Raw genomic sequence first — 55000 nt, forward strand, 5'->3', positions numbered from 1 at the left:
GGCCGGCAGCGCGCACGGCCGCGACCAGCCGCGCGCCCGGGTCGCTCACGCCCGGCGTGCCGGCGTCGCTCACGTAGGCGATGCGCTCGCCCTGCGCGAGCCGCGCGGCCACGGCCTGCGCGGCCTCGGCCTCGTTGTGCTGGTGCACGGCCAGCAGCTGGGCATTCGGCCGGTCGATGCCGTAGGCGCGCAGCAGGCTCTGCGTGTGGCGCGTGTCCTCGCAGGCGACGGCGTCGACCAGCTGCAGCACGTGCAGCGCGCGCAGCGTGATGTCGGCCAGGTTGCCGATGGGTGTGGCCACCACATACAGCGTACCCTGCGGATAATGCTGCCCACCCGCGGCGTCGCGCGCGGCTGCGAGGGCGGCGCCGAAGGCAGCGGGTACTAGTGAAGCCAAGGGGTTTCTCCGTAGGAACAAAAAGAAGCCGGCAGGGAGCCAGCATGAAGACCATCACGACCAAGCATCGCGGCGATGCGGCGGAAGACGCCGCGCTCGACCATCTCCAATGCGCCGGCCTGGCGCTGGTAGCGCGCAATTATCGAACGCCCGGGCGCGGCGGCGGCGAGATCGACCTGATCATGCGCGATCCGCGCGACGCCACGCTGGTGTTCGTGGAAGTGCGCCAGCGCAGCACGGGCACGCACGGCGGCGCCGGCGGCAGCATCACGGGGCTCAAGCAGCGGCGCATCGTGTTCGCGGCGCGCCACTACCTGAACGGCCTGCGCACGCTGCCGCCGTGCCGTTTCGACGTGGTGCTGGTCGAGGAGCGCATCACCTGGCTGCAGGGCGCGTTCGACGCGGGCGGGAACTGAAGCCGCGCCGCGCGCTCCACTCCCACATCGAACGCAAACGTCTTGTTTCAACGCCCCCCGGTATCATCGCGCCCCATGCTCGAGCAACGGATTCAGCAACACTTCATCGACAGCGCCGACCTCAAGTACCAGGCCGGCCCCATCCTCAGCAAACCCATTTCGCAGGCCATGCAGGCGATCCTTGCGTGCGTGACCAGCGGCGGCAAGGTGCTGGCCTGCGGTGCGGGCGTCTCGGGCCTGCTGGCGGCGCAGTTCGCGGCGCACTTCGTCGGCCGCTTCGAGCGCGAGCGCCCCGAGCTGGGCGCCATCGCGCTGCCCGGCGACCCCAACGACCCGGCGGCCGACAGCGCCGCCGCCGTCGATGCCGACCGCTTCGCCCGCCAGGTGCGCGCGCTCGGCCAGGCCGGCGACGTGCTGCTGGCGCTCAGCGCCAGCGGGCAGTCGGCGGCCGTGCTGGCCGCGGTGCTGGCCGCGCACGAGCGCGACATGACGGTGGTCGCGCTGCTGGGCAACGCCAGTGCCGGCCAGCCGGCATCGCCCGGCGCGGGCAGCAGCGGCACCGGCGGCGCCATCGGCCGCGCGCTGCGCGAAACGGATGTCCAGATCGGCGTGTCGCACGAACGTGCGGCGCGTATCCACGAAGTCCACCTGCTCGCACTGCACTGCCTGTGCGACGGCGTGGATGCCCAGCTACTCGGAGAACAGGAAGCTTCCACATGACGACAACGACACCGTTCCAGCGCTTCGCCATTGCACTTGCCTCGGGAACCGTTCTGGTTGCCGGGCTTTCGGCCTGCGTGCCGCTCGTGGTCGGAGGGGCCGCGGCGGTGGGCGTGGGCATGGTGGCGACCGACCGCCGCAGCTCCGGCGCCCAGCTCGACGACCAGGGCATCGAGCTGCGCGCGGCCGCCCGCGTGCGCGAGATCGCCAACGACAACATGTACGTGAGCGTCACCAGCTACAACCGCCAGGTGCTGCTGACCGGCGCCGTGGGCAGCGATGCCGACCGCCGCCGCGTCGAGGACGTGGTGCAGCGCGTGGACAACGTGCGCTCGGTGGTCAACGAGCTCACCGTCGGCCAGTCCAGCACTTTCCAGGAACGCTCCAACGACCTGTTCATCAGCGGCAAGGTCAAGGCCTCGCTGCTCGACGCCAAGGACATCTTCGCCAATTCGTTCAAGGTGGTGACCGAGCGCGGCGTGGTCTACCTGATGGGCATCGCGACGCGCCGCGAGACCGACCGCGCGACCGAAATCGCACGCGGCATCTCGGGCGTGCAGAAGGTGGTGCGCGTGGTCGAGGTGGTGAGCGAGGCCGAGCTGGCCAGCCAGGCGCAGCGCGGCGGCACCGGATCGCCGCCGCCGGCACCGTCTTCGGCGCCCGGATCTTCTTCATCGTCGCGCGTGCCGCTGCCGCCGATGGAGCCGCTGCCGCCGGCCCAGCCCGGCGGCGCGACGACCACGCCGGTGCGCTGATCCGCTACGGCAAAAAAACAAAGCCCGCTTGCGCGGGCTTTTTCTTTTTTTACTTGAGCCGGATGATCAGGCTCGACGTGTCCCAGCGCCGGCCGCCGGCCTGCTGCACGTCGGCATAGAACTGGTCGACCAGCGCCGTCACGGGCAGGCGTGCGCCGTTGCGCTTGGCCTCGTCGAGCACCAGGCCCAGGTCCTTGCGCATCCAGTCGACGGCAAAGCCGTAGTCGAACTTGCCGTCGATCATGGTCTTGCCGCGGTTGTCCATCTGCCAGCTCTGGGCGGCGCCCTTGCCGATCACCTCGAGCACCAGCTTCATGTCGAGGCCGGCGCGCTGGCCGAAGGCAATGGCTTCGGAGAGGCCCTGCACCAGGCCCGCGATGGCGATCTGGTTCACCATTTTTGCCAGCTGGCCGGCGCCGCTCGCGCCCAGCAGCGTGACGGCGCGCGCGAAGGCGTCCATCACCGGCTTGACGCGCTCGAAGCTCGCCTTGTCGCCGCCGCACATCACGGTGAGCGCGCCATTCTGCGCGCCGGCCTGGCCGCCGGACACCGGTGCGTCGATGAACTGCAGCCCGGCCGAGGCCGCCGCATTCGACAGCTCGCGCGCCACGTCGGCCGAAGCGGTGGTGTGGTCGACGAGCACGCTGCCCTTCTTCATGCCGGCGAAGGCGCCGTTCGGGCCCAGCACCACGGCGCGCAGGTCGTCGTCGTTGCCCACGCAGCTGAAGACGATGTCGGCGCCCGCGGCCGCTTCGCGCGGGGTGGCGGCATGGCGGCCGGGCGCGCCGAATTCGGCGACCCAGGCCTCGGCCTTGGCCGGTGTGCGGTTGTAGACCGTGACCTTGTGGCCGGCCTTGGCCAGGTGCCCGGCCATCGGGCCGCCCATGACGCCAAGGCCCAGGAAGGCCACCGTCTGGGCGGGTGTGGATTCGTAGGTTCGGGGGTTGATGCTGCTCATGGGCGAGAGCTTAAAGCCATTGCGGCGCCCGCGTCACGTGCACATGGCGACGCATGAACCGCAAGCATCTCGTTCCAGTGCACCCGCGGAACCGGCTTTGCCGGGCCGCCGGGTGCGCCCCCCAGTGGGGGGAGGCGCCGAAGGCGCTTCGGGGGGCGTCTATACGATCGCGAAATGCTCGGTGCCGGCCGACAGGTCGGTGCTGCGCGCGCGCTGGCTGTTGAGCTTGATCTGCAGCCGCAGGTCGTTGGCCGAGTCGGCGTTGCGGATGGCGTCCTCGAAGGTGATCGAGTGGCTCTCGAACAGGTCGAACAGCGCCTGGTCGAAGGTCTGCATGCCGAGGTTGCGGCTCTTGCGCATGATCTCCTTGATCTCGCCCACCTCGCCCTTGAAGATCAGGTCGGAGATGAGCGGCGTGTTCAGCAGCACTTCCACCGCCGCCACGCGGCCCTGGCCGTCCTCGGTGGGCACCAGGCGCTGCGAGATCAGCGAGCGCAGGTTCAGCGACAGGTCCATCAGGAGCTGGGCGCGGCGCTCCTCGGGGAAGAAGTTGATGATCCGGTCCAGCGCCTGGTTGGCGCTGTTGGCGTGCAGCGTGGCCATGCACAGGTGGCCGGTCTCGGCAAAGGCCACGGCGTGCTCCATGGTCTCGCGGTCGCGGATTTCGCCCATCAGGATCACGTCGGGCGCCTGGCGCAGCGTGTTCTTGAGCGCGGCTTCCCAGCTGTCGGTGTCGATGCCCACTTCGCGCTGCGTGACCACGCAGTTCTTGTGCGGGTGCACGAATTCGACCGGGTCTTCCACCGTCACGATGTGGCCGTAGGAGTTCTCGTTGCGCCAGTCGATCATGGCTGCCAGCGTGGTCGACTTGCCCGAGCCCGTGGCGCCCACCAGGATGGTGAGGCCGCGCTTGGTCATCGACACGTCCTTGAGCACCTGCGGCATGCCCAGGCCGTCGATGGTCGGCAGCTTGGCGGGGATGGTCCGCAGCACCATGCCGACCTTGCCCTGCTGCACGAAGGCGTTCACGCGGAAGCGGCCGATGCCGGTGGGCGAGATCGCGAAGTTGCATTCCTTGGTGCGCTCGAACTCGGCCGTCTGGCGGTCGTTCATGACCGAGCGCGTGAGCGCCAGCGTGTGCTGCGCGCCCAGCGCCTGCTGCGACACCTTGGTGACCTTGCCGTCGACCTTGATCGCGGGCGGAAAGTCGGCGGTGATGAACAAGTCGCTGCCGTTGCGGCTCACCATGAGCTTGAGCAGGTCGTTGATGAACTGGCTGGCTTGATCGCGTTCCATGTGTCGGTACTCCGAAGGGCTGGGATCAGCCTGGGAAATTCTCGGGGATCTTGGCCTTGCCGCGCGCCTCGGCGGCCGAAATGGCATTGCGGCGAACGAGGTCGGTCAGGTTCTGGTCCAGCGTCTGCATGCCCGAGCCCTGGCCGGTCTGGATGGCCGAGTACATCTGCGCCACCTTGGCCTCGCGGATCAGGTTGCGGATGGCCGGCGTGCCCAGCATGATCTCGTGCGCCGCCACGCGGCCCTGGCCGTCCTTGGTCTTGCACAGCGTCTGCGAGATCACGGCCTGCAGCGACTCCGACAGCATGGCGCGGATCATTTCCTTTTCCTCGCCCGGGAACACGTCGATGATCCGGTCGATGGTCTTGGCGGCCGACGAGGTGTGCAGCGTGCCGAACACCAGGTGGCCCGTTTCGGCCGCGGTCATGGCCAGGCGGATGGTTTCCAGGTCGCGCAGCTCGCCCACCAGGATGGCGTCCGGGTCTTCGCGCAGCGCCGAGCGCAGCGCGTTGGAGAACGACAGCGTCATCGGCCCGACCTCGCGCTGGTTGATCAGGCACTTCTTGGATTCATGCACGAATTCGATGGGGTCCTCCACCGTGAGGATGTGGCCGTACTCGTTTTCGTTGAGGTAGTTGACCATCGCGGCCAGCGTGGTCGACTTGCCCGAACCGGTGGGCCCGGTCACCAGCACCAGCCCGCGCGGCTTGAGCGCCAGTTCCGCGAAAATCTTGGGCGCATTGAGCTGCTCCAGCGTCAGGATCTTCGAGGGAATGGTCCGGAACACCGCGGCCGCGCCGCGCGCCTGGTTGAACGCATTCACTCGGAAGCGCGCGAGGCCGTCGATCTCGAACGAGAAGTCGACCTCCAGGAACTCTTCATAGTGCTTGCGGTGCGTGTCGCTCATGATGTCGTACACCATGGCGTGCACCGACTTGTGGTCGAGCGCATCGACGTTGATGCGCCGCACGTCGCCGTGGACGCGGATCATCGGCGGCAGGCCGGCCGACAGATGCAGGTCGGAGGCTTTGTTCTTGACGCTGAATGCCAGCAGTTGGGTAATGTCCACGGGGCTCCTCGGCTCGAGTTCGGTGACGTTTTGATACGATTTTGGAAGATTATGACGATGATTGGCGACGACCTCCAGCAAGTAAAGGACCGGATCGCAAAGGCCTGCGCCGAGCATGGGCGCAACCCGGCCGAAGTCCGGCTGCTGGCGGTGTCCAAGACCTTCGGTCCGGAGGCCGTGCGCGAGGCGTATGCGGCGGGTCAGCGGGCCTTCGGCGAGAACTATGTGCAGGAGGGGCTGGACAAGATCGCCGCGCTGTCGGAGCTGCGCGCGGAACTCGAATGGCACTGCATCGGCCCTCTGCAGAGCAACAAGACGCGGCCCGTGGCCGAGCATTTCGACTGGGTGCACGGCATCGACCGGCTCAAGATCGCCGAGCGTCTTTCGGCGCAGCGGCCGGCGCATCTGCCGCCGCTCCAGGTGTGCCTGCAGGTCAACGTGGACGGCGGCGCCAACAAGTCCGGCGTGCCTCCGGAAGAGGCGCTGCCGCTCGCGCGCGCTGTGGCGGCGTTGCCACATCTGCGGCTGCGCGGGCTCATGGCCATTCCCGAACCGGTGCCGGATTTCGCGGCGCAGCGCGAACTGTGCCTGCGCGCCCGCGCCGTGTACGACGCGATCCGCGCCGCCGGCATCGAACTCGATACGCTCTCGCTGGGCATGAGCGCGGACCTCGAGGCGGCCGTCAGCGCCGGCAGCACGATGGTGCGCATCGGCACCGCGATCTTCGGCCGCCGCTAGATGCCCAGCGGCAGCCGCGCGCTGCTCTTGATTTCTTCCATCACCGCGTAGGTCCGCGTCTCCCGCACGCCCGGCAGTTGCCACAGCACCGTGCCGGCGAACTCGCGGTAGGCCGCCATGTCGGCCATGCGGGTCTTGAGCAGGTAGTCGAAGCCGCCCGCGACCATGTGGCATTCCATGATCTCGTCGCGCACCTGCACGGCCGCCTTGAACTGTTCGAACACGTTGGGCGTGGTGCGGTCGAGCAGGATCTCGACGAACACCGTGAGCCCGCGCCCGAGCTTGTGCGGATCGAGCCGCGCCTCGTAGCCCTGGATGAAACCGTCGCGCGTGAGCCGCTGCACCCGCGCCAGCACGGCGGTGGGTGATAGCGCCACCATCTCGGCCAGCTTGAGGTTGGTGATGCGGCCGTCTTCCTGAAGAATCTTCAGCAGCCGGAGATCGATGCGATCCAGGTCCAAGTCGAGCATTGGTGAATTATCCGGTCGAGTCCATATTTTTTGGCAAAAGATTCGGTCTATATCCAAAGACCATAGGGGATAGAACCAAGGAACTGCCATGCACCTGCCCATCCCTTACCGTCCCGAGGCCGATGTCGTCTCGCACCGGCTCGCCTCGCTCGAAGGCGCGCTCGACTGGAGCGCCGCCGCCGCCGCCGCCACGCCCTGGGTGGAGGCGGTGCGCCGCCATCCGCCGCCGTTCTGGGCCATGGAAAGCCTGCTGCGCGAGTACCCGATCTCCAGCGCCGAGGGCCTTGCGCTGATGCGCCTGGCCGAGGCGCTGCTGCGCGTGCCCGACGCCGCCACGGCCATCGCGCTCACGGCCGACCAGCTGGGCCGGGCCGATTTCGAGGGCACGGCCGATTCCACGCTGTCGCGGCTGTCGTCCGCCGCGATCGCGATGTCGAAGAAATTCCTGCCCGAAGGCGACCACCCGCCCGGCCTCATGGCCAAGCTCGGCGCGCGCACGGTGGTGGCCGCCACGCTGCGCGCGGTGCAGCTGCTGGGGCGCCAGTTCGTGCTGGGCCAGACCATCGCCGAAGCCATGGACGAAGCCCGCTCGGCGCATCGGAAGCAGGGCGCCCTGCGCTTCAGCTACGACATGCTCGGCGAGGGCGCGCGCACCGACGCCGATGCGCTGCGCTACCTCGACAGCTACACGCAGGCCATCGGCGCCATTGCGGCCGGTGCCGATGCGGCGCGCGGGCCCGAGCACAACGACGGCATCTCCATCAAGCTCAGCGCGCTGCATCCGCGCTATGAAGACGCACAGCGCGAGCGCGTGCTGCGCGAGCTGGTGCCGCGCGTGTGGCGGCTGTGCGAGCTCGCAGCCGATGCCAATCTCAACCTCACCATCGATGCGGAAGAGGTCGACCGGCTCGAGCTCTCGCTCGACGTGTTCGAGGCCCTGGCCGCGCGCGTGGCCGCCGAGCGGCCGCAATGGCGCGGCTTCGGCCTGGCGCTGCAGGCCTACCAGACGCGCGCGCTCGAGCTCATCGCGCATGTCACGGCGGTGGCGCGCCGCCACAAGCTGCGGCTGATGTGCCGGCTCGTGAAGGGCGCCTACTGGGACGCCGAGATCAAGCGGGCCCAGGAGCTCGGCCTGCCGCACTACCCGGTCTTCACGCACAAGCACCACAGCGACGTCAGCTACCTGGCCTGCGCGCGTGCGCTGCTGTCGGCGCCCGATGCGGTCTATCCGCAGTTCGCCACCCACAACGCGGGCACCATCGCGGCCATCCTGCAGATGGCCGAGGCCGCCCAGGCGCCTTTCGAGCTGCAGCGCCTGCATGGCATGGGCGAGGGCGTCTACCGCGAGGTGATGAAGAGCACCACAGCGCCGGTACGCGTATATGCGCCGGTGGGCCAGCACAAGGACCTGCTCGCCTACCTCGTGCGGCGCCTGCTCGAAAACGGCGCCAATTCGTCCTTCGTGAACCAGCTCGGCGACGAGCATGTGGACATCGCCGAGCTGCTGATGTCGCCGCTCTGGCTGGAGCCATCGAACCCCGCCTTGCCGCTGCCGCCCGCGCTCTTCGGCCCGGCGCCCGCGCGGCGCAACAGCGAAGGCGTGGACCTTGCCGTCGAGCCGATGCGCGCGCCGCTGCTGGCGGCGCTGGAGACCACCGCGGTGCCTGCTGTCGAACTGTTCGATGTTGCGAGCGCGCCCAAGGCCGTTGCCGCCAGTGCCGTCGCTTTCCGCTGCTGGCGCAAGACGCCGGTCGAGACGCGCGCCGCCATGCTGCGCCAGGCCGCCGACGCGCTGCAGCGCGAGCTGCCGCGCTTCTGCGCGCTGCTGGTCAAGGAGGCCTTCAAGACCTGGGGCGACGCGGTGGCCGAAGTGCGCGAAGCCGTCGACTTCCTGCGCTACTACGCCGACGAGGCCGAACGCATCATGCAGCCGGTGGCGCTGCCCGGCCCCACGGGCGAGAGCAACGAACTGCGGCTCACGGCGCGCGGCCCCTGGGTGTGCATCAGCCCGTGGAATTTTCCGCTTGCGATCTTCACGGGGCAGGTGGCGGCCGCGCTGGCCACCGGCAACACGGTGCTGGCCAAGCCGGCCGAACAGACGCCGGCCATCGCGCTCGAAGCCGTGAAGCTGCTGCACGCAGCCGGCGTGCCGGCCGATGCGCTGCAGCTGCTGCACGGCCCGGGTGAAACGGTGGGCGCCGCGCTGGTGGCGGCGCCGGGCGTGGCGGGCGTGGTGTTCACCGGCTCGACCCAGGTGGCGCGCATCATCCACCGCGCGCTCGCCGCCAAGGAGGGCCCGATCGTGCCGCTGATCGCAGAGACCGGCGGCATCAACGCGATGCTGGTCGATTCGAGCGCGCTGCCCGAGCAGGTGGTCGATGCCGTGGTGCAGAGCGCGTTCCGCTCGGCCGGCCAGCGCTGCTCGGCGCTGCGGCTCCTGGTGCTGCACGACGGCATCGCCGACGCGGTGATCGAGATGATCCGCGGCGCGGCCGGGGAACTGGCCGCCGGCGACCCGGCGCTACTTTCGACCGACGTGGGGCCGGTGATCGACGCCGAGGCGGCCGACAACATCCGGCGCCATCTGAAGCGCCTGGATTCGGAAGCGAAGCGCCTGCTCGCGCCGGCTTCTTCTTCTTCTTCTTCTTCAGCCGAAGGCAACATGATCGCGCCGCAGGCCTACGAGGTGCCCTCCATCGACAGCGTGACCAGCGAGATCTTCGGGCCGGTGCTGCAGATCGCGCGCTGGGGCACGGGCGAGCTGAGCGATCCCGCCGAGGTGATCGATCGCATCAACGCGCTCGGCTACGGCCTCACGCTCGGCATCCAGACGCGCATCGACTCTCGCGCGCAGGCGCTCGCGGCGCGTGCGCACGTGGGCAACATCTACGTGAACCGCAACATCATCGGCGCGGTGGTCGGCGTGCAGCCCTTCGGCGGCGAGGGTCTGAGCGGCACCGGGCCCAAGGCCGGCGGGCCGCACTACCTGTACCGCTTCTGTGCCGAGCAGACGGTCACGGTCAATACCACGGCGGCCGGCGGCAACGCGGCGCTGCTGAGCGCGGTGGCCTGAGGCCGCCGTTCGTCCTCAGCGCAGGGGATTGCCGTCCTCTTCGGCGCGTGCGGACGATGACCGGCTGTTGAACTCGTCGATCAGCGCGCCGTAGGCCGGGCTGGTGCGCAGCCGCGCATATTCGGCGGCGGCCTGCCGGTAGGCGGGGCTCGACGGATCGGCGCCCGCTTCGCCGTACTGCCGCGCGGCCAGGCCGGAGCGGATCCAGAGCTGCGTGTCCGCGGCCACGGCCGCGCGGCTGTTTGCCGACACGCGCGGCTCGGGCTGCGGCGAGCCTTCGGCATAGCCTTGCGCGGGCGCGCCCGCGAGCCACTGCCGGGCGTCGGCCGAGACGGCGGCGCGCGTGGTGGACGAGCTGAACGGCACGGGCCGCGGATCGCCCTCCGCATAGTTGCCGGCCAGGCTCGGCGCGGAGGCCAGGCCCAGCAGCGACGAGACGGCGGCGGCGGCCAGGAGGCGGGTGCAGGAGCGGGTCATGGAATGGGTCCTTTCGATCGGTGGTTGGTGGCCCCCCACTCTAGAAACCGCAGTTCGAGTGCCGATGACCCGGCGATGACCGTTTTGTCATGTTCGGCCAAACCTCTCTTGCATAACCGTCATCGCGGCGCGCATAAGACATGGCGCGGCGGGCGCGAGAGGTCTATCGTTGCGGCCATCCATTCCAACCAAGGGATCTCCCATGAGTGAAAAGCTCTCCTTCGTCAATCCGACCGCCAACAGCCCCTGGGGCACCTACCTCTCGCAGGTCGACCGCGTGGTGCCGTACCTCGGCCCGCTGGCCCGCTGGGTCGAGACGCTCAAGCGCCCCAAGCGCGCGCTGATCGTGGACGTGCCGATCGAAATGGACGACGGCACCATCGCCCACTTCGAGGGCTACCGCGTGCAGCACAACATGAGCCGCGGCCCGGGCAAGGGCGGCGTGCGCTTCCACCCCGACGTCACGCTCGAAGAAGTGATGGCGCTGTCGGCCTGGATGACCATCAAGACGGCCGCCGTCAACCTGCCGTACGGCGGCGCCAAGGGCGGCATCCGCGTCGATCCGAAGAAGCTCTCGCTGCAGGAGCTCGAGAAGGTCACGCGCCGCTACACCAGCGAGATCGGCATCATCATCGGCCCGCACACCGACATTCCCGCGCCCGACGTCAACACCAACGCGCAGATCATGGCGTGGATGATGGACACCTACTCGATGAACGTCGGCGGCACCGCCACCGGCGTGGTCACGGGCAAGCCGCTGCACCTGGGCGGCTCGCTGGGCCGCGTCAAGGCCACCGGCCGCGGCGTGTTCGTCACCGGCCGCGAAGCGGCGCGCCGCCTCGGCATGGACCTGCGCGGCGCGCGCATCGCGGTGCAGGGCTTCGGCAACGTGGGCTCGGTCGCGGCCGAGCTCTTTGCCGAAGCGGGCGCCAGGATCGTCGCGGTGCAGGACCACACCGGCACCATCGTCAACACCAACGGCCTCGACCTCGCGACGCTGATCCCGGTGGCCAACAAGGAAGGCGTCGTCGCCTTCAAGGGCGGCGACGTGGTGCCCAACGAAGCCTTCTGGGAGGTGGCCTGCGACATCCTGATTCCCGCCGCGCTCGAAGGCCAGATCACCGCCGAGCGCGCGCAGAAGACCAGTGCCAAGCTGGTGCTCGAAGGCGCCAATGGCCCCACGGTGCCCACGGCCGACGACATCCTGGCCGAGCGCGGCGTGCTGGTGGTGCCCGACGTGATCTGCAACGCCGGCGGCGTGACGGTCTCGTACTTCGAATGGGTGCAGGACTTCTCGTCCTTCTTCTGGGACGAGGACGAAATCAACGTGCGCCTCGACCGCATCATGATGAAGGCGCTCAACCAGATCTGGGACACGGCCGACAGGCACAAGATCACGCTGCGCACCGCGACGTATGCGGTGGCCTGCGAGCGCATCCTGATGGCCCGCCAGGAACGCGGTTTGTATCCCTGACCCTCCCCCGAAGCGGCTCACTTCGTGTAGCCGCCTTCCCCTCAAGGGGGCAACACCTGCGGTCCGGCAAAGCCGGTTCCGCGGTGTTCCTGGAACGGGCCTTTGATACCCTTGGCGGCATGACAGCTGCTCTTTCGCCAAGTGACCTTCCTGCTCTTCCCGCCGACGCCCTTGCCCGCCTGCAGGCGCTGATGGCCGACGGGCGGCGCAAGCTGCTGGGGCTGGTCGGTGCGCCCGGCGCGGGCAAGTCCACGCTCGCGCTGGCGCTGCTGCGGGCCGTGGGTGCCGGGCGCGCGCAGGTCGTGCCGATGGACGGCTTCCACCTGGCCAACGTCGAGCTGCAACGGCTCGGACGCGCGGGCCGCAAGGGCGCCCCGGACACCTTCGACAGCGCCGGCTATGTGGCGCTGCTGCGGCGGCTGCGCACGCAGGGGCCGGACGACCCGATCGTCTATGCGCCCGAATTCCGCCGCGAGATCGAGGAGCCCATCGCCGGCGCGATCGCGGTGCTGCCGCAGACCCAATTGGTCATCACCGAAGGCAACTACCTGCTGCACGACGCCGGCCCGTGGGCCGGCGCGGCGGCCATGCTCGACGAGGCCTGGTACGTCGACATCGACGACGCCGTGCGCGAAGAGCGCCTGCTGAAGCGCCACCAGCAATTCGGCCGCAGCGCCGAGGCCGCGCGCGACTGGGTGGACGCCACCGATGCGCCCAACGCACGCCTGATTGCCGCCACCCGCGGGCGCGCGCACCACCTGCTGCGCTGGTCCTGAAAATTCGCGGCGGCGGGGAACACCGGCGCCCGGGCATGCTCGAAGCTTCGCCGGCGCACACGCCGGTTAGGATTCGCCGCTCCATGACCATGCCCCGTCCTTCCTCCTTCGCCTTTTCTCCCGCCTTTTCCGTCCTCCGTACGCCTCTCCTGGTCCTCGGCCTCGCGTCCCTGCTGGTGCTTGCCGGCTGCGGCAGCAATGGCACGCGCCGCGTGTCGTACGAGACCGAGGAGTTCGACTCCACCACCACCCACACGCGCACCTACGCCGCCACCGAAGCCCAGACCTGCGAGGCCGCTCGCCGCGCGCTGCTGAGCCAGGGCTACATGATCAGCGCGGCCAACGCCGACCTGGTGACGGGGCGCAAGAGCTTCCAGCCGGCGTCCGAGGTGCATGTGGAGGTCGAGTTCCGCGTGGTGTGCGCGCGCGAGGGCGGCAAGGCCGGCAAGCGCAGCACCGTGGCCTTCGCGACCGCGCTGCAGGACCGCTACGGCATCAAGAAGGTCAACAGCTCGGCCAGCGTGGGCGTGGGCGCCTTCGGTTCGCTCTCGCTGCCCTTTGCCGGCAGCGACGACGCGATGGTCAAGGTGGCCAGCGAAACGCTCACCGACGAGCTGTTCTACGACCGCTTCTTCGCGCTGCTCGACCGCTTCCTCGAAGGCCAAGGCGGCGAAGAGCCCGATGTGCCGAGCGTGGCGCCTGAAATGCCACGACCCTCTGCGCCACCGGCGCCCGCGGCGCCAGCCCTCACCTTTCCCGTGAAGCCGGTGCCGAACCCGGGTTGAGCCGCCGCGCTGGCGGATCGCCAAATCGTAAGACGTGTCTTATGATCTGGCATGGCTTCCAAAATCGATTCCCCCGACGCGGCGCAGTGTGCCTCGCGCGAGGCCGCCTTGGCCCGCGCCATCGGCGAGCCTTCGCCGGGCGAGGCACGGCCGCGATGATGCCGATGGCGCCGGCCCTGCAGCGCATCGGCGGCTTCTGGCGCGAGGGCCGCTGGCGCGCGGGCGCGCAGCTCGCGGCCGCGGTGGCGCTGGCCTGGGGGGTGGCCGTGGCGATGCGGCTGCCCGAAAGCTTCTGGGCCGTGATGAGCGTGCTGATCGTCATGCGGCCGAGCGCCGGCGCCACGCTCGATGCCGGATGGGAGCGCGTGCGCGGCACGGCCGCTGGCGCGCTCTGCGGACTCGCGGGGGTCTACCTGCAGCACCTGGGCGCGCCGGTGCTCGCGACCACGCTGGCCACCGTCACGCTGCTGGCTTTTGCCGGCGCCGCATTGCCGGGCTTGCGCAGTGCGCCCGTGGCCGCGCTGATCATCCTCTCGGCCAGCGCCATTCCCGGCCACTCGCCGCTCCAGGTGGCGCTGCTGCGCATGGTGCAGATCGGCGTCGGCGTGGGCGTGGCGCTCGCGGTTTCCGTCATCGCGTCGGAATACCGCGCGGGTCCGCGCTTCGATGCGGGTTGTGCCGCATTGCTGCGCGGCATGGCCAGGCGCCTGGCCGCGCTGGGCAGCGGCGGCGCTGCCGGGCTGCCTGCCGAGTCCGAGGCCGAGCGCGCCAACGCTGCGGCGCGCGCGGCGCTCGCGCGGCTGGCGGTGCTCGCGGGCAGTGCCGACCTGGAAGCCCGCTGGTGGCGCCGCGGTGCTGCCGTGCCGGCGGCGCAGTCCTGCCGCAGCAAGGCGCGGCTCGCGGCGCGGATCTTCCAGGATGCCGCCATGCTCGAACGCATGCTGCGCCGCGCGCCGTCCGGCGATCCCGCATGGCAGGACACCGCCCGGGCCGCCGCCGCCGCACTCGCCGCCATGGCCGATACGCTCGAAGGCCAGGGCACGCCCGATCTTGCCAAGCTTGCGCAGGTCGCACGGCGGCATGAGGCGCCGGGCACCTCGCCTGCCTTGCTGCTGGCGGCGCCGGCGTGCCTGCTGCTCGAAGACCTGCAGCGCATGCAGCGCTGCGTGGCGGCCGCGGCCTGAAGCCGCTCAGCGCACCAGCGTCGACTTTCCGAACAGGCTCTCGATCAGTTCCACCGCCACTTCGGCAGTCTGGTTGCGCACGTCGAGCGCGGGGTTGAGCTCCACCACGTCGACCGAGCCGAGGCGGCGTGTGTCGGCGACCATTTCCATGCACAGCTGCATCTCCCGGTAGGTCGGGCCGCCGCGCACGCCGGTGCCCACGCCGGGCGCGATGCCGGGGTCGAGGCAGTCGAGGTCGAAGCTCACGTGCAGGTGGGTGTCCTCGTCCACGTCCTGCAGCGCCTCGGTCATGGTGGTGCGCATGCCGTGCTCGTCGATGTGGCGCATGTCGAACACGTGCAGGCCAAGCGTGCGGATGGCGTCCTTCTCGTCCTCGTCGACGCTGCGGATGCCGATGAAGCGGATGGCGTCGTGCTCCAGCGCCGCGCGTTCGCCGCTCCAGCCGGTGAGCGCCGCCGGCCCGTGGCCCAGCAGGCAGGACACGGGCATGCCGTGCAGGTTGCCGCTCGGGCTGGTGCTTTCGGTGTTGACGTCGGAGTGCGCGTCGAGCCACAGCACGCGCAGTTTCTTGGCCCGCTTGCGCGCATGCCAGGCCACGGCGCTGATCGAGCCGATCGCCAGGCAATGGTCGCCGCCCATCATGAGCGGCACGTGGCCGGTGCCCAGGGCGGTGTCGACGGCGGCATAGACGGAGCGGTTCCAGGCAATCACCTCGTCGAGGTGGCGCAGGCCGTTGGCCGGCGCGGTCCATGGGGTGGCGGGGCCCGCGAGGTTGCCGCGGTCGATCACGGCGAAGCCCTGCCGCGCGAGCGCCTCCGGCAGCCCGGCCACGCGCAGCGCATCGGGGCCCATGCCGGCGCCGCGCACGCTGGCGCCGACGTCGGTGGGCGCGCCGATCAGTTCGAGGGTGGTGCCATGGTCGTTGCTCATGTCGATGTCCGTCCGATGTGCTCCCACAGGTAGGCGTAGCCCAGGGCGTCCATGAAGGCCGCCTCCTTGTTGTCGGTGGCTGCGCTGTGGCCGCCTTCCATGTTCTCGTAGAAGCTGCTGTCGTAGCCCATGGCGGCCAGCTTCGCATGCATCTTGCGCGCATGCACCGGGCCCACGCGGTCGTCGCGCGTCGACGTGGTGAAGAGCGCCGGCGGATAGGGCTGGCCGGGCTTCGCGTTCTCGTAGGGCGAGAAGGCCTGGATCCAGGCCCATTCTTCCGGCTGGTCGGGGTCGCCGTATTCGGCGATCCACGAGGCGCCGGCCGACAGGTGGGTGTAGCGCTTCATGTCGAGCAGCGCCACCTCGCTCACGATGGCGCCATAGAGCCGGGGGTAGAGCGTGAGCATGTTGCCCATCAGCAGCCCGCCGTTGCTGCCGCCCATGGCGCCCAGGTGCCGCGGCGAGGTGATGTTGCGCGCGATGAGGTGCTCCGACACCGCGGCGAAGTCCTCGCAGGTGCGCAGGCGGTCGTGCTGCAGCGCGGCCTGGTGCCAGCGCGGCCCGTACTCGCCGCCGCCGCGGATGTTGGCGACCACGTAGACGCCGCCCCGTTCGAGCCATGCGCGGCCGATGGTGCCGCTGTAGCTCGGCTGCAGCGAGATCTCGAAGCCGCCGTAGGCGTACTGCAGCGTGGGGTTCCTGCCGTCGGCCTGCAGGTCCTTGGGCGCGATCTCGAAGTAGGGCACGCGCGTGCCGTCCTTCGAGGTGGCGAAATGCTGGCTCACGCGATAGCGCGAGGCGTCGAAGAAGGCGGGGCTGTCCTTCAGAGGCTCGGGCTCGCCCCGGCCGATGGTGCCGACGTAGAGCGTGGTCGGCTGCAGGAAGCCGCTCACGGTCAGGAAGTAGTCGTCGCTCTCGTCTTCGTCGACACCGCCGGCCGCGATGGTCGAGAGCTCGGGCGCGCCGCCCAGGCTCTCGCGCTTCCATTCCTTCGAGCCGGCCTGCGGCGTGAGCACCTCGAGCCGGTTCACCACGTCGTGCATCACGTTGAGGATCAGGTGGTGGCGGGTCCACGAATGGTCGTCGAGCGCGGTGGTGTCGTCGGGCTCGAACAGCACGGTGATCTCGCGCTGGCCAGCCATGTAGTCGTCGAAGCGCGCCGCCAGCAGCGAGCCCGGCCTGTAGGTGGCGCCGCCCACGGTCCAGGGGCTGCGCGGCTCGACCAGCATCCACTCGCGCGTGACCTCGGTGCTGGCATCGTCGGGCACGTCGATCTTCACCAGCCGGCCGTCGCTCGTGCGCAGCCAGGTCTCGCTGTCGTAGAAGTCCATCTGGCGCGAGACGAAGTCGCGTTCGAAGCCCGGCGTGTTGTCGCGCCAGGCGCTGACCGTCATGTCGTCCGCGCCGCCCTCGTAGACCGTCGCCGCGCTTTCCAGCGCCGTGCCGCGCTTCCATTCCTTCACGATGCGCGGGTAGCTCGAACTGGTCATCGAGCCGGGGCCGAAATCGGTGGCCACGTAGAGATGGTCGATGTCTTTCCACGCCACGTTGCTCTTGGCCTCGGGCAGCGTGAAGCCGCTGGCGACGAACTGCTTGAGTTCGAGGTCGAACTCGCGCACCACGTTCGCGTCGGCGCCGCCGCGCGAGAGCGAGACCAGGCAGCGCTTGTAGCCGGGCTGCAGGCACTGGGCGCCGTGCCAGACCCAGTTTTCCTTGTCGGCCTCGGCCAGCGCGTCGAGGTCGAGCACGGTTTCCCAGTCGGGCTGGGGCTTGCGGTATTCGGCCAGCGTGGTGCGCCGCCACAGGCCCTTGGGGTTCTTCTTGTCGCGCCAGAAGTTGTAGAAGAGCGGGCCGATCTTGCGCACCATCGGAATGCGGGCCTCGGAGTCGAGCACTTCGAGGATGCCCTGCTCCATGCGCTCGAAGGCGGGCGATTGCGCGTAGCGCTGCACGGTCTTCGCGTTGTGTTGGCGGGCCCATGCGAGCTGTTCGGCGCCGTCGATGTCTTCGAGCCACTGGTGCTCGTCGGTCTGCGTGGAAGCGGTGGATGTCATGGGCGCAGTGTACGAATCCGCCGTGAAGAAAGGCATGCCTGCCGGCAGGGTCGGCCAAAGCTATTGAATTCATAGCGCGCCGCGCACCGCTCTAGTGACAAACCCGCGTTCGGCTGTTTGGCCTCGATGCGCGGGGCTCCCACGGGTATCCTGCCGGACGGACGGCGCCTGGCGAACACAAGGAGACACGACACATGAAGCACCTGAGCGGTCTTGATGCCACCTTCCTGCACCTGGAAACCCCCGAGATGCCGATGCACGTCGGCTCGCTCAACGTGCTCGACCTGCCCAAGGGCTACAAGGGCGACTTCTACGAAGACGCCAAGCAGTTCATGGCCAGCCGCATCCACCTGGCCGACGTGTTCACGCGCAAGCTCGCGCTGATGCCCTTCGACATGACCAACCCGGTGTGGGTGGCCGACGACGACATCGACCTCGACTACCACGTGCGCCACATCACGCTGCCCAGGCCCGGCACCAACCGGCAGCTGCAGCAGTACGTGGCGCGCCTGCATTCCACCTTGCTCGACCGCAGCCGGCCGATGTGGGAGTTCTTCATCATCGACGGCCTGAAGAGCGGCCAGGTGGCGCTCTACACCAAGGTGCACCACGCGGGCATCGACGGGCAGGCCGGCGTGGCGCTCGGCAAGGCCATCTTCGACCTCGAGCCCACGGGCCGCGTGGTCAAGCCGCCGCGCGCGCGTCCGCGCAGCAGCGGCTACCAGCTGGGCATGGCCGAGCTCGCGACCGCGGCGCTGCGCAACACGGCGCAGCAGTACGTGAAGCTCTTCAAGATGGCGCCGGCCATTGCGCGGGCGCTCGGCGGCCTGGCCAGGCCGGACGAAAAGGCGGCCGAGAAGGACGCCGCCACCGCGCCGAAGAAGTTCAACCTGTTTGCGCCGCGCACCTCGCTGAACGTGTCGATCACCAACCAGCGCACCTTCGCGGGCCGCACCATCTCGCTGGCCGAGACCAAGCACATCGCCAAGCACTTCGGCGTGTCGCTCAACGACGTGGTGATGGCCACGGTGGCCGGCGCGCTGCGCCACTACCTGGCCGACAACAACGAGCTGCCGGCCAAGCCGCTGGTGGCCGGCGTGCCCGTGAGCCTGCGCGAAGCCGGCGACGACACGGCCAACAACCAGGCCAGCATGATCCTCGTGAGCCTGGCCACCGACATCACCGACCCGGTGCAGCGGCTGAAGGCCATCAACGCATCGTCGAACAGCTCGAAGTCGACCATGAACCGCTTCAAGGCGGTGATCCTCGACGACTTCCCGACCTTTGCCGCGCCCTGGCTGGTGTCGGGCATCGCCTCGATGGTGGGCCGCTCGGGCCTGGTGAACCTGCTGCCGCCGGCCGCCAACGTGGCCATTTCCAACGTGGCGGGCGCGCCGTTCCCGATGTACTTTGCGGGCGCGCTGGTCACCAGCTACTACCCGGTGTCGATCGCCAGCCACGGCACCGCCCTCAACGTCACGGTGCAGAGCTACAACGGGCGCATGGACTACGGCCTCATCGCCTGCCGCCGGGCCGTGCCCGACATCACCGAGATCGGCGACTACATGCTGGCCGAGCACCAGCTGCTGCTGGGCCTGACGCAGACGCACCCGGCGACGGGCGCGGCGCCCGCGAAGGCAGCGGCGGCTCCCGAGCCCGCCCCCGCCGTGAAGGCGGCGCCCAGGCCGGTTGCAAAAAAGGCCGCCGCGAAGAAGCCGCCGGCAGCAAAAGCCCCCGCCGCCAAGGCACCGGCCGCCAAGACCACCGCCAGGAAAGCGCCGGCCAAGGCCGCCGCTCCCAAGGCGGCACCGCGCAAGCCCGCGGCGCCCGCCAAGCGCGCCAGGGCGGCCGCTGCGGCATGATCGGCAGGCGCGAGGGCCGGAGAATTGGGGCAGTTGGACTAGTTTTCCGACCGTTCTAGCTTTCCAGGCCTAGGCACTCTGGAAGAAGATCACTTCATCGCGATTCCCGTGAATCCCGTTATTCGATCAACTTCCAGGACATCCACATGACCACGCAAGCTTCCTTCTCTTCCGCCGCCATCCACGTCATCGGCCAGTACAACGACGCCGGCAAGACCCTGGTGGGTGCCTACCGCGCCGGCGTTCATCGCCTGCTCGGCGGCGCTGCTTCGCGCTACAGCGAGTTCCTGGGCAGCCGCCAGATTCCGCTGGTGAGCGAACAGGTCAAGGCCAACCTGATCGGCGCGCAGGAAAAGATCAACGGTTTCCTGGCCAGGCGCCTGGACATCGACACCGGCCGCATCGTCTCGGTGATGGACCGCGTCGCGGCGGGCACCGCGAGCGGCATCGAAACCGTGGCCGGCCGCGTGGCGCGCGTCGAATCGCCGGTCGTCAGCTCGGTGGTCAAGACGCTGAATGCGCTGAACCAGCCGATCGCCAACGTGTCGGTGCAGATCGCCGACAAGGTGGCTGCCGGTGCCAAGCAGATCGAAGTGCGCGTGAGCGGCACCGAAGAAGCCAGACCCGTGCGCAGCGTGAAGGCCAAGGCCGCCGCCGCCAAGAAGCCGGTTCGCCGCACCGCCGCCCGCAAGGCGGCCTGACCCTGGAGTAACAACGCATGGCGACCCGCCCCGATCCGACGGACGATTCCAGGAAGAAGAGGGCGGCGGCGCCTGCGAAGCCTGCCAGGAAGGTGCCCGCAGCCGGGAAGAAGGCCGCGGCACCGAAGAAGAAAACGGCGGCCGCCGCACCGGACGCAGTGCCGGGCAAGCAGGCCGGTGGCGCCGAAGGCCTGCTGCGCGCCGGCCTCAAGGTGCTCGGCAACGTGCGCGACGATGTCGCCAAGCGCCAGGCCAACGTGATCGAAGGACTGCTGGGCATCGGCCAGGCCAGGTTCGATCCGGCGGGTGCCAAGGCCGCGGTTCCCCGCGGCTTCCCGAGCCTCGACAGCTTCGGCCTGCGCAAGTTCGAGGACGTGTTCGACCAGCGTGTGGCCACCGCGCTGCAGCGCCTGGGCATGCCCAGCGCGGAAGAAGTGCAGGCGCTGCGCGAAGAAGTGATCCGGCTGCGCGAGCGCCTCGCGCAACTCGAGCCCAAGAACGCCGGCCCGCGCGGCAGCGGCAAGCGCTGAGCGCCAGCAGCCCAGCGAAGCACGCAGCAGCACCAGCCGGTTGTGGCCAGTTCCAACACCACGCGCGACCGCATCCTGCAGGCCAGCCTCGCGCTGTTCAATGCGCAAGGCCTGGCGGCCGTGTCCACGCACAAGATCGCGGCCGAGCTCGGCATCAGCCCGGGCAACCTGCACTACCACTTCAAGGCCAAGCAGCTGATCGTCGAGTGGCTGTTCCGGCGCTTCGAGCAGCGGCTCGAAGTGCTCGATGGCTCCGCGGGTTCGATCAGCGCCATCGACGACCTCTGGCTCGCGCTGCACCTTCGCTTCGAGGCCATCGACCAGTACCGCTTCATCTATCGCGACATGGCCTTTCTGGCCGGCGAATACCCCGCGCTCGGCCAGCGCGCGCAGGCGCTCACCGCGCAGAACCTGCTCGCGGCCCAGGCGCTCTGCGAAGGGCTGGTGGCCTCGGGCGTGATCGAGACCAGCGCCGAGCAGGCGCGCATCCTCGCCTTGCAGATGGTCTTCACCACCACCTGCTGGCTCTCGTTCGAACGCCTGGTGCCGGGGCGCGACGCGCTCGCGCAGGCCGACCCGGGCTTGGCGGCCTTCTACACGCTGACCTTGATTTCGCCGTATGTTTCGAGCGAATCGAGGGCTTACCTCGATTACCTGCGGGGCAAATACCTCGGATAAAGATCGCTGTTGTCCGACGGGGCGGTGAAACTTCGGTTCGCCATGCTCGTCCTATGGAACAAAGAACAGAAAGGAAGCCGCCCTCATGACCACTGCCACCCGGGACCCCATCGCGCCGCCGTCGGGCCTGCTGCTGCTGGCCGAAGCGCGCGCACTCTGGGAAACGGGCGCCGGCATCGCGATGTGGCCGCTGCTGCAGCTCACGCCGCGCGGCGACGGGCATCCGGTGCTCGTGCTGCCCGGCCTCGCGGCGGGCGACGGCTCGACGCTGGTGCTGCGCCGCTACCTGTGCAGCCGCGGCTACGACGCGCACGGCTGGGGCCTGGGCCGCAACTTCGGGCCGCGCGAAGGCGTGGAGGACGGCATGCTCGCGCTGCTGAAGTCGCTCGCCGAAAAGAGCGGGCAGAAGGTCAGCCTGATCGGCTGGAGCCTGGGCGGCGTCTATGCGCGGCTGCTGGCGTCGGCGCAGCCGGAACTGGTGCGCAACGTCATCACCCTGGGCAGTCCGTTCTCCGGCAGCCCGCGCGCCACCAACGCATGGCGCGTGTACGAGGGCGTGAGCGGCCAGAGCTCGCACGACCCGCGCCGCATGAAGTTCGTGCAGCCCACGCCGCCGGTGCCCACGACCTCGATCTTCAGCCGCACCGATGGCGTGGTCGCCTGGCGCTGCAGCCTCGAGAAGCCGGGTCCGCAGGCAGAAAACATCGAGGTGGTCGCGAGCCACCTGGGGCTGGGCGCGCATCCGGCGGTGCTCTATGCGGTGGCCGACCGGCTTGCGCAGCCGCAGGGCGGGTGGAAGCCGTTCAACCGCGGGCTGCTCGGGCCGCTGGTCTATCCCGATCCGAGCCGCAAGGCCTGAGTTCTGGCGGGGTCAGGCCCCCGCCCAGACGTCGAGCACGTAGCGCTGGTCGGCAATCATCCGGTCCATCCACGCCGCGCCGTCATGGCCATGCTCGCGCGCCAGGTCAGCCAGCGTGCGCCGCACGTCGGGCTCCATGCGCGACCCGTCGCCGCACACATAGATCACCGCGCCGGCTTCGAGCAGCTTCCACACGGCCGCGCCTTGCTCGCGGATCAGGTCCTGCACATAGACCTTGCGTTCGCCCGCGCGCGAGAACGCCGTGTGCAGCTTCATCAGGCCGCGGTGCGACCAGGCCTCGAGCTCTTCGGCATAGATGAAATCCTGCTCGGGATGGCGACAGCCGAAGAACAGCATCGCATCGCCCAGCGCCTGGCCGCGCTCGGCCTGCGCCGCGCGCTCCTGCAAAAAGCCGCGGAACGGCGCGAGGCCGGTGCCGGGTCCAATCATGACGAGCGGGCGCTGCGCATCCTCGGGCAGGCGGAAGCCCTCGGCCGTGGTCTCGCGGATCACGCCATGCACCGTATCGCCCGCTTCGGCGCGCGCCAGGTAGTTGGAGCAAACGCCCTCGAAGGTGCCGTTGCCCGAGAGCGCCGGCGCGCTCACCACGCCCACGGTGACGCTGCAGCGCCCCGGCGTCATCGCCGGCGACGACGAGATCGAGTAGTAGCGCGGCGAGAGCGGCGACAGCATCTCGAGGAACACCGCGAACGGCAGCTGGCAGGCGCGGTGTGCCTCGAGCAGGTCGAGCAGCGACTTTCGCTTGTGCAGCACCTCGGCCTTGTAGGCCGCCTGCGAGACTTCGTCGCTGCCCGAGAGCGCGGCGAGCTTTGGTTGGGTGACCGGGCACTCGGTGTAGGCCGCGAGCGTGGCGATCTGCTTGCGCGTGGCCACGTCCTGCAGTTCGACATAGTCGCCGAGCAGGCGGTCGACCGCGATCACCTGGTCGACCGGCAGGGCCGTCTTGCGGCCCGGCTCGGCATGCAGCCGCACGTGCGCGGCGCGGTCGAAGCCGAAGTGCGCCATGGCGCGTTCCACCTGCGCCGGGCTGTTGCGCGGCACCACGCTCAGGTGGTCGCCGGCGCGGTAGTCCACGCCTTCGGGCAGCATCAGCTCGACGTGGCGGGTGGAGCGGCCCGCTTCGCCGGCGCTGCCGGGGTTCTTCTGCAGCTCGCGGTTCTCGATCACACGCAGCGCCACCGCGCCCAGTGCATCGACGAGCGCGTTCTTCTGCGGCGGCGGCAGTTCCTCGAGCGTGTAGAGCGGCTCGGCCTCGGCGGGCGTGTCGGCGCCGGACTGGATGCCGAAGGCCTTCACCAGTTCGGGCCAGAGCGCGTCGCTCCAGTCCTGGAAGGCGCCGTCCATGTCCTCGCGCGCATCGCCCTCGCCGCGCGGATGCACGCGCGTGGCGCCGAGCGCGCCGAGCCGCTCGTCGATGCGCCGCGGCACCGCCTGGTAGGTGGCGGCCCAGTCGGTGTTGCCGCAGCCGAAGACGCTGAAGCGCACGCCGTTGAGCGAATCGTCGGCCTTGTCGAGCCAACGGTGGAACTCGGCGGCGTTGTCGGGCGCCATGCCGTTGTACGAGGCGCAGACGATGGCGACGGCGCCGTTGGCGGGCAGCCGCTCGGCGTAGTCGTCGAGCGAAGCCATCTGCGTGGAGAAGCCGCGCAGCTCGCCGGCCTCGGCCAGCTGGCGCGCCAGGTCTTCGGCCGTGCCGAGGTTGGAGCCCTGCAGCACCAGCAGCGAGGTGCCGTGGCGCGCCGCCTGCGGCTTGCGCGTGGCGGGTCTCGCCGAGGCGGCCGGCGTGGCTGCTACTGCCGATGCTTCCCCGTTGCCGCGCGGCCGTGAGGCCGGGTCGCGCAGCAGCGCCTTGATCCTGAAGTTCTCGGGCTTGATCGTGAGCGCTTCCTTGATCCTGAGCTTGTAGCCCGTGTGGTCGACCAGGTTGAAGCGCTGCAGGATCATGCCCAGCGTGAGCACCGCTTCCTGCAATGCGAACTGGCGGCCGATGCAGGCGCGCTGCCCGTTGCCGAAGGGCTTGAAGGCATTCACCGGCCGCTCGCGCTCGGCCTCGCGGCTGAAGTGGTCGGGGTTGAACTGGTCGGCGTCCTCGCCCCAGATGCCCTTGTCGCGATGCAGCGCCAGCGCATGCATGATGACCATGTTGTTCTTCTTGATCGTGTACTGGCCGCCGATCTTGGTGTCTTCCTTGGCGCGCATCGAGATCGCGGGCGCGGTCGGGTACAGGCGCAGCGACTCCTTGAGCACCTGCATCACGTACTGCAGGCGGTTGACCTGGGCGTAGGTGGGCTTTTGCGTGGTGTCGCCGCCGAACACGCTGTCGACCTCGGCCTGCGCCTTGGCCAGCGCCTCGGGGTTCTTCAGCAGGAAGTAGATCGCGAACGAGAGCAGGCCGCTGGTGGTCTCGTGCCCCGCGATGAGAAATTCGATGCACTCGTCGCGGATCATCTTGTCGGTGAGCTTCTCGCCGCTCTTCTTGTCGACGCCCGCGATCATGTAACTCAGCAGGTCGGGCTTGGTGGCGATGTCGGCCCCGCTCGCGCGGCGCTCCTCGATGATGTCTTCCACCATCTTGTGCATGAAGCGGATGTCCTTGCGCTGCTGCGCGAGCTCCTTCTTCAGCATGAACTCTTCCAGCGGCAGGCCGCGGCGGTTCTGCACCGTTTCGAGCGTGCGCACCATCGCATCGACGAAGGGATGGAAGCCCTCGCGGTAGAAGGAATTGAAGCGGTAGCCGAAGCCGCACAGGCCGATGGTGTCGAGCGTGAGCGCCGTCATGTCGCGCACCACGTCCACCTCCTCGTCGAAGTTCAGGCGCTCCCACTTGGTGACCAGCTGGCCCGCGATGTCCAGCATCATCGGGTGGTAGGCCTGCATGGCGCGCTGGCTGAAGTTGGCCAGCAGGATGTTGTGCGGCTTCGACCAGGTTTCCTCGTGCGTATCGGAGGTGAAGAGCCCGTGCGATGCGGCGCGCAGCCGGCGCAGCGCGCCGCGCGTGCTCTTGTCGAAGCGCGCCTCTTCGCAGAGCTCGTCGACCAGCGCGGGCGATGACACCACGATCACCGGCATGCCCGGCATGTCGAGCCAGTAGATGCCGCCGAGGTCCTGCGCGATCTTCCACATGTCGAGCACGGGGGAGTCGGACCCGATCGACAGCAGGTTGCCGACGAACGGCTTCTTCGCGGGATGCGGGATCGGATGGAGCGAGTTTTTGCCTGCCATGGGGTGCTGTGCCTTTGGAGTGGACCCGCTTCGGAGATTCCGGCGTGTGACCCGGAGTATCCCGAGGGCACCGGTGGGGGGCAGGACGGGGTTTCCCTTAGGCTGGTTCAGCGCCTCGTCCGGGGAGCCGCCGTTCAGGGCGCGCTCCCGCCGACGGGGTACGCGGCGAAGCGAATGTCCCCCGCGCTTCGCGCTCCTCCTTTATTTCGCTGCGCAAGGCACCCCATCGGCGGGAGCGGGATCAGAGCACTGGTTGATCAGCGGTGCACCCAGAGCGTGCCCTGGTGCACAGAGCATCGGGTGCTCCCCGCAGCGAAATCAAGGAGGAGGCCGAAGGCCGGGGGACATTCGCGGAGGGGAGTACCCGGTGATCTGTGCACGCGCCCCGAAGGACTTCAGCCGCAACAGCAAGCAAAAGCCCTCAGGGCCGAACCATCTTGCATTCGGAGCCCTGTGCCAGCTCGTTGCCCGTGTAGACAGCGTCCGTCCGGAAGCCGTAGTTGGTGCCTTCCCAGCCGGTCTTCACCGCCTTGCCGTCCACCGGCATGATGGTGTTGACCACCTGTGGCAGCAGCAGCTGATGGTCCTCGGCGCGCATGCGGACAGGGCCCACCACGGAGTCGTAGCTCATGTCTTCCAGCGCATGGGCCACCTTCACGGTATCGGTGGATCCGGCCTTGTTGATCGCGGCAGCCAGCAGGCGCGGCGTGAGGTCGATGCGGGGCGCCAGGAAATCCTTGCCCGTCTTGGCTTTGTAGGCCTTGGCCAGCGCGTCGGCGCGCGGCGTGTCGGCCTGCCCCGGATGCCACTCGGCGACCCAGGTCAGCTGGCCGAGCTTGGCCTGCGACACCGCCAGCACCGTGCCCGGCACCGAGCCCGCGCTGTGGTTGAAGTAGCGCAGGTTGTAGCCGGCATCGCCCGCGGCCTTGAGCAGCAGCGTCATGTCCTGGCCCCAGTTGCCGGTGATGACCGAGTCGGCACCGCTTTGCTTGATGTTCGCGATGTAGGGCGAGAAGTCCTTCACCCGGCCGATCGGATGCAGCGTTTCGCCGACGAACTGCACGTCGGGCCGCGCCAGCCCCACCAGCTGCCTGCCGTAGCTCGCCCACTGCTTGCCGTGGGCATAGTCCTGGTTCAGCAGGTAGACCTTCTTCACGTCGGGCGTCTTCTTGATGTAGTTGGCCAGCGCCTTCATCTTCATCGCCGTGTTGGCCTCGGTCTGGAAGTGCCAGAAGCTGCAGCCCTTGCCCGTCATCTCGGGGTCGATCGAGGAATGGTTCAGCACGAGCAGCTCCTTGCCCGGGTTGCGCTGGTTCCAGCGCGCCACCGATTGAACGAGCGCGGTCACTACCGAGGAGCCCGATCCACCCGTGACGATGGCCTTGGCGCCTTGGTCGATGGCCGCCTGCAGCGCGCTCTGGCTTTCCTGCGCCGAGAGCTTGCTGTCGAACTGCAGCAGCTGCAGCTTCATGCCGCCGAGCACGCCGCCCTTGGCGTTGATCTCCTCGATGGCGTACTGCGTGTGCGTCAGCATCAGCTCGCCCACGTTCGCGAACGGCCCCGAGAGCGGGTCGATGTAGGCGATCTTGTAGGCGGGTTGCTGGGCCTGGGTGACGCCGGCAACAGCCAGCAGGCAGGCGAGGGCGATCGGCGCCAGTGGCGCGTGCTTGGACTTCATGGTTTGTCTCTCGAGGTTGTGTGGTCAGTGCTGGGTGCGCAGGCCGATCACCCGGCTCGCGAGCTTCGTGAGCTCGGCCGCCACCTCGTCGGGCGAGAGGCGCCCGTTCGGCCGGTACCAGCTGTAGAGGAAACCGGGCAGGCTGCAGGCCGCCAATGCGGTGATCTTGGTCTCGGCGAAGTCCAGGTCGCCGTCGCGGCGCGCTTCTTCGAGCAGCGGGCACAGCAGGTCGTAGAAGTGGTGCGCGAGCTTCTTCTGCGCCGCGATGTATTCGGGCCGGTACACCTGCGGCTCGCGGTACGGAAAGAAGGCGCAGGGATGGTGTGCAATGGTGGCGCGGATCAGCCGCTCGATGCCTTCGAGCACCTTCTCGCTCGCGCGGCGCGGATCGCCGGCCGCAAAGTCGAGTGCGGTGAAGCAGTCGACCGCGGGACGCCACGACAGCGTTTCGAAGATCTCCTGCTTGTCGCGGAAGTAGTAGTACACGAAGGGCTTGGTCACGCCCAGTGCACGCACGATCTGCGCCATGGTGGTGTTGGCATAGCCCTGCGCCGCAAAGAGCTGTGCCGCCGCCTGCAGGATGCGCTCGCGCTGCAGGTCGGTGCCCTGCGTGGCCGCGCGCTGGCGCCCGGTGCCCTGCGGAAGGTGCGGCTGTGCCGTGGTGGTGGCCGAGGTTGCGGCCTTGCCAGAGGGTTTGTGCCGTGTCGCGGAAGTTATACCCATGGGTAGGATTGTTGGTGCACCATGCACCCATTGGCAAGCGCCTGGCTCCTGCAGCCGGCTATCGATAACCCTGAGAAAGTGACGCCATGGAGACATTGCCCGACCGTCCGCAACAGCCCCTGCACGAGTACCTGCGTGCCCATGCGCGCGAGCGCGGAGAGCGCCCGGCCTGCATCTGGTACGGCCATGCCATGAGTTGGGCGCAGCTCGACCGCGCGAGCGATGCCTTCGCGGCGCGGCTGCAGGCCATCGGCGTGAAGAAGGGCGAACCGGTGGTGCTGTTCCTCAACAACTGCCCGCAGTACCTGGTCGCGCATTTCGGCATCCAGAAGATCGGTGCCATCGTCTGCCCCAGCGGCCCGCTCAACAAGGAGCACGAGCTGGCCTACCAGGTCAACGATCTCCACGCGCGCGTGATCGTCGCCGCCGCGCCGCTGCTGCCGGTGGTGCGCAAGGTGCAGTCGCAGAGCGCACTCGCGCACGTGTTCGTGGTGCACTACGCCGACCTGCTGCCCGAACAGCCCACGCTCGACCTGCCCGCCGAACTGCTCGCCGAGCGCAACGTCCCGCGCAGCGTGCCCGAGGGATGCGAGGACTTCCTGGCCGTGATGCAGGCCGACGCCGCGCCGCAGCCCGTGGCCATCGACCTCGACGACGTGGCGCTCATGACCTACACCTCCGGCACCACCGGGCTGCCCAAGGGCGCGATGCTGAGCTACGGCAATGCGCTCTTCAAGACACGCGCGGCCGCCGATTGCAACGGCGTGGCCGGCGACGACGTGCTGCTCTCCATCGCGCCGCTCTATCACATCGCCGGCATGCTGATGGGCGTGAACGTGCCGGTGCTCAGCGGCGCGGCGTCGGTGCTGCTGCATCGCTTCGATCCGCGCGCGGTGCTGCAGGCCATCGCGCACTACAGGGTGAGCTGGTGGTACAGCATCGCGCCGATGAACGTGGCCTGCATGCAGGTGCCCGACATCGCGAGCTTCGACCTTTCGAGCCTGCGGCGCAATCCGGTCACGAGCTTCGGCATCACTTTCACCGAGCCGCTGGCCGCGCAGTGGCGCACACATGCGCCCAACTGCACGTCGTTCGAAGCCGCGTACGGGCTCAGCGAAACCCACACCTGCGACACCTACACGCCGCACCATGCGCCGCGCTGGGGCACGCAGGGCGTCGCAGTGCCGGGCGTGACCATCCGCATCGTCGACACCGACACGCAGGCCGACGTGCCCACGGGCGAAGTCGGCGAGATCGTGCTGGCCAGCCCCGGCTCCTTCAAGGGCTATTGGAACAAGCCCGAGGCCACGGCGGCCACGCTGCGCAGCGGCTGGGTGCACACCGGCGACATGGGCAGGCTCGACGCGGACGGCTATCTCACCTTCATCGGCCGCTTCAAGGAGATGATCAAGGTCTCGGGCTACAGCGTGTTCCCCGAAGAGGTCGAGACCATCCTCATCAAGCATCCCGCGGTGGCCCAGGCCGCGGTCATCGCGCAGCCCGATGCCGAGAAGGGCGAGGTGGTCAAGGCCTTCATCGTGCGCAAGCCCGGCGCGGCGCTCGAGGCCGACGCGCTCATGGCCTGGGCGCGCGACAACATGGCCAGCTACAAGGCGCCGCGCGCCGTGAGCTTCATCGATGCCTTGCCGACCACCGGCGCCGGCAAGGTGCTGCGGCGCCTGCTGAAAGACAAAGCCTGAAAGGTTCTCCCTTGTTCTCCAAAGTCCTGATTGCCAACCGCGGCGAGATCGCGGTGCGCCTGGTGCGCGCGCTGCGCGACCTGGGCATTGCCAGCGTGGCGGTGCATGCGCGCGACGATGCGTCCGCATTGCATGTGCAGCTGGCCGACGCGGCCGTCGCGCTCGATGCGGCCGGGCCATCGGCCTACCTCGACGTTGCCGCACTGATCGGCGTGGCGAAGGCGCAAGGCTGCGACGCGGTGCATCCCGGCTACGGCTTCCTGAGCGAACGCGCGGACTTCGCGCAGGCCTGCGCGGATGCGGGGCTGGTCTTCATCGGGCCCGCGCCCGAGCAGCTGGCGCTGTTCGGCGACAAGGCGCGCGCGCGCGCACTCGCCACGCAGTGCGACGTTCCCGTGATGCCCGGCAGCGCCGGCGCCGTGACGCTCGCGCAGGCGCAGGCCTTCTTTGCCGAGCAGCAGGCGCAGGGTGCCGCGGGCGTGATGATCAAGGCCATTGGCGGCGGTGGCGGGCGCGGCATGCGCGCTGTCATGAATGCAGACGAGTTGCCCGAAGCGCATGCGCGCTGCATGTCCGAGGCCAAGGCCGCCTTCGGCGTCGAGGGCGTGTACGTCGAGCGGCTGATGCACCACGCGCGGCACATCGAAGTGCAGGTGCTCGGCGACGGCCAGGCCGTGGCCAGCCTCGGCGAGCGCGAATGCACCCTGCAGCGGCGCTTCCAGAAGCTGGTGGAGATCGCGCCCAGCCCCTCGCTGCCCGATGCGCTGCGGGCCGCCATCACGCAGGCCGCGCTGCGCATGGCCAGGGCCGCGGGCTATCGCAGCCTGGGCACCTTCGAATTCCTCGTCGATGCCGGATCGGCCACGCTTCCCTTCGTCTTCATCGAGGCGAACCCGCGGCTGCAGGTCGAGCACACCGTGACCGAGGCCGTGACCGGCCTGGATCTCGTGCAGCTGCAGATGGCGGTGGCAGCCGGGCAATCCCTGAAGGCACTTGGCGTGGAAGCCGACGGCACGGCGGCGCAGCGCGGATTCGCGCTGCAATGGCGCATCAATGCCGAGACGCTCGACGCCCATGGCAACGCGCGGCCCTCGGGCGGCACGCTCGCGCGCTTCGATCTGCCGAGCGGGCCCGGCGTGCGCGTCGACACGCACGGCTATGCAGGCCTCGCACCGTCGCCGCACTACGACACGCTGCTTGCCAAGCTGATCGTGCATTCGCCATCGCCGCGTTTTGCCGATGCGTTGCGCCGCTCGCTGCGCGCGCTGGACGAATGCCACATCGACGGCATCGCGACCAACCTTGCGTTGCTGCGCGCCATTGCGGCGCGGCCCGAGTTCGCAAGCCAGGCGGTGCACACGCGTTTTGTCGAAGCGCACCTGGGCGACCTGCTGGCCGCCGCGGCATCGCTGGAAAAACATGCAAAGAAGATCGCCCCGGCCGATGCGCAGGCGGCGGCAATCGAGAACGCCGATGCGGACGAGCTGGCGATCAAGGCGCCGATGCCCGCAAAGCTGGTGCAGTTCGAAGTGGCGGTGGGCGATGTGCTGCCTGCCGGCGCGCAGCTCGGTGTGCTCGAAGCCATGAAGATGGAGCACCTGCTGCACGCGCCGGTCGCGGGCCGCGTGGTTGCGCTGCTGGCCGAGCCGGGCGACTACCTCGTCGAAGGCCAGTCGCTGCTGCGGCTGGAAGCGGTCGATGCGCAGGCGGTGGAAGCCGAGGCGCGCACCGCGCAAGACCTCGATGCGATCCGCCCCGACCTGCAGAAGGTGGTCGACCGCCATGCCTTCACGCTCGATGCCAACCGCGGCGCGGCCGTGGCCAGGCGGCATGCGCAGGGCGGGCGCACCGTGCGCGAGAACATCGCCGACCTGTGCGACACCGCCTCCGACCCCGGCAGCTTCATCGAATACGGCGCACTCGCCATCGCCGCGCAAACGCGCCGCCGCACGCTCGAAGACCTGATCGCCAACACGCCGGCCGACGGCATGGTGACGGGCCTGGGCAGCATCAACGCGAAGCAGTTCGGCCCCGAGGCCTCGCGCTGCGCCGTGCTGGCCTACGACTACACGGTGCTGGCCGGCACGCAGGGCATGCGCAACCACCACAAGACCGACCGCATGCTGGCGATCGCGCACCAGCTGAAGCTGCCGGTGGTGCTGTTCGCCGAAGGCGGCGGCGGGCGGCCGGGCGATACCGACATGCCGATCGTCGCGGGCCTCAACAACCACACCTTCAGCCAGTTCGCGGCGCTCTCGGGCAAGGTGCCGGTGGTGGGCATCGTGCATGGCCGCTGCTTCGCGGGCAATGCCGCGCTGCTGGGCTGCGCCGACGTGATCATCGCCACCAGGGGCAGCAACATCGGCATGAGCGGCCCGGCCATGATCGAGGGCGGCGGACTCGGCAGCTTCGCGCCCGAGCAGATCGGGCCGAGCAGCGTGCAGTCGCGCAACGGCGTGATCGACATCCTCGTGGAAGACGAAGCGGCGGCAGTGGCTGCAGCGAAGCAATACCTCTCGTATTTCCAGGGGCCGGTGAGCGACTGGCAGTGCGCCGACTCGCGCGCGCTGCGCCATGTGGTGCCCGAGAACCGGCTGCGCGTGTACGACGTGCGCGCCGCAATGCGCGGCGTGGCCGACACCGGATCGCTGCTCGAACTGCGCGCCGGCTTCGGCGCGGGCATCGTCACCGCGCTGGCACGCATCGAGGGCAAGCCGGTGGGGCTGATGGCCAACAACCCGCATCACCTGGGCGGCGCCATCGACGTGGAGGCGGCCGACAAGTCCGCCCGCTTCATGCAGCTTTGCAATGCGCACGGGCTGCCGATCGTCTCGCTGTGCGACACGCCCGGCTTCATGGTCGGCCCCGAGATCGAGGCGCAGGCGCAGGTGCGCCATGTGTGCCGCATGTTCATGGTGGCCTCGCACCTGCGCGTGCCCTTTTTTGCCGTGGTGCTGCGCAAGGGCTATGGCCTGGGCGCGCAGGCCATGACGGCCGGCGGCTTCGATGCGCCGGTGTTCACGGTGGCCTGGCCGACCGGCGAGTTCGGCGCGATGGGGCTCGAGGGCGCGGTGCGCCTGGGCTACCGCAAGGAACTGGCTGCGGTGCTCGAAGGCACGGAGCGCGACGCATTGTTCAGGAAGCTCGTGGCGCAGCAGTACGCCAATGGCGAAGCGATCCACATGGCACAGACGCTCGAGATCGATGCGGTGATCGATCCCTCCGAAACCCGCACCTGGCTGGTGCGCGGACTCGCTTCCGCGGGGCGTTCCATGCAGGCGGCCTCGCCCTACGTGGACACTTGGTAACCATGCACTAAACCTCGTCACATGCAATGGCAAGGGGGCTCCGTAAACTGAGTCGCTTTGCGCATGAAACTGGGTTCGCATCGGCTTTCTGTTCTTCGCGAAGGTGCGCTGCGGCATTGGATGGCCGCGGTCGGTTGCCTGCTGTTCGCCGTTGCAGTGGCGGTGCAGGCCGTCCAGCCAGGTGCGGGTGGGCAGCCGCAGCCGAAGCAGCCGGTCGAGGCACACTGGGTGGCCGGCTGGGCGGCCGCGCCGGTGGACTTCCGCGAACTCAGTGCGAATCCGCTCCTCACGGCTGCGGCACCCCGGCCCGGCGGCGATGCGTTCCACGGACAGACGCTGCGGCAGCAGTTCGAGTCTGCGCTGCGCGGCGAGCGCGTTCGCATCCGCTTTTCGAACCGTTTCGGCAAGACGCCCCTGCGCATCGCCGAGGCCAGCGTGGGGCAGGGCACCGGTGGCGGCGCGGTCTCGCCGGCCACACTGCGCAAGCTGCGCTTCGGCGGGCGCGCAAGCACGGTCGTCGCGCCGGGTGCCGAAGTCTGGAGCGATGGTGCCGACCTGAAGGTCGAGGCCGGGCAGGCGGTGGCGGTGAGTGCCTTCTTCGATCGCGCCGTGCCCTTCGCGACCGTCCACCTGCGCTCGCCCGACGCGAGCTGGGTGGCTCGCGGCAATGCCGTTGCAACACCCAGGCTGCACGACGCCGCGCCCTTGCCGCTGAACCACATCGTGACGGGCTTCGACGTGATGACCACGCAGCCCGTGCGAACGGTGGTGGCCTTTGGCGACTCGATCACTGCGGGCGGCGGCGAGGCGGGCGACGGCTCATACCCCGAACTGCTCGCCACGCGCCTGCGCAACAGCCCTTCGGCGGCGCAGGCGGTCTCGGTGCTCAACATGGGCATCGGTGGCAACCGCTTGCTGGTCGATGGCATCGGCCCCAACGGCTTGTCGCGTTTTGCGCGCGATGCGCTCGGACAGAGCGGCGCGACGCACGTGATGATCCTGCTGGGCACCAACGACATCGGCCGCAGCGTGTTCGTCCTGCCGGGGCGGCCGACGCCGGAGCACGAGGTCGCGACGGCAGAGCGCATCACCGACGGCCTGCAGCAATTGGTCAAGCAAGCCCGCGCCAAGGGCGTGAAGGTGCTGATCGGCACCGTGCCGCCGTTCGGGAACACGCCCTACTGGACGGAGGCGACCGAGGCCATGCGCGGCGAGGTCAACCGCTGGGTCCGCAGCCGCCAGGACGTGGACGGCGTGATCGATTTCGACGCCGTGCTGCGCGACCCCGCCAATCCGACGATGTTGAACCCGCTCTATGACAACGGCGACCACCTGCATCCCAACAAGGCGGGCCATGCCGCCATGGCCGCGGCCGTCGACCTTCGCGAACTGCAGGAGTAGCTGCGGGAGTAAGTGCCAACAAAGGCACTGCTTTAGGCGACACACCTTTACACAATGTCCCGTCGAGTGCTTACAGGCGCTTCACACGGCCTCGTCAGCATGAAGGCTCCAACCACTCATGAGGGACACCCATGAAAAAACTCGCAATCACCCTTTCCATCGCGGCCGCTTCGCTGCTCTCGGTGGGAGGCGCACTGATGGTGCCGACAGCCGCCCAGGCGCAGCCCGGTGTGTTCGTCGAGGTGCCGCCACCGCCGCCTCGCTTCGAGCGTGCGCCGCCGCCGCGCCGTGGCTACGTGTGGGCTCCGGGGCACTATGAATGGCGTGGTGGACGCCACGTGTGGGTCCGGGGCATGTATGTGCGCGCCCGTCCGGGCTATGCCTACCGTCCGCCCGAATGGCGCGAACGCGATGGCCGCTGGGAATACCGCCGCGGCGAGTGGGACCGCGATCGCGACGGCGTGCCGAACCGCTACGACCGCCGTCCGGACAATCCGAACCGCAACTGACCCGCGGTATTCCTGAATGGGCTCCGCCTACCGGAACACGACCGTGCGGTGCCCGTTCAGCAGCACGCGGTGCTCGCTGTGCCATTTCACGGCGCGCGCGAGCACCTGGCTTTCGGTGTCGCGGCCGCGGGCCGTGAGGTCCTCGACCGTGTCGGTGTGGTCGGCGCGCGCCACGTCCTGCTCGATGATCGGGCCTTCGTCCAGATCGGCTGTCACGTAGTGGGCGGTCGCGCCGATGAGCTTCACGCCCCGGTCGTGCGCCTGGTAGTAGGGCTTGGCACCCTTGAAGCTCGGCAGGAACGAGTGATGGATGTTGATGGCCCGGCCGGCCAGGCTCTGGCACAGGCCGTTGCTGAGGATCTGCATGTAGCGCGCGAGCACCACGAGCTCGGCGCCTTCGGACTCGATGATCTCCAGCTGCCGGGCTTCGCCCTGCGCCTTGGTGGCGGCCGTCACGGGAATGTGATGGAAGGGCACGTTGTAGCTGGCGGCCAGCTGGTAGAAGTCGCGGTGGTTCGAGATGATGGCGCGTACGTCGATGGCCAGCAGCCCGCTCTTCCAGCGGAACAGCAGGTCGTTGAGGCAGTGGCCTTCCTTGCTGACCAGGATCACGGTCTTCATCGGCTCGGCTGCGGCATGGAGCTGCAGGCTCATGCCGAAGCCGGCGCCGAAGGTGGCGAGCTGTTCGCGCAGCGCTGCCTCGGGGTGGTCGCTGCAGGCGAAGCGCACGCGCATGAAGAACAGGCCCGTGTCGTGGTCGTTGTACTGGGCGGCTTCCTCGATGTTGCCGCCGCGTTCGAGCAGGAAGCCCGAGACGGCATGCACGATGCCCGTCCGGTCGGGGCAGGAGAGGGTCAGGATGTAAGCGGGCGTAGTGGTCGTCATGAGGGGCACGATTGTCGCAGGGGTGCCAGAATGCCGTTTTTTGGTGCGCGTTAAGCAGGAGCAACCGATGGCTTATCAGGACCTCAACATGGGCAACCAGTGGCTGCCCTTCACCCCCAACCGCCACTTCCAGAAAGACCCTCGCGTCTTCGTGGCCGCCGACGGCATGGAATTCACCACGCACGACGGCAAGAAGGTGATCGACGGCATCTCGTCGCTGTGGTGCGTGGGCGCGGGCCACAACCGAAAGCCGATCAACGAGGCAATCAAGAAGCAGCTCGACACGCTCGACTACGCCACCGCCTTCCAGGTCAGCAACGACAAGGCCTTCAAGGCGGCCGAGATGATCGCCTCGCTGGCGCCCGGTGACCTCAACAAGGTGCTGTTCTGCAATTCGGGTTCCGAGGCGGCCGACACCTCGATGAAGGTGGCGCTGGCCTACCACCGCGCGCGCGGCGAGGGCCACCGCAACGTGTTCATCGGCCGCGAGAAGGGCTACCACGGCGTGGGCTTTGGCGGCATGTCGGTGGGCGGCATCCCGGGCAACCGCAAGGTGTTCGGCTCGGCCTTCCTGCCGCGCGTGGACCACATGCGCTTCATCCACGATCCGGTGAACCATGCCTACATCCACAACGAGGAGCCGGTGTGGGCCGAAGACCCGCTGGTCGAGCTCGAAACGCGCATCCTGCCGCTGCACGACCCGAGCAACATCGCCGCGATCATCGTCGAGCCGGTGGCCGGTTCGGCCGGCTGGTACCTGCCGCCCAAGGGCTACCTGAAGCGTCTGCGCGAGATCTGCGACAAGCACGGCATCCTCCTGATCTTCGACGAGGTCATCACCGGCTTCGGCCGCATGGGCACCAACTTCGCGTCCGACTACTTCGGCGTGGTGCCCGACATGCTGAACTTCGCCAAGTGCGTGACCAACGGCGTGATCCCGCTGGGCGGCGTGATCTGCCGCGACAAGCTCTACGACGCGATGATGAAGACCGACGCGCCCGAGCACGTGGTCGAGTTCTTCCACGGCTACACCTACTCGGGCCATCCGGTGGCCTGCGCCGCCGCGATCGCCACGCTCGACCTGTTCAAGCAGGAGAACCTGTTCGCGCGCGCCGGCGAAATGGGCAAGGTGCTCGGCGATGCCTTCCACAGTACCTTCAAGGGCCTGCCGAACGTGGTCAGCATCCGCAGCCTCGGCCTGGCCGCCGCGGTGGAGCTCGCGCCCATCGTAGGCGCGCCGGGCAAGCGCGCCTACGACATCTTCCTGGACTGCTTCCACAAGGGCGCGCTGGTGCGGCCCGCGGGCGACGTGCTGGTGATCGCGCCGCCCTATATCGTGGAGAAGCAGCACATCGACACGCTGGTCAACACGCTGGCGGATTCGATCAGGAAGTTCGCTTGACGATTCCTGCGCAGTAGTCCTTCGGCGGCAATGGGGCCGTGCGCCAGACGGCGTCGTAGGCTTCCTTGTCCTGATCCTCGTCCGGCGATTCGCCGGCCTGCAGCCGCACGGACTTGACCGACACATCGGTCGGCAGGTGCTGCGGCACGCCCAGCACCTTGGTGGCGTGGCCCGCGCCGCTGACCAGCAGCACCGTCTTGCCCGGCTGGCGAGCCTTGACGATGGCCTGCGCCATGGCGCGGTCGCGCCCCACCTGGATGCGCGCCATCGGCACGATCTGGGGCTCGGGCAGCAGCTTGCAGTGGCCTTCCCGCACGGCGTCCTGCTGCGCGGCGTAGGCCTCGCCGTTGAGCTGCACGTCGAGCGAGACGTCGGCCATGGCGTTCTTCATGCGCGAACGCGGCAGGTTGGCGCCGATGACGGGCACGCCGGCGCGCACGGCGGCCATCACCACCGGGCCGTAGCTTTGCCAGGGCCAGGCTTTGTCGTTCCAGGCCAGTGCGTCGCGCACCTGCGCATCGGTGGCCGCGGCGTCGAGGCGGAGGGTGCTGTGGCCTTCCTCGGCCATTTCGAGCAGCAGCGCGGCCAGCTGGCCCCGGCCGGCCAGTGCCTCGACGGTTTCGCGCTCGATCGCGTGGTGCTCGGGAGCGTCGTGCTGCTCGCCCAGGATCAGCGCGTCCACCGGCAGCAGCGCTGCCGCGCGGCGCGCCACCGGTGCATCGGGGCCGTCGAGCAACGCGGTGCAACCCGCCAGGGCCATGGCAGCGAACAGGGGCAGCAGGAAGCGGGAAGCCCGTGCGGGAAAGGGTTGGCATCGCATCGCGCCATACTATGCGCTGGCGCTCGCCCGCAGCGCCATCCAATTCCGCTTCTTCCTGCCCGTGTCTCTCCGCTTTCTGGTTCGCGTGCTGGCCACGCTGTTGCTTGCGCTCGCCGCGGCCGAAATCTGCCTCGCCCTGCACACACCCCTGCCGTGGATGATCGGCCCGCTGCTGGCGGTCTCGCTGGCATCGATTGCCGGCGCGCCCACGGCCAGCCTCACGCCGCTGCGCAATGCCGGGCAATGGACCATCGGCACGGTGCTGGGCCTTTATTTCACGCCGCAGGTGGTGGCGCTGGTGGCCGGCGTCTGGTGGGCGATTGCGCTGGCCATTGCCTGGGCCCTGCTGCTCGGCTGGGGATTCGGGCGCTGGCTGCACGGCGTGCATGCCTGGCGGATGCCGCATGTGCCGGCCAGATCCATGAGAGCCACGACTTACTTCTCTGGCGCCATCGGCGGCGCCTCCGAAATGACGCTGCTGGCCGAATCGGCCGGCGCGCGCACCGACCTGGTGGCCGCGGCGCACAGCCTGCGGCTGGTGGTGGTGACCATCGCCATTCCGTTTGCGATGCAGTGGAGCGGGCTGCACGGGCTGGAAGTCAATCCGTCCACGGTGCGCGAAGTGAATGCGGGCGGGCTCCTGCTGCTCGCGCTGGCCACCGGTGTCGGCGGGCTTGCGATGCGGGCGCTGGGCCGCACCAACCCGTGGTTCATGGGGCCGCTGCTGGTGGCCATGGGTTTCACCATCGCGGGCCAGCCGCTGTCGGCCGTGCCCGGCTGGATGTCGAACACCGCGCAGCTCGTGATTGCGGTGAGCCTGGGCGTGCGCTTCAGCCGCGAATTCCTGCACACGGCGCCGCGCTGGCTCGGATCGGTGGCGCTGGGCACCGTCGGCATGCTGGTGCTGTGCGCGGGTGCCGCCTGGCTGCTGGCCCGGGCGACGGGGCTGCATCCCGCTACCATGATCCTGGGCACCTCGCCGGGCGGCATTGCCGAGATGTCGATCACCGCCAAGGTGCTGCAGCTGGGCGTGCCGGTGGTGACGGCGTTCCAGGTGTGCCGGCTGGTGGCGGTGCTGCTGCTCGTGGGGCCGATGTACCGATGGATTTACCAACGGAAATGAGTGGCGGGCGCTGAAAAGACGCAAAAAAAAGCGCCACTCGGGCGCTTTTTGATCGGCCGACGGTGGTTCAGTGCACCAGCACCGGCGTATGGGCCAGCTCGGCATAGCCCTCGAGCGTGTCCTCGACCTCTTCCTGCGTGGGCGTGTTGAGCTGCCAGGCGGCAATCTGCTGCTGGAACAGCTCGGCCCAGGAACCGTCGAGGTAGACCTCCTTGCCCGAGCGCTTGTCGACGATCTCGAAGCCGTGGCGTTCCAGCACCGGGACATTGGGCTGGTCCGGGGTGTCGCCTTCGTTCGGCTGCACGTGCACGACGACGAAGGACTCCGAGTCATAGAGCATGTTCATTGCGGGGCCTGTGAGGATGTCGATGGCATTCATGGGGGTTAGATAGCAATCAACGCGCCAGTTTCAAGAAGGGTTGTCGCATTGCGGTCACAACGGTGTTTCTTTACTTGTTTTGTACTATCAGCTGGACGGCCCCGCGGGAAGGGATTCACGCAACTGCATGTCGGCGAAGTCGCCGTTGGGCTGTGTCTGTTTCATCCGTACCGGTAGGTACCCCAGCGCGGGCGCGAGCCAGATTTCGATCTTGTCGTCGAATTCGCGCCGCGGGCTGCGCGTGAGCTTGCGCACCGCGTAGTCGCCAGCCGGCACGCTCATCTGCTCCTCGCCTTCGATGTTGAACACCCAGACGCCCGCGTCGCGCGGCCCTGCCGTCTGGATGGAAATGCGGCTGCCGGCCGGGTAGCGGCCCGGGTCGCCCGCCAGCATGCCGCCGAGCTGCATCACCACGCTGAGCCGGTCCTGCGCGCCGGGCAGCAGGGGAACGCTGGGCGCGTTGTTGCTGAACATGATCTGCCCCTGGTCGCGCAGGAAGTGCGAGGCGAGCTCGCCCTTGCGGCTTTCGGAAAAGCGCGCCGGCTCGATGCCGGTGGGGCCGATCCGGCCGGTGCTGTGCTGGCTGCGGATGGTGCGGAACAGGAATTTGAGCGAGAGCCGGGCGTCGTAGCTGCTGCCATCCTGCAGCCAGACCAGGTCGCCGAAAACCCCCTGCATCGGCGAGGCGCCCTGCTGGCCCGTGACCGCGAAGGCAAGCTTGACCGAACCCGGGATGCGCAGCGCCTCGGGCCCGACGACATTGCCCGCCGCGGCGCTGGCGGCGCCCGCAGCCTCGCCCGGCGCGCCGTTTCCGACGCCGGTGTTGGCCGTGCTGCCCGCCCCGCCCAGGGCGGCGCCTGCGGGGGCGCTCACCGCCGGCTCGGGAGCGGCTGCTCCTGAGTCGATAGCGGTCTGCGCTGTCAGGTCAGGCGTGGGCGCCGGGGCGGGTTCCGAAACCTGGGGTTGCGGCGCCGGCTCCGGGGCCGCAGCGGGCCTGGGCCTGGATGGCTCGCGCGGCCGCCGCGGCTTTGCAGGCGGCGGCGGCTTGGCCGCGGCAGCGGGCGGCGCGGCGGCGGGCGCAGCCGGCTGTTCCGCGGCCGGCGGTGCGATCACGATGGTCCGGGTGATGAACTTGTTCGCGAGCGGCGAGGGATCGGGCCCGATCGCAGTGGGCGCGAGGTCCAGCAGCAGCACGTGGGCCAGCGCCACCGCCAGCGTCAGCCCGGCCAGCGCGCGCCACGACGGGCGCGCGGGCGGGGCGGCGGAGGAAGGCAACGGGGAGGCGACGAGCGTCGGCATGAGGTGGTGGAGTGAGCGCCGGCGCCGAGGTTCACCGGGAGCACCTCGGTACACTGCCGCCCGTTCAACCAGTTTAGTGGGCGCGGCGCCGGCTCTCGTGTTCGCGCCGTGTCCTTCATCACGCATTTGCCATCATGAAACTCGCCACCCTGAAGGACGGCTCGCGCGACGGCCAGCTCGTCGTCGTCTCGCGCGACCTCACGCTCGCCCACTACGCCACCGGCATCGCCAGCCGGCTGCAGCAGGTGCTGGACGACTGGGGCTTCATGAGCCCGCAGCTGCAGGACCTGTACGACGCGGTCAACACCGGCCGCGCGCGCCATTCCTTCCCGTTCGACCCCGCCCAGTGCATGGCGCCGCTGCCGCGCGCCTACCAGTGGGCCGACGGCTCGGCCTACCTGAACCACGTCGAGCTGGTGCGCAAGGCGCGCAATGCCGAAGTGCCCGAGAGCTTCTATACCGACCCCCTCATGTACCAGGGCGGCAGCGACGACTTCCTCGGCCCCACCGATGACGTGGTCGTGCCCAGCGAAGCCATGGGCATCGACTTCGAGGCCGAGATCGCGGTGGTCACCGGCGACGTGAGGATGGGCGCCACGCCCGACCAGGCGCTCGACGGCATCCGCCTGGTGATGCTGGCCAATGACGTGAGCCTGCGCAACCTGATCCCGGCCGAGCTGGCCAAGGGCTTCGGCTTCTTCCAGAGCAAGCCGGCCACCGCCTTCAGCCCCGTGGCCGTGACGCTCGACGAGCTTGGCGAAGCCTGGCAGCACGGCCGCGTGCACCTCACGCTGCAAAGCAGCTGGAACGGCCGCAAGGTCGGCATGTGCGACGCCGGGCCCGAGATGACCTTCCACTTCGGCCAGCTCATCGCCCACATCGCCAAGACGCGCAACGTGCGCGCCGGCAGCATCGTCGGCAGCGGCACCGTGAGCAACAAGGGTGTGGAAAGGAACGGCCAGATGGACTGGCCCAAGGGCTATTCGTGCATTGCCGAAAAGCGCTGCATCGAAACCATCCAGGGCGGCGAGCCCGTCACTGACTTCATGAAGTTCGGCGACACCATCCGCATCGAGATGAAGGGCCTGGACGGCCGCTCGCTGTTCGGCGCGATCGACCAGGAGATCGTGTCGGCGGCGGGGCGGCCGAAGGTGGCGCCGGTGCCGCTGATCGATACGCAGGACGACGACAACGGCGCTGGAGACTGACTAGCGGGGCGCGGCGCGCAGCAGCTCCTTCTGGCTGCGTATCCCCAGCCGCCGGAACGCCCGGTACTGGTGGGTGCGCACCGTCGTCAGTTCGATGCCGACTTCACGTGCCGTTTCCTTGGCCGTGCGGCCGGCCATCAGGTGGCCGATGACTTCGCGCTCGCGCAGGCTCAAGGTCAGAAGGCGCGAGGCGAGGGTGGGCGCCACCGCCTCCCGGGCGGCCATGGCGCTGCGGCCGTGGGCCAGGGTGGCGTCGGCCAGCAGCGTGGCATGGCGCTCGATGGCTGCGAAGTCGGCGGCGCCGAATTCGGGCTGCGCAAGGCTCCGGTAGAAGCTCACGGCCACGCGCTGGCCGGCGGGCGTCAGGCGCAGCACCGACGCGCGCTCGCGGATGCCCACGTCGCCGTAGCAGGCCGCGCGATAGGCCGGGTCGGCCACTTCGTCGGCGCGCTGGTGGCCCAGCCAGAGCTGTGCGCGCCGGGGCAGCTTGCGCGCCGCCAGCCAGGTCATGTTGGGATCGAGCAGGTCGAAGCGCTGCGCCACGTAGCGCTCGGCCGTGCGTTCGGCCGTGGTGCCGTAGCTGCTGGCGGCCGACACCGCCTCGATGCGGCCGGTGGCGTCGACCGCGAACACGGTGCAGAAGGTCACGGGGATCACACGGTGCATGGCCGCGAGGCAGCTGGCCGCCAGGTGCGGCGTGCCGATGCCCGCGAGCACGTCGCCGGCGAGGGCGGCGGACAGCGTGGCGTCCGCGGCGGGCTGGATGCGCCAGCGTCTCATGGGGTAGATAGGGCAGGGTAATTACCTCGTACGAAGTTATGACAATGGCCGGCGCCGCGCATCGGGACAATCCCGCTGCATGATGACGAACCCCACCGTTGCGGCCGCCGCGCCGCCGCCTGGAACACGGGCCGCCGATGCCGCCAGCGGCCCCGTGCCGCCGCCGGCCAGCGCCACCGGACTGCCGCCCGCCGTTGGCGCCTTTCACTACACGCGCTACCCGGCGCGCACGCCCGCGCTCGCGCATGACGGTATGGAGCCCGGCCGCCATCCGGTGGTGATCGCGGGCGGCGGGCCGGTCGGCATGGCGCTTGCGCTGGGGCTCGCAAACCAGGGCGTGCGCTGCGTGATCCTCGAGGCCGACGACACGGTGTGCGTGGGCAGCCGGGCGGCCTGCATCTCGCGCCGCAGCCTGGAAATCATGGAGCGCCTGGGGGTGCGGCCGGCCTTCATGGCCAAGGGCCTGCCGTGGACCGGCGGGCGCAGCTTCTACAAGACGGCCGAGGTGTTCCGCTTCGAGATGCCGCACGACGAACGGCAGAAGCTGCCGCCGATGATCAACCTCGAGCAGTACTACATCGAGCAGTACCTGCTGGACGAAATCCATCGCCGCAACGAGGCGGCACCGGGGCTCGTCGACATCCGATGGGGCACCGAGCTCACCGGCCTCGCACAGGACGAAGAGGGCGTGACGTTGGACGTGCGCAACCCCGAAGGCGCCTACCGGCTGCACAGCCAATGGCTTGCCGCGTGCGACGGTGGCCAGAGCTTCGTGCGCAAGGCGCTGGGGCTCGCGCTCGAGGGCACGGGCTACGAAGGCCGCTACGTGATCATCGACATCGAGCTGCACAGCACGCACCCGACCGAGCGCCGCGCCTGGTTCGACCCGCCGTGGAACCCGGGCTCGACCGTGCTGATGCACCGCCAGCCCGACGACATCTGGCGCATCGACTACCAGTTGCGCGCAGGCCAGAGCACCGAGGAAGCGCTGCAGCCGGCGGCCGTGGCCGAATTCGTGCAGCGCCACCTGGACGCCATCGGCGAAGGCCACCTGCCGTGGAAGACGGTCTGGACTTCGGTCTACCGCGCAGGGGCGATGACGCTCGACAGCTACCGGCATGGCCGGGTGCTGTTCGCGGGCAACGCGGCGCATGCGATGCCGATCTTCGGCGTGCGCGGCCTCAATTCAGGCTTCGACGATGCGGACAACCTGGCCTGGAAGCTGGCGTTCGTGGCGCGCGGGCTTTCGGATGCGTCGCTGCTCGACTCGTATTCGCAGGAGCGCATCGGGGCCTTTCACGTCAACGCCGAGAACGCCATGCGCAGCACCGAGTTCATGTCGCCGCCGTCGCGCGGCTTCGACCTGCTGCGCGAGGCCGCGCTCTCGCTGTCGCAGGTGCATCGCGGCATTGCGCAGCTGATCAACCCGCGCCAGACGCAGGCCGTGCGCTATGCCGATTCGGCGCTGTCGAGCGAAGGCGATGCGCTGCCTGCGGGCCCGCTGCCCGGAGAGGTCATGCCCGAGCAGCAGCTCGAGCAAGGCCACCTGACCGACTGGATCGGGCCGGTCTTCACGCTGCTGGTGCTTCAGCCGGGCGCCGATGCCGTGCCGCTGCCGGACGATGAAGTGGCACAGGTGCTTGGCGGCCTCCTGCCGTTCGCGGTGCGCACCATTGCAGGCCCGGGCATCGAAGGTGCCGACGCGCAGGCCGGCCCCGCCGTGTTCGAGGCGCTGGGCGCGCGCGGCGGCGCCGTCTACCTGCTGCGCCCCGACGGCCATGTGGCCGCGCGCTGGCGGCGCATGCCCCGCGGCGCACTGCGGGCTGCATTGGCCCGCGCCGCGGCCGCCGCTTCCACGGAGATCTCCGCATGACCACAGCGCTTTCATCCGATGCGCGCGACCGGCTCTACGCAGAGTGCGCGCGCGCCATCACCGAAGCGGGCGCCGAGCGCGAATCGCTGTTCCTGGCCCGCCTCGCGCTGCTGCTGTTCGAGCAGGTCGGCGACGAGGCGCGCTGCCGCGCCGCGCTGGCCGACGCACTGCACGCGCTGCCCGTACCATCGCTGTCCGCAACCGAACCCCAACAAAAAGGAGACTGATCCATGGATCGCCGCACCCTTCTCGCCACGCTCGCCTCCGGCGCCGCCGTGGCCGCCGCGCCCTTTGCCCGCGCGCAGGACTACCCCGCGCAACTCATCAAGTGGGTGGTGCCCTATCCGGCCGGCGGCGGCACCGACGTGATCGCACGCGTGCTGGCCGAAGCCATGCGCCAGACGCTGGGCCAGCAGATCGTGGTCGACAACCGCCCCGGCGCCTCGACCAACATCGGCGCCGACCTCGTCGCCAAGAGCAAGCCCGACGGCTACACCATCCTCTCGGCGGACAACGCGGTGCTGGCCTTCAACGAGCACCTGTTCGGCAAGCTGCCGTTCAATCCGGAAAAGGACTTCACCTACATCGGCGCGATCGGCAAGTTCCCGCTCGCGCTGGTGGTGCATCCCGACTTTCCGGCCAAGAATTTCAAGGAGTTCCTGGCCTATGTGAAAGCCAATCCGGGCAAGGTCAACTACGCCTCGCCGGGCAATGGCTCGCCGCACCACCTGGCCATGGAAATGTTCAAGGCCCGCACCGGCACCTTCATCACCCACATTCCCTATCGGGGTGCGGCGCCCGCCATGGCCGACGTGATGGGCGGCCAGGTGCCGTGCATGTTCCTCGACCTGGCCTCGGGCCTGCCGATCATGCAGGGCAACAAGGTGCGCGTGCTGGCCATCGGCTCGGGCGCGCGCAGCAAGGCGCTGCCCAACGTGCCGACGCTGGCCGAAGTGGGCGTGCCCAACACCGAGGTGTTCGCGTTCCAGGGCATCCTCGGCCCGGCGGGGCTGCCGCCCGCGGTGGTCGCCAGGCTCAACAGCGAGCTGAACCGCGCGTTCGGCACGCCGGCCGTGCAGAAGCGATTCGACGATTTCGGCATGGAAGCCATGCCGGGCACGCCGGCGCAGTTCGCGGCGCTGTCGCGCGCCGAGTCCAGGCGCTGGGGCCCGATCATCAAGCAGGCCGGCATCAAGCTGGACTGAAGCGCTACTGCGTGTAGGCCTTGCGCGAGCCGTCTTCCAGGACGTGCTCGTCGTGCTGCAGTTCGCCGTTCTCGTCCCAACTGCGCTCGCGCGTCACGCGGCCCTTGGCATCGAAGCTCGATTCCGCCAGCAGGATGCCCTTTTCGCTGAAGCGCCGGTGCGTGCCCACCGGCACTTGGTGCCCGCGGCCCGCCACCAGGTAGTGGCCATGGGCGGCGCGCTGGCCGCTCTCGTAGAACTCGGTGATCTCGACCGTGCGCGCATTGCCGCTTCCGCGGTAGACCGACTTGCTGCGCGGCCGGCCATTGAGGTGGTAGCTGTCGTCGCCGATCGGTTCGCCCGCCGGGTTCCATCGCTGGTCACGGATCAGCGTTCCCTTTTCGGAAAACTCCTGCTCGCGTTGCCGCACCGCGCTGCGCTCGACCAGCAGCCACACGGTTTCGCGGCGCTTCACGCCTTCGGATGAAAACTGGCGCTCGGTGCGCTGGCTGCCGACGATCTCGTCCTGCACCGAAGGCTTGCCGTTGTCGTAGAAGTTCTGCGAGCGCACCCGCTTGCCCGACAGGTACGACAGCCGCGAGCGCAGGATGCCGCCCGCATCGAACAGATCGACCTGCGACGGCCCGCCGATGAATCCGCACAGCCGGGCGTCGTCGACGGCCGGCGCCAGCATGGGCGTTTCGCCGCAGCGCAGGGCCGACATCTGGCCGCGTTCGGTGAACTCGACGAAGGCGCGGTCGGTTCCAACGGCCGGGTAGAAAGTGACCCGGCGCAGCTGGCCGCCCGGGTAGAAGCTGCGCACGAGGCCCTGCTCCTGCCCGTCGTCGTAGACCGCCTCGCGCACGACCTGCCCGTTGGGCGCGAACTCGCGCGCGAGGCCGTGGATGTGGCCCTTGGCGTTGAGGGTGTGCTCCCTGGCCAGCTTGCCCTTTTCATAGAAGCGCGCCAGGCCCATGAAGACGCCGTTCTGGATCTGCTGCTCGCGCTGGAGCTCGCCGGTTTCGCGCTCCTTGCAGCGCATCAGCCCCGTCTTGCCCGAGGTGCTGCTGCCGTCGGAGGGATTGACCTTGCGGTCGTTGAGCTCGCAATCGAGGGCCGCGTGGGCGAGGCCCGCCGCAAAGAGCCAGAGTGCGGCGGCCGCGATCCGGAATGCGCTTGTACCGCTGCCCGCAGTGGCTGCGAGCCGGCTGGGAGCGGCTCGGGGCGGAGGGTTCATTTGTCGTAGAGCGCTGCCAGGGAGCGAAAGCCCTTGATCTCGATCGGATTGCCGAACGGGTCGCAGAAGAACATGGTCCACTGCTCGCCCGGCTGGCCCTCGAAACGCACCTGCGGTTCGAGCACGAAGTCGGTGCCTGCGTCTTTCAGCCGCTGCGCAAGTGCCTGCCAGTCGGGCAGGGCAAGCACGATGCCGAAATGCGGCATCGGCACCATCGCGTCGCCGACGCGGCCGGTGCGCGTGGTGGCGAAGGGTTCGCCCAGGTGCAGCGAGATCTGGTGGCCGAAGAAGTCGAAATCGACCCATGTGTCGGTGCTGCGGCCTTCGGCACAGCCGAGAACCTGACCATAGAAGCGGCGAGCCGCATCGAGATCGCGGACGTGGAAGGCAAGATGGAAGATGCTCTGCATGTTCCGGATTATGGGCAGCGGTGCTGTGAGAATGCCGGACTTTCTTTCATCGTGGAGCAAGCCTTGCGGATACTCCGGATCCTGGTTGCGCCGAGGCGCGACACCCTTTTGAAGATGCGCATGCAGGCGTCTGTACTCTTGCGCCTGCCGCGCCTCGCGCTGGCCGGCGCCTGCTGCGTTTTCGCACTGGCGGCGCAGGGCGCCTGCCCCCCGTCCGCCATTGCCAGCCTCGGAAAGCCCGGTGCCGCCGTCGGCCAGTGGAATGCGGCCGACCGCGGCCTGCTGTGGCGCGCCGAGCGCGACGGGCGCACATCCTGGCTCTATGGAACCATTCATCTCGGGCGCGCCGAGTGGGTGCGGCCCGGGCCCACGGTGCAGAAGGCGCTGGAGCAGAGCGATGCGCTCGCGCTGGAACTCGACGTGCGCGACCCGGTCGCGATGCAGCCCCTGACGCAGCAGGCCGACCCGGCCGTGGTCGCGCGGCTGCTCAGCGGCGAGCGCGCACAGCGGCTGGCGCGCCAGAACGAGGCGGCCTGCGTGCCGCCCGGCCAGACCGCGGGGCTGCAGCCCATCCTGCAGGTCATGTCGCTGGCGGGCCTGGTGGCGCGCGCGGATGGTCTGTACCCCGAATTCGGCGCCGACGAGGCCCTGGCGGTTTCCGCGCGCAACAACAGCAAGCCGGTGTTCGCCCTCGAAAACGCCGCCGCGCAATTGAAGGCGCTGACCGGCGGCTCCGAGGCCGAAGAGGCCGAGCAGATCGACGCGGCCCTGACCGAACTGGAATCGGGCCAGCTGCGCGCGCAGATGAAGGAGCTGGCTGACATCTGGGCGCGCGGCGACGCGGACAAGCTCGGCCGCTACCCCGAGTGGTGCAACTGCCTCAACACGCCGGCCGAGCAGCGGCTCATGAAGCGCCTGCTGGACGAGCGCAATCCCGGCCTGGCCGACGGCATCGAGCGCATGCACGCGGGCGGCCAGCGCGTGTTCGCTGCGGTGGGCGCGCTGCACATGGTCGGCCCGCAGGGGCTGCCGGCGCTGCTGGCGGCGCGCGGATTCCAGGTGGCGGCGGTTCCGCTGGTGGCGCAGCCGCCCGTCGCGGTGCCGACGGCGCCCGCGCCAAAGGCGAGCGCCCGCGGCGCGCAAGGGGCCAGGAGCAATCGCGGCGCCAAGGCTTCCGGCGCCAAGGCCTCGGGAACCCGGAGCACGGGCAATGCCAGGTCCGCCCAGCGCGCACCGGCACCAAAGAGCAAACAACGCCGATAATCGCCAGCGCCATGCACCTGCTGCGAAACCATCCCCGCTTCCTCGGCCTCGTCGGCCGCTGGGTGCTGCTGTGGTTCGCGCTCTCGATCGGCGCGGCGGTGGCCTCGCCGATCGTGCATCCGCAGGCCGTCGAACTGGTGTGCTCGAGCGCCGGCTCGATCAAGGCGGTGGTCCACACCGAAGACGGCGTGCAGGAGATGGGCGCATCGCACATGGACTGCCCGCTGTGCGTGCTGACCGGCGCACCGCCGCCGTCGCCGGCCGCCGCCGCTTTCGACCTTCCCCTGCCGCTGGGCCGCGTGGTCCAGTCCATTCCCGCCGCGCGCCTGGCCGCGGCCACCGCCGCGCCGCTGCCGGCGCGCGGACCTCCCGCCCTCTCCTGAAGCTGTCAAAACCGTCGCCGACTGCGCCCGATTCGAGGGGTGCATGCGGCCTGTCCGGCTTGAAGTTCGTGGAGCAGGTTTCCTGTGAAAAAGCATTCCCGCGCCGTGGCGATCGCCATGGCATTTCCCCTTGGCGCGCCCGCGTGGGCGCAGGACGCGCCTGATCCATCCGGCGGCAGCGCTGCGCGCACCCTGAGCACCGTCACGGTCAGCGACGGCCGCCCGACCTCGCTGCCGACCCAGATTCCGACCACCATCGAGGGCGTGACGCACGAGCAGATCGCCGAAACCGTCAACGCCACCGACGGCGAAGACGCGCTCAAGTACCTGCCCAGCCTGGTGGTGCGCAAGCGCTACATCGGCGATTTCAACCATGCGGTGCTTGCCACGCGCGCTTCGGGCACAGGCAACAGCGCGCGCTCGATGGTGTACGCCGACGGCATCATGCTGTCGAACCCGCTGGGCAATGGCGCCACCTACGCGCCGCGCTGGGGCATGGTGTCGCCCGAAGAGATCGAGCGGGTCGACGTGCTGTACGGGCCGTTCTCGGCAGCCTATCCGGGCAACTCGGCCGGCGCCGTGGTCGACTACGTGACGCGCATGCCCACGAAACTCGAAGCGCACGCCAAGCTCAGCGGCTTCGCCTCGAACTTCGACCTGTACGGCAGCCATTCCTCACCCGCCGGCCAGCAACTCGAGCTCTCGCTGGGCAGCCGCAGCGGCGACTGGTCGTGGTGGCTCAGCGCCTCGCGCACCCACAGCAAAGGGCAGGCGCTGGTGTTCGGCAACCGCCTCGCCAGCGCCGGCGCCCTGGGCAACGCCGGCACGCCGGTCACGGGCGCGGTGCCGGGGCTGAACCCGTCGAATCAGCCCTGGTGGCTGGTGGGCGGCTCGACGATCTACGACACCACGCAGGAGCAGGCCAAGCTCAAGCTGGCCTACGACTTCTCTCCCACGGCGCGCGCCACCTACACGCTCGGCGCCTGGAACAACACCACGCACGGCGGCGTCGCCACCTACCTGCGCGATGCCTTCGGCCGGCCGGTGTATTCGGGGCGCGTGAACATCGCCGGGCGAAGCTACAACCTCGATGCGCCGAGCGCCGCGCTGGCGCCGACCGAGACCGCGCTCACCCATTACATGCATGGCCTTTCGGTGAAGAGCCACACCGGGGGCGTGTTCGACTGGGAAGTGGCCGCGAGCCTGTTCGACTATGCGCGCGACACCTCGCGCACGCCCACCACGTCCCTGCCCGGTGCCTTCAATGGCGGACCGGGGCGCATCACGGACATGGGCGGCTCCGGCTGGCACACCTTCAAGGCTGCCGGCACATGGCGGCCCACCGGCTCGGCCGAGGGCGTGGGCGCGCACGTGGTCGACTTCGGCTTCCAGCAGGACACGGCCCGCCTGCGCACCGGCGTCGGCAACACTTTCGACTGGATCGCCGGGCCGGCCGTGTCGCCGTTCTCCGCCTTCAACGGCAACACGCGATTGCAGTCGCTCTACGTGCAGGATACCTGGCGCTTCGCCAAGGACTGGAAGACCACGCTCGGCCTGCGCCACGAACGCTGGGAAGCCTATGGAGGCCAGCTCGGCAACGCCACGAAGCTGCTCGACTTTGCACCGCGCAGGAACAGCTACGACTCGCCCAAGGCCGCGCTTGCCTGGCAGGCCACGCCGGACTGGCTGCTCAAGGCATCGACCGGCCGGGCAGTGCGCATGCCGACCGTGAGCGAGCTCTACCAGGGCTCGATCGACGGCAGCCGCATCGTCAACACCGATCCCAACCTGCGCCCGGAGCGCTCGTGGACCACGGAGCTCAGCGCCGAGCGCGATCTGAAAGGCTGGGGGCTCGACGGCGTGCTGCGCACCACGCTCTTTTTCGAGAACACCAAGGATGCGCTCTACAGCCAGGCCCTCACCAATCTCGTGAGCACGGTGCAGAACGTCGATGCCATCCGCACCCGCGGGCTGGAGGTGGCGCTCAACGCGGTCGACGTGGGCGTGAAGGGGCTGGACCTGAGCGGCAGCCTCACGCTGACGCGCTCGAAGATCGCGGCCAACAGCGGTTTTCCCGCCAGCGTCGGCCGCGAACAGCCGCGCGTGCCGAAGCTGCGGGCCACGCTGCTCGCCACCTACCGGCCCGATGCGAGATGGAGCTACACCGTCGGCGCACGCTACAGCGGCAAGCAGTACGGCACGCTCGACAACACCGACGGCAACGGCGCGGCCTACATGGGCTTCTCGAAATTCTTCGTGGTCGATGCGCGCATCCGCTACCGGATCGACCGGCAATGGAGCGCCGCCTTCGGCATCGACAACCTCAACAACAACAAGTACTGGGCCTTCCACCCCTATCCGCAACGCACCTATGTGGCCGAACTCAAGTTCGACCTCTGATTCTCTTCACCGATTTTTTCAAGGAGTTCCCGCAATGAACCACCCACGCCTCATCCTGAAGACCGCTGCCGCATGCGCACTGCTGGCAGGCACGGCCGCCGCGTTCGCCCATGTCACCCTGCCTCGCGGCGGCGTTACCGTCGGCAGCGACTACAGCGCGGCCTTCCGTGTCGGCCACGCCTGCGAAGGCGCCAAGGCCACCACCGGCCTGGCCGTGCGCCTGCCCAAGGGTTTCCTGCTGAGCGACGCGCAGGCGCGCAAGGGCTGGAAGCTCGACGTGCAGAAGAACGCCGGCGACGGCGAAGTGCGCTGGACCGCCGAAAGCCCCCAGGCCGCGCTGCCCGCCAGCGAGCGCGCCGAGTTCGTGCTGCGCGGCAAGGTGCCCGGCACCCCCGGCCCGCTGTGGTTCAAGGTGCTGCAGACCTGCGACGTGGGCAGCATCGACTGGGCGGAAGTGCCGGCCTCGGGCAGCTCGACCGCTGGGCTCAAGAGCCCTGCCGCCAGGCTCGATGTGGTGGCGCAGGGCGTGGCCACGGTCGACGTGCGCGATGGCTGGGTGCGCCAGTCGGTGCCGGGCCAGAGCGGCACCGGGGCCTTCATGAAGCTCACTGCGCCCACCGGCGCCAGGCTGGTCGGCATCACGACGCCGGCCGCCGGCGTGGCCGAGGTGCACGAGATGAAGATGGAAGGCGACACCATGAAGATGCGCGAGCTGCCGGGCGGCCTCGACCTGCCCGCCGGCCAGACCGTCGAGCTCAAGCCGGGCGGCTACCACGTGATGATGATGGACCTGAAGCAGGCGCTGGCCAAGGGTTCGACCGTCCCGATGACGCTGCGTTTCGAGGATGCCAAGGGCCAGAAGAGCTCGCTCGAGCTGAACCTGCCGGTGGGCGCGCCCGAAGGGGCCGACGCCGCCGCGCCGGCCCATCAGCACAAGCACTGACGGCTGCGCCCTACAGCAGCTGGTCCGGCGCCAGCGGCCCGAACAGCCGCAGCAGCAGGCGCAGGGTCAGGCTGGCGTCGGGCTCGGTGGAGGTGTCCTTCAGCCCGCTGCCTTCGGGCGCCCGCCAGACCAGCGAGCCATCGTTCAGCTCGACCCGCCATGAGCCCTCGCGCATGCCGCGCTCGATCTGGGCGGACGCCGCGCGCGAGAGCTCGGCGCTGCGCACGAGCAGCGCGATCTCGGTGTTCTGCAGCTGCGAGCGCAGGTCCAGGTTCATCGAGCCGACCACCAGCAGCCGGCCGTCCATCACCAGCACTTTCGAATGCAGCATCGAGCGCGATTCGCCGAGACTGCCGCCGCTGCCCGACGAGCCGAAGGCGTTGCCGACGCTGGCCTGCTCGCTGCGCAGCTCGTAGAGTTCCACGCCCATCCTGAGCAGGTCCTCGCGATGGCGCGAGTAGCCGACGTGCGCCACCGGCGCGTCGTTCGACGACAGCGAGTTGGTCAGCACGCGGATGCGCACGCCCCGGCTGCGAGCCGCCGCGAAGGCCTGCTTCATGTCCGGGCCGGGCACAAAGTAGGGCGAGATGATGAGCAGGTCGGTGCGCGCCTGGCCGATCAGCTGCAGCAGGCCTTCGACCACCGTGTCGCTGCCCGCGGCAAGGTCGGAGCTGGTTTCGAGCGCCGCCGCGCGCCGCGACGAACTGGCGGCGTCCCCGGGCTGGCTCACGACCAGGCCCGGCGCCCTCGTCGTCCCGGCGCCCTTGTCGGCCGGGATCTTTCCGGGCTGGTCGGCGAGCATCACCGCGGGCGCCCAGACGAAGCGGGCGGTTTGCAGGTCCATCGGTTTTTCGTCCCAGGCGCGGGCGAGCTGTGCCGGCGTGGGGGCGGCGCCTGGTTTCGGTTCTGCCTCGGGTGTTGCCGGCGGCGGTGAGTTCTGCGCACGGGCCGATTCGTCGGCCAGTTCCCGGTCGGCCTGCTGCGCGCGCTCGCGGATGGCTTCCAGTTCGCTGCGCTTGACCAGCGACTGGACGGGATAGGCGCGTTCGTTGTTCCAGTAGCTGTCGAAGCTGCGCGACAGGTCCCGCACGATCGGCCCGGCCGCCAGGATGTCGACGTCGATGTAATTGCCCTTCAGCGCATTGCCGAAATAGGCATCGCCCAGGTTGCGCCCGCCGGTGACGCCGAGCACGTTGTCGGCGAGAAAGAGCTTGTTGTGCATCCGCTGCTGGATCCGCGAGGCATCGCCGATCGAGTTGAGCGCGCGAGCGAACGAAGACCCGCGCGCGCCGGCCAGCGGGTTGAACAGGCGCATCTCGATGTTGGGCACGAAAGCCAGGCCCAGCACCAGCGCATCGCGCCCGGTGCTGTGCAGATCGTCGAGCAGAATCCGCACCCGCACGCCGCGCTCGGCCGCCGCGCGGAGTCCCCGCACCAGCCGGCCGGTGCTGGCGTCGGCATGGATGGCGTAATACTGCAGGTCGAGCGTTTTCTGCGCGCCTTCGATCAGAGCGAGCCGGCTGCCGTAGGCGGCCGGAGGTCCCGCGAGCAGCAGGAAGCCGGATTCGAAGCGCGCGCCGTCGGCTTTGCGCCGCTGCTGCACCAAGGCCTCCAGCGCGGTGCCGTTGGGCGAGGAAAGCGCGGTCGAAACCGGCCGGTCGACGTGCTCGGGCAGCTGTGCGCAGGCGCCCTGCAGGACGAGGACAAGAAGCGCAATGGATCGGCCAAAGAGCGCGTAGAAGGAAGACATGCGGCGTTCCCGGAGCTTGGAAGCCGCATATATATCCCAGTCGGCGGCGCCCCGGCGTGGGACGGCGGGACAGTCCGGCGTAGAACCAATGGACTAGCGCCCGACGGACAGCTCTTCCTGGCGTTCCAGCGCGGCCAGCAACTCGTCGTCGATCTGGGCATGGCGCTGGCTCAGCTCGGCCGCGCGCGAAGCGTCGGTGGCGTAGATGGCGCCGCCGTCGAGCTCGAGCATTTCGCCGATGCGCTTCTGCTCGGCCTCGAGCGCCTCGATCTGCGCCGGGAGCGCCTCGAGCTCGCGCTGCTCCTTGTAGCTGAGCTTCTTGCGCGCGGCGCCGGCCGGACGCGCGGGCGCCGGCTCGGTGGCGACGGGTGCCGGTGCGGGCGGCGAGGAGGCAGGCGCGGCGCCGGCGGCCTGCCTTTGCTCCGCGATCTCGCGCGCGCGCTTCGACTGGATCAGCCAGTCCTGCACGCTGCCCTCGTACTCGCGCCAGTGGCCGTCGCCCTCGAAGGCGATCGTGCTGGTCACCACGTTGTCCAGGAAGGTGCGGTCGTGGCTGACCAGGAACACGGTGCCGTCGTAGTCCTGCAGCAGGCCTTCGAGCAGTTCGAGCGTGTCGATGTCCAGGTCGTTGGTCGGTTCGTCGAGCACCAGCACATTGGCAGGGCGCGCGAACAGGCGCGCCAGCAGCAGCCGGTTGCGTTCGCCGCCGCTCAGGGAGCGAACCGGCGAATTGGCGCGCGCGGGGGAGAAGAGAAAGTCCGAAAGGTAGCTCTTCACGTGCTTGCGCTGGCTGCCGATCTCGATCCATTCGCTGCCCGGGCTGATGAAGTCCTCCAGCGTCGCATCGAGGTCGAGCTTGTCGCGCATCTGGTCGAAATACGCCACCTGCAGGTTGGT

General features: G+C 69.2%; 48 protein-coding genes (1 of these 48 cut by a window edge). 28 read left to right on the top strand and 20 right to left on the bottom strand.

The features are described 5' to 3' along the window. Positions 1 to 397: SAM-dependent methyltransferase (locus IB278_RS29450; protein ID WP_263864277.1), on the bottom strand; the 397-nt coding region annotated here is incomplete at its 3' end. Positions 398 to 441: 44 nt separating this feature from the next. Between IB278_RS29450 and IB278_RS29455 the strand changes: the two genes are divergently transcribed. The 3 genes from IB278_RS29455 (at position 442) to IB278_RS29465 (ending at position 2288) form a co-directional block, all read left to right on the top strand. After that, positions 442 to 813: a YraN family protein gene (locus IB278_RS29455; RefSeq protein ID WP_145739784.1), complete on the top strand. Its 372-nt coding sequence runs from the start codon at positions 442 to 444 to the stop codon at positions 811 to 813. Between the two features lie 75 nt (positions 814 to 888). Beyond that, complete coding sequence (locus IB278_RS29460) at positions 889 to 1533, top strand: SIS domain-containing protein (RefSeq protein WP_145739786.1); 645 nt, start codon at positions 889 to 891, stop codon at positions 1531 to 1533. Then, positions 1530 to 2288 carry a BON domain-containing protein gene (locus IB278_RS29465; RefSeq protein WP_145739788.1) on the top strand — a complete coding sequence of 253 codons (759 nt, stop codon included), beginning with the start codon at positions 1530 to 1532 and terminating at the stop codon, positions 2286 to 2288. Before IB278_RS29460 ends, IB278_RS29465 begins: the two co-directional genes overlap by 4 nt. 49 nt (positions 2289 to 2337) lie before the next feature. On the opposite strand, the gene IB278_RS29470 is transcribed toward IB278_RS29465, so the two are convergent. The 3 genes from IB278_RS29470 to IB278_RS29480 form a co-directional block, all read right to left on the bottom strand. Then, positions 2338 to 3246: an NAD(P)-dependent oxidoreductase gene (locus IB278_RS29470; protein WP_192327402.1), complete on the bottom strand. Its 909-nt coding sequence runs from the start codon at positions 3244 to 3246 to the stop codon at positions 2338 to 2340. Between the two features lie 159 nt (positions 3247 to 3405). Beyond that, positions 3406 to 4542 (bottom strand): PilT/PilU family type 4a pilus ATPase, encoded by a 1137-nt coding sequence (locus tag IB278_RS29475; RefSeq protein ID WP_021012686.1) that lies wholly within the window; start codon positions 4540 to 4542, stop codon positions 3406 to 3408. 25 nt (positions 4543 to 4567) lie between these two features. After that, a complete protein-coding gene (locus IB278_RS29480) occupies positions 4568 to 5611 on the bottom strand; it encodes a type IV pilus twitching motility protein PilT (protein ID WP_021012685.1) in 1044 nt (347 codons plus the stop codon). A gap of 51 nt (positions 5612 to 5662) precedes the next feature. Between IB278_RS29480 and IB278_RS29485 the strand changes: the two genes are divergently transcribed. Beyond that, complete coding sequence (locus tag IB278_RS29485; protein ID WP_145739794.1) at positions 5663 to 6349, top strand: YggS family pyridoxal phosphate-dependent enzyme; 687 nt, start codon at positions 5663 to 5665, stop codon at positions 6347 to 6349. Here the strand turns inward: IB278_RS29485 and IB278_RS29490 are convergent. Continuing rightward, a complete protein-coding gene (locus IB278_RS29490; RefSeq protein ID WP_145739796.1) occupies positions 6346 to 6819 on the bottom strand; it encodes an Lrp/AsnC ligand binding domain-containing protein in 474 nt (157 codons plus the stop codon). The genes IB278_RS29485 and IB278_RS29490 overlap by 4 nt on opposite strands. Positions 6820 to 6907: 88 nt before the next feature. On the opposite strand from IB278_RS29490, the gene IB278_RS29495 reads away from it, so the two are divergent. Further along, positions 6908 to 9892 (top strand): L-glutamate gamma-semialdehyde dehydrogenase, encoded by a 2985-nt coding sequence (locus tag IB278_RS29495; RefSeq protein ID WP_192327405.1) that lies wholly within the window; start codon positions 6908 to 6910, stop codon positions 9890 to 9892. A gap of 15 nt (positions 9893 to 9907) precedes the next feature. Here the strand turns inward: IB278_RS29495 and IB278_RS29500 are convergent, their stop codons facing one another. Then, complete coding sequence (locus IB278_RS29500) at positions 9908 to 10369, bottom strand: hypothetical protein (RefSeq protein ID WP_192327408.1); 462 nt, start codon at positions 10367 to 10369, stop codon at positions 9908 to 9910. A gap of 202 nt (positions 10370 to 10571) precedes the next feature. Between IB278_RS29500 and IB278_RS29505 the strand changes: the two genes are divergently transcribed. The 4 genes from IB278_RS29505 to IB278_RS29520 all read left to right on the top strand — a co-directional run bounded on the left by IB278_RS29505 (position 10572) and on the right by IB278_RS29520 (position 14588). Then, entirely contained in the window at positions 10572 to 11843 is a 1272-nt protein-coding gene (locus tag IB278_RS29505; protein WP_192327412.1) for a Glu/Leu/Phe/Val family dehydrogenase, read from the top strand. Positions 11844 to 11962: 119 nt separating this feature from the next. Continuing rightward, positions 11963 to 12619 carry a nucleoside/nucleotide kinase family protein gene (locus tag IB278_RS29510; protein WP_192327415.1) on the top strand — a complete coding sequence of 219 codons (657 nt, stop codon included), beginning with the start codon at positions 11963 to 11965 and terminating at the stop codon, positions 12617 to 12619. Between the two features lie 89 nt (positions 12620 to 12708). After that, positions 12709 to 13404: a DUF2242 domain-containing protein gene (locus tag IB278_RS29515; RefSeq protein ID WP_374710869.1), complete on the top strand. Its 696-nt coding sequence runs from the start codon at positions 12709 to 12711 to the stop codon at positions 13402 to 13404. Positions 13405 to 13559: 155 nt separating this feature from the next. Then, a complete protein-coding gene (locus IB278_RS29520) occupies positions 13560 to 14588 on the top strand; it encodes an FUSC family protein (protein WP_192327421.1) in 1029 nt (342 codons plus the stop codon). A gap of 6 nt (positions 14589 to 14594) precedes the next feature. On the opposite strand, the gene rocF is transcribed toward IB278_RS29520, so the two are convergent. Next, positions 14595 to 15518, bottom strand: coding sequence for an arginase (rocF, locus tag IB278_RS29525; RefSeq protein WP_192327424.1), 924 nt, complete (start codon positions 15516 to 15518; stop codon positions 14595 to 14597). Next, entirely contained in the window at positions 15515 to 17608 is a 2094-nt protein-coding gene (locus IB278_RS29530) for a prolyl oligopeptidase family serine peptidase (protein WP_192327427.1), read from the bottom strand. The genes rocF and IB278_RS29530 overlap by 4 nt, the downstream gene beginning before the upstream one ends. A 158-nt stretch (positions 17609 to 17766) precedes the next feature. Between IB278_RS29530 and IB278_RS29535 the strand changes: the two genes are divergently transcribed. The 5 genes from IB278_RS29535 to IB278_RS29555 all read left to right on the top strand — a co-directional run bounded on the left by IB278_RS29535 (position 17767) and on the right by IB278_RS29555 (position 22202). After that, the gene (locus IB278_RS29535; RefSeq protein WP_192327430.1) at positions 17767 to 19434 is read left to right on the top strand and encodes a WS/DGAT/MGAT family O-acyltransferase; all 1668 of its coding nucleotides are present in this window, start codon (positions 17767 to 17769) and stop codon (positions 19432 to 19434) included. Between the two features lie 146 nt (positions 19435 to 19580). Beyond that, positions 19581 to 20135: a hypothetical protein gene (locus tag IB278_RS29540; protein ID WP_145739816.1), complete on the top strand. Its 555-nt coding sequence runs from the start codon at positions 19581 to 19583 to the stop codon at positions 20133 to 20135. A gap of 17 nt (positions 20136 to 20152) precedes the next feature. Continuing rightward, positions 20153 to 20665 carry a phasin family protein gene (locus tag IB278_RS29545; protein ID WP_192327433.1) on the top strand — a complete coding sequence of 171 codons (513 nt, stop codon included), beginning with the start codon at positions 20153 to 20155 and terminating at the stop codon, positions 20663 to 20665. A gap of 42 nt (positions 20666 to 20707) precedes the next feature. After that, a complete protein-coding gene (locus tag IB278_RS29550) occupies positions 20708 to 21343 on the top strand; it encodes a TetR/AcrR family transcriptional regulator (RefSeq protein WP_145739820.1) in 636 nt (211 codons plus the stop codon). Positions 21344 to 21428: 85 nt separating this feature from the next. Continuing rightward, positions 21429 to 22202, top strand: a complete 774-nt coding sequence (locus IB278_RS29555) for an esterase/lipase family protein (protein ID WP_192327436.1) — start codon at positions 21429 to 21431, stop codon at positions 22200 to 22202. 12 nt (positions 22203 to 22214) lie between these two features. Here IB278_RS29555 and IB278_RS29560 read toward each other — a convergent pair whose 3' ends face one another. The 3 genes from IB278_RS29560 to IB278_RS29570 all read right to left on the bottom strand — a co-directional run bounded on the left by IB278_RS29560 (position 22215) and on the right by IB278_RS29570 (position 27846). Next, positions 22215 to 25445 carry a bifunctional cytochrome P450/NADPH--P450 reductase gene (locus tag IB278_RS29560; protein ID WP_192327439.1) on the bottom strand — a complete coding sequence of 1077 codons (3231 nt, stop codon included), beginning with the start codon at positions 25443 to 25445 and terminating at the stop codon, positions 22215 to 22217. Between the two features lie 421 nt (positions 25446 to 25866). Then, positions 25867 to 27123 carry a branched-chain amino acid ABC transporter substrate-binding protein gene (locus IB278_RS29565; protein ID WP_192327441.1) on the bottom strand — a complete coding sequence of 419 codons (1257 nt, stop codon included), beginning with the start codon at positions 27121 to 27123 and terminating at the stop codon, positions 25867 to 25869. Between the two features lie 24 nt (positions 27124 to 27147). Then, positions 27148 to 27846 carry a TetR/AcrR family transcriptional regulator gene (locus IB278_RS29570; protein ID WP_145739826.1) on the bottom strand — a complete coding sequence of 233 codons (699 nt, stop codon included), beginning with the start codon at positions 27844 to 27846 and terminating at the stop codon, positions 27148 to 27150. A gap of 86 nt (positions 27847 to 27932) precedes the next feature. On the opposite strand from IB278_RS29570, the gene IB278_RS29575 reads away from it, so the two are divergent. The 4 genes from IB278_RS29575 (at position 27933) to IB278_RS29590 (ending at position 34764) form a co-directional block, all read left to right on the top strand. Beyond that, positions 27933 to 29546: an AMP-binding protein gene (locus tag IB278_RS29575; protein WP_192327443.1), complete on the top strand. Its 1614-nt coding sequence runs from the start codon at positions 27933 to 27935 to the stop codon at positions 29544 to 29546. A gap of 11 nt (positions 29547 to 29557) precedes the next feature. Further along, on the top strand, positions 29558 to 32854 hold the full coding sequence (locus tag IB278_RS29580; RefSeq protein ID WP_192327446.1) for a carboxyl transferase domain-containing protein: 3297 nt from the start codon (positions 29558 to 29560) through the stop codon (positions 32852 to 32854). Positions 32855 to 32917: 63 nt separating this feature from the next. Further along, on the top strand, positions 32918 to 34255 hold the full coding sequence (locus IB278_RS29585) for an SGNH/GDSL hydrolase family protein (protein ID WP_225613253.1): 1338 nt from the start codon (positions 32918 to 32920) through the stop codon (positions 34253 to 34255). Between the two features lie 131 nt (positions 34256 to 34386). Next, positions 34387 to 34764 carry a YXWGXW repeat-containing protein gene (locus IB278_RS29590; RefSeq protein WP_145739831.1) on the top strand — a complete coding sequence of 126 codons (378 nt, stop codon included), beginning with the start codon at positions 34387 to 34389 and terminating at the stop codon, positions 34762 to 34764. Between the two features lie 27 nt (positions 34765 to 34791). Here the strand turns inward: IB278_RS29590 and purU are convergent, their stop codons facing one another. Next, positions 34792 to 35649: a formyltetrahydrofolate deformylase gene (gene purU / locus IB278_RS29595; protein WP_145739832.1), complete on the bottom strand. Its 858-nt coding sequence runs from the start codon at positions 35647 to 35649 to the stop codon at positions 34792 to 34794. Positions 35650 to 35716: 67 nt separating this feature from the next. On the opposite strand from purU, the gene IB278_RS29600 reads away from it, so the two are divergent. After that, a complete protein-coding gene (locus IB278_RS29600) occupies positions 35717 to 37051 on the top strand; it encodes an aminotransferase class III-fold pyridoxal phosphate-dependent enzyme (protein ID WP_145739834.1) in 1335 nt (444 codons plus the stop codon). Here the strand turns inward: IB278_RS29600 and IB278_RS29605 are convergent. Further along, positions 37035 to 37811: a ChaN family lipoprotein gene (locus IB278_RS29605; RefSeq protein ID WP_225613254.1), complete on the bottom strand. Its 777-nt coding sequence runs from the start codon at positions 37809 to 37811 to the stop codon at positions 37035 to 37037. The genes IB278_RS29600 and IB278_RS29605 overlap by 17 nt on opposite strands. A gap of 121 nt (positions 37812 to 37932) precedes the next feature. Here IB278_RS29605 and IB278_RS29610 point away from each other — a divergent pair, with 121 nt between their 5' ends. Continuing rightward, a complete protein-coding gene (locus tag IB278_RS29610; RefSeq protein WP_145739836.1) occupies positions 37933 to 38994 on the top strand; it encodes an AbrB family transcriptional regulator in 1062 nt (353 codons plus the stop codon). Between the two features lie 67 nt (positions 38995 to 39061). Here IB278_RS29610 and IB278_RS29615 read toward each other — a convergent pair whose 3' ends face one another. Together IB278_RS29615 and IB278_RS29620 are read right to left on the bottom strand one after the other, a co-directional pair. Then, the gene (locus tag IB278_RS29615; protein ID WP_145739838.1) at positions 39062 to 39373 is read right to left on the bottom strand and encodes a DUF3567 domain-containing protein; all 312 of its coding nucleotides are present in this window, start codon (positions 39371 to 39373) and stop codon (positions 39062 to 39064) included. Between the two features lie 87 nt (positions 39374 to 39460). Beyond that, a complete protein-coding gene (locus tag IB278_RS29620) occupies positions 39461 to 40672 on the bottom strand; it encodes a DUF3108 domain-containing protein (protein ID WP_145739840.1) in 1212 nt (403 codons plus the stop codon). A gap of 134 nt (positions 40673 to 40806) precedes the next feature. Between IB278_RS29620 and IB278_RS29625 the strand changes: the two genes are divergently transcribed. After that, positions 40807 to 41880 (top strand): fumarylacetoacetate hydrolase family protein, encoded by a 1074-nt coding sequence (locus IB278_RS29625; RefSeq protein ID WP_192327452.1) that lies wholly within the window; start codon positions 40807 to 40809, stop codon positions 41878 to 41880. Here the strand turns inward: IB278_RS29625 and IB278_RS29630 are convergent, their stop codons facing one another. Next, positions 41881 to 42660 carry a LuxR C-terminal-related transcriptional regulator gene (locus tag IB278_RS29630; protein WP_145739844.1) on the bottom strand — a complete coding sequence of 260 codons (780 nt, stop codon included), beginning with the start codon at positions 42658 to 42660 and terminating at the stop codon, positions 41881 to 41883. Between the two features lie 79 nt (positions 42661 to 42739). Between IB278_RS29630 and IB278_RS29635 the strand changes: the two genes are divergently transcribed. From IB278_RS29635 to IB278_RS29645, 3 genes are read left to right on the top strand one after another with little or no spacing between them, the layout of a single operon-like run. Continuing rightward, positions 42740 to 44533: an FAD-dependent monooxygenase gene (locus tag IB278_RS29635; RefSeq protein WP_192327456.1), complete on the top strand. Its 1794-nt coding sequence runs from the start codon at positions 42740 to 42742 to the stop codon at positions 44531 to 44533. Continuing rightward, entirely contained in the window at positions 44530 to 44760 is a 231-nt protein-coding gene (locus IB278_RS29640; protein WP_145739848.1) for a hypothetical protein, read from the top strand. The genes IB278_RS29635 and IB278_RS29640 overlap by 4 nt, the downstream gene beginning before the upstream one ends. A 3-nt stretch (positions 44761 to 44763) precedes the next feature. Next, entirely contained in the window at positions 44764 to 45738 is a 975-nt protein-coding gene (locus IB278_RS29645) for a Bug family tripartite tricarboxylate transporter substrate binding protein (protein WP_025569699.1), read from the top strand. 4 nt (positions 45739 to 45742) lie between these two features. Here the strand turns inward: IB278_RS29645 and IB278_RS29650 are convergent, their stop codons facing one another. Together IB278_RS29650 and IB278_RS29655 are read right to left on the bottom strand one after the other, a co-directional pair. Next, a complete protein-coding gene (locus IB278_RS29650) occupies positions 45743 to 46954 on the bottom strand; it encodes a toxin-antitoxin system YwqK family antitoxin (protein ID WP_192327459.1) in 1212 nt (403 codons plus the stop codon). Further along, positions 46951 to 47364, bottom strand: a complete 414-nt coding sequence (locus IB278_RS29655) for a VOC family protein (RefSeq protein WP_145739852.1) — start codon at positions 47362 to 47364, stop codon at positions 46951 to 46953. Before IB278_RS29655 ends, IB278_RS29650 begins: the two co-directional genes overlap by 4 nt. A 120-nt stretch (positions 47365 to 47484) precedes the next feature. On the opposite strand from IB278_RS29655, the gene IB278_RS29660 reads away from it, so the two are divergent. The 4 genes from IB278_RS29660 (at position 47485) to IB278_RS29675 (ending at position 52353) form a co-directional block, all read left to right on the top strand. Further along, positions 47485 to 48627, top strand: coding sequence for a TraB/GumN family protein (locus IB278_RS29660; RefSeq protein ID WP_225613255.1), 1143 nt, complete (start codon positions 47485 to 47487; stop codon positions 48625 to 48627). Between the two features lie 11 nt (positions 48628 to 48638). Next, positions 48639 to 49010, top strand: coding sequence for a DUF2946 family protein (locus tag IB278_RS29665; RefSeq protein WP_124958820.1), 372 nt, complete (start codon positions 48639 to 48641; stop codon positions 49008 to 49010). A gap of 117 nt (positions 49011 to 49127) precedes the next feature. Further along, positions 49128 to 51410 carry a TonB-dependent receptor gene (locus IB278_RS29670; RefSeq protein ID WP_192327462.1) on the top strand — a complete coding sequence of 761 codons (2283 nt, stop codon included), beginning with the start codon at positions 49128 to 49130 and terminating at the stop codon, positions 51408 to 51410. A 34-nt stretch (positions 51411 to 51444) separates the two neighbouring features. Next, positions 51445 to 52353: a copper chaperone PCu(A)C gene (locus tag IB278_RS29675; RefSeq protein WP_145739857.1), complete on the top strand. Its 909-nt coding sequence runs from the start codon at positions 51445 to 51447 to the stop codon at positions 52351 to 52353. Positions 52354 to 52363: 10 nt separating this feature from the next. Here IB278_RS29675 and IB278_RS29680 read toward each other — a convergent pair whose 3' ends face one another. Next, the gene (locus IB278_RS29680) at positions 52364 to 54103 is read right to left on the bottom strand and encodes a phospholipase D family protein (RefSeq protein ID WP_192327465.1); all 1740 of its coding nucleotides are present in this window, start codon (positions 54101 to 54103) and stop codon (positions 52364 to 52366) included. 93 nt (positions 54104 to 54196) lie between these two features. Beyond that, on the bottom strand, positions 54197 to 55000 hold the 3' end of the coding sequence (locus IB278_RS29685; protein WP_192327468.1) for an ATP-binding cassette domain-containing protein. The gene runs 1107 nt beyond the window's last position; 804 of the gene's 1911 nt are visible here — the last part of the coding sequence; its start codon lies off the right edge, out of view — the gene reads right to left on this strand; the stop codon is at positions 54197 to 54199.

Origin of the sequence: Variovorax sp. VRV01 (assembly GCF_014852545.1) — a bacterium.
GTDB classification, from domain to species: domain Bacteria; phylum Pseudomonadota; class Gammaproteobacteria; order Burkholderiales; family Burkholderiaceae_C; genus Variovorax; species Variovorax beijingensis_A.

Coding starts and splice junctions, on each gene's coding strand:
- IB278_RS29510 (WP_192327415.1), top strand. CDS start 11,963: ATGACAGCTGCTCTTTCGCCAAGTGACCTTCCTGCTCTTCCCGCCGAC.
- IB278_RS29670 (WP_192327462.1), top strand. CDS start 49,128: ATGGCATTTCCCCTTGGCGCGCCCGCGTGGGCGCAGGACGCGCCTGAT.
- IB278_RS29540 (WP_145739816.1), top strand. CDS start 19,581: ATGACCACGCAAGCTTCCTTCTCTTCCGCCGCCATCCACGTCATCGGC.
- IB278_RS29600 (WP_145739834.1), top strand. CDS start 35,717: ATGGCTTATCAGGACCTCAACATGGGCAACCAGTGGCTGCCCTTCACC.
- IB278_RS29665 (WP_124958820.1), top strand. CDS start 48,639: ATGCACCTGCTGCGAAACCATCCCCGCTTCCTCGGCCTCGTCGGCCGC.
- IB278_RS29560 (WP_192327439.1), bottom strand. CDS start 25,445: ATGGCAGGCAAAAACTCGCTCCATCCGATCCCGCATCCCGCGAAGAAG.
- IB278_RS29465 (WP_145739788.1), top strand. CDS start 1,530: ATGACGACAACGACACCGTTCCAGCGCTTCGCCATTGCACTTGCCTCG.
- IB278_RS29650 (WP_192327459.1), bottom strand. CDS start 46,954: ATGAACCCTCCGCCCCGAGCCGCTCCCAGCCGGCTCGCAGCCACTGCG.
- IB278_RS29460 (WP_145739786.1), top strand. CDS start 889: ATGCTCGAGCAACGGATTCAGCAACACTTCATCGACAGCGCCGACCTC.
- IB278_RS29620 (WP_145739840.1), bottom strand. CDS start 40,672: ATGCCGACGCTCGTCGCCTCCCCGTTGCCTTCCTCCGCCGCCCCGCCC.
- IB278_RS29475 (WP_021012686.1), bottom strand. CDS start 4,542: ATGGAACGCGATCAAGCCAGCCAGTTCATCAACGACCTGCTCAAGCTC.
- IB278_RS29470 (WP_192327402.1), bottom strand. CDS start 3,246: ATGAGCAGCATCAACCCCCGAACCTACGAATCCACACCCGCCCAGACG.
- IB278_RS29520 (WP_192327421.1), top strand. CDS start 13,560: ATGATGCCGATGGCGCCGGCCCTGCAGCGCATCGGCGGCTTCTGGCGC.
- IB278_RS29630 (WP_145739844.1), bottom strand. CDS start 42,660: ATGAGACGCTGGCGCATCCAGCCCGCCGCGGACGCCACGCTGTCCGCC.
- IB278_RS29505 (WP_192327412.1), top strand. CDS start 10,572: ATGAGTGAAAAGCTCTCCTTCGTCAATCCGACCGCCAACAGCCCCTGG.
- IB278_RS29530 (WP_192327427.1), bottom strand. CDS start 17,608: ATGCCTTTCTTCACGGCGGATTCGTACACTGCGCCCATGACATCCACC.
- IB278_RS29675 (WP_145739857.1), top strand. CDS start 51,445: ATGAACCACCCACGCCTCATCCTGAAGACCGCTGCCGCATGCGCACTG.
- IB278_RS29655 (WP_145739852.1), bottom strand. CDS start 47,364: ATGCAGAGCATCTTCCATCTTGCCTTCCACGTCCGCGATCTCGATGCG.
- IB278_RS29485 (WP_145739794.1), top strand. CDS start 5,663: ATGACGATGATTGGCGACGACCTCCAGCAAGTAAAGGACCGGATCGCA.
- IB278_RS29590 (WP_145739831.1), top strand. CDS start 34,387: ATGAAAAAACTCGCAATCACCCTTTCCATCGCGGCCGCTTCGCTGCTC.
- IB278_RS29635 (WP_192327456.1), top strand. CDS start 42,740: ATGATGACGAACCCCACCGTTGCGGCCGCCGCGCCGCCGCCTGGAACA.
- IB278_RS29570 (WP_145739826.1), bottom strand. CDS start 27,846: ATGGGTATAACTTCCGCGACACGGCACAAACCCTCTGGCAAGGCCGCA.
- IB278_RS29515 (WP_374710869.1), top strand. CDS start 12,709: ATGCCCCGTCCTTCCTCCTTCGCCTTTTCTCCCGCCTTTTCCGTCCTC.
- IB278_RS29455 (WP_145739784.1), top strand. CDS start 442: ATGAAGACCATCACGACCAAGCATCGCGGCGATGCGGCGGAAGACGCC.
- IB278_RS29490 (WP_145739796.1), bottom strand. CDS start 6,819: ATGCTCGACTTGGACCTGGATCGCATCGATCTCCGGCTGCTGAAGATT.
- rocF (WP_192327424.1), bottom strand. CDS start 15,518: ATGAGCAACGACCATGGCACCACCCTCGAACTGATCGGCGCGCCCACC.
- IB278_RS29660 (WP_225613255.1), top strand. CDS start 47,485: ATGCAGGCGTCTGTACTCTTGCGCCTGCCGCGCCTCGCGCTGGCCGGC.
- IB278_RS29680 (WP_192327465.1), bottom strand. CDS start 54,103: ATGTCTTCCTTCTACGCGCTCTTTGGCCGATCCATTGCGCTTCTTGTC.
- IB278_RS29500 (WP_192327408.1), bottom strand. CDS start 10,369: ATGACCCGCTCCTGCACCCGCCTCCTGGCCGCCGCCGCCGTCTCGTCG.
- IB278_RS29535 (WP_192327430.1), top strand. CDS start 17,767: ATGAAGCACCTGAGCGGTCTTGATGCCACCTTCCTGCACCTGGAAACC.
- IB278_RS29495 (WP_192327405.1), top strand. CDS start 6,908: ATGCACCTGCCCATCCCTTACCGTCCCGAGGCCGATGTCGTCTCGCAC.
- purU (WP_145739832.1), bottom strand. CDS start 35,649: ATGACGACCACTACGCCCGCTTACATCCTGACCCTCTCCTGCCCCGAC.
- IB278_RS29645 (WP_025569699.1), top strand. CDS start 44,764: ATGGATCGCCGCACCCTTCTCGCCACGCTCGCCTCCGGCGCCGCCGTG.
- IB278_RS29565 (WP_192327441.1), bottom strand. CDS start 27,123: ATGAAGTCCAAGCACGCGCCACTGGCGCCGATCGCCCTCGCCTGCCTG.
- IB278_RS29625 (WP_192327452.1), top strand. CDS start 40,807: ATGAAACTCGCCACCCTGAAGGACGGCTCGCGCGACGGCCAGCTCGTC.
- IB278_RS29545 (WP_192327433.1), top strand. CDS start 20,153: ATGGCGACCCGCCCCGATCCGACGGACGATTCCAGGAAGAAGAGGGCG.
- IB278_RS29605 (WP_225613254.1), bottom strand. CDS start 37,811: ATGGCCCTGGCGGGTTGCACCGCGTTGCTCGACGGCCCCGATGCACCG.
- IB278_RS29575 (WP_192327443.1), top strand. CDS start 27,933: ATGGAGACATTGCCCGACCGTCCGCAACAGCCCCTGCACGAGTACCTG.
- IB278_RS29615 (WP_145739838.1), bottom strand. CDS start 39,373: ATGAATGCCATCGACATCCTCACAGGCCCCGCAATGAACATGCTCTAT.
- IB278_RS29640 (WP_145739848.1), top strand. CDS start 44,530: ATGACCACAGCGCTTTCATCCGATGCGCGCGACCGGCTCTACGCAGAG.
- IB278_RS29585 (WP_225613253.1), top strand. CDS start 32,918: ATGAAACTGGGTTCGCATCGGCTTTCTGTTCTTCGCGAAGGTGCGCTG.
- IB278_RS29555 (WP_192327436.1), top strand. CDS start 21,429: ATGACCACTGCCACCCGGGACCCCATCGCGCCGCCGTCGGGCCTGCTG.